Genomic DNA, 57,671 nt, shown 5'->3' on the forward strand with positions numbered 1-57,671 from the left:
GTACTGCTGTTACTGGGCGTATTTGTCTGGTATAAATACTATTTCGTTTTCGGAGAAGGAGTAAAATCCGGATACCTGAATTATGCTATGAAAAAAGGTTATGTTTTCAAAACTTATGAAGGCAAGCTGATTCAGGAAGGTTTTGGAAGAGGAAAAACAGGAACAATTACAAGCTATGAGTTTGAATTTTCTGTAGATGATCCCGAAGTTTTCAAACAACTGGAAACCAACAGCGGTAAAACTTTTGACCTGCATTACAAAGAGTATAATGGCGCACTTCCCTGGAGAGGAAACACAAAGTTCATTGTAGATAAAGTAGTGAATATGAAATAAAACAAATAAGGCTCTCAATAGAGGGCCTTATTTTACACCAAATCACAAAATATTAATATATGAAATAAAATTTCCAAATTTATTTTTGAACCTTGTTTCCCAACGAAGATTCTTTACATTTTGCTTATACTTAAAGTTAAGAGTTATTTTTCTAATAAGCAAGCACTTTCTTTTAACGTTTGATAAAATTAAACATAAGAATCGAACTTCAATTCTAAACCTCATTAAAAAAATATTAAAAATCTACCCTTAGGAAAGATTGAAACCTAGTGAGAATCGTTATTAGGAATGTTTCTGTTCTTCTTTTTATAGAAATAATATCCAATACCGGCAATCAGGAATAAAGGCCATAATGGAAGGATAAACAGGAATATGGAAGTAATAACATCCCAGCCGGATTCAATGGCAGCCAGTGATTTTCCGCCAAAAGTTTTAGGCTCTGTTTCTGTTTTAGCTTTATCGCTGATATTTACATTGATTGTACAGATGGTATTGTCAGCGTAGTTTCGTCCTGAAACCTGAATATCTTTCGTATCAATATCTCCAATATTGCTATTGATAGCCTCCATTAGCCCATCAAAATGTTGCATAGGAACTTTGATGTCAAGGCTGTATATTTTTTGATCTTCTCCATGAGGGCTGGCGGATTCTACATAAGAAAGATTTTCACTTTTGATATAGCCGTTATTTCTGTTCGCTTCTTCCCTGATAATTTCCTTTACCGTTTCCACATTCTCTGCGGTTATAGAAAGATATCCTGATTTTATCATTTTATCTTTAGGCATATTCAGTTCGTAACTGTCATTCTTAGGCTTTTCTTTATAAATGATTTTGGTTTCTTTAATAACCTTTGGTGCTGGAGTTTTTGCTGCAATTTTTTCAGATTTCTTTGCTATAGAATCTTTTTTCTCTATTTTGGATTCCAGTTTTGTATTGACCATTTTATCAGATAAAGAATCTACCATTTTGGAAGTGTTCTCTATCTTTTGCTGGATGTCATTTTTAGTATTCTCAAAGTCTTTTATTTTAATATTAGCAGAATCCATAACCTGGTCTACTGTTTTACTGGCATTTTCAACGGTTTCTGTAGCAACTGTGGCCGCACTGTCGGCTGAATGGATTGCTTCATGTATTTTATCCTGTGTAGCTTCCGCTTTTTTACACATAATGAAAGTGCTTGCTACAGCAGCGAGTAAGATGAACTTTTTCATAAGATTAATTTTTTTGATGAAGTAAAGTTAGAAGGGAAGTTCTTGTAAAGATTGTAAATGAAATGTATTGTGCTGGTAAAATTGTAACTATTGTATTTTCAGTCTTTTGTATTTGTTTTACAAAAGATTTACAAGGCGTTTTTCTTAGTTTTGATGGGGTGAGAAAAGAATTTATACTTCGTAATGCAGCATTTAATAACAGCATTTTATTACTTGTGGATTTGGATTCTACGGAATGACAAACAGAACGCTGAATTTATCCATACATTTTGTCGTCTCGCCAAATATTAGTTTGGAAAACTGAAAATTCCCATCCTTTGGAGGGGTGGCGAAAATTCAAAGAATTTTTGACGGGGTGGTTTTGAAAAATACATGATAAAAAAATCCGCAGAAAACTTCTGCGGATCTATATTTTGAACAATTTCGCCTTTTGCGATTTTGCCTGGTTACTTCTTAATTTTCTCTGAACTCACTGATGAAGTGTAATTTCACATTCGGGAATTTCTCCTGAGTCATGTGAATGGTGAAAGAAGAGTCAGCAAGAAATACCAATTGATTGTATTTGTCTCTCGCCAGGAATCTCTGCTTTAATCTTGCAAATTCTTTGAATTCTTCAGACTTCTCATCAGCTTCTACCCAACATGCTTTGTGCATAGATAGCGGTTCATAAGTACATTTTGCACCATATTCATGCTCTAGACGATATTGGATAACTTCATACTGAAGGGCTCCAACCGTTCCAATGATCTTTCTTCCGTTCATTTCAAGCGTAAATAACTGTGCCACTCCTTCATCCATCAGTTGATCAATACCTTTCGCCAATTGCTTAGCTTTTAAAGGATCGTTGTTATTGATATAACGGAAATGTTCAGGAGAGAAGCTTGGAATCCCTTTGAAGCTTAATTTTTCTCCGCCAGTCAATGTATCTCCGATTCTGAAACTTCCTGTATCATGTAAACCAACGATATCACCAGGGAAACTTTCTTCCACCACTTCTTTCTTGTCTGCAAAGAATGCGTTAGGAGAGGAGAATTTCATTTTTTTACCTTCTCTTACCAATAAGTAATTCTCGTTTCTTTTGAAGGTTCCCGAAACAATCTTTACGAAAGCAAGTCTGTCTCTGTGCTTAGGATCCATATTCGCGTGGATTTTAAAAACAAATCCTGTGAAAGTGCTTTCCTCAGGTTTTACCAGACGGGTATCACTTTCCTTAGGTTGTGGCATTGGAGCAATATCAATAAAAGCGTCCAATAATTCACGTACTCCAAAGTTATTTAAAGCTGATCCGAAGAATACCGGCTGAAGATCACCTTTCATATAATCTTCACGGTTAAATTCAGGATAAACAGACTGGATCAGATCAAGCTCTTCTCGTAAAGTTTTTGCTGCTTTTTCACCAATAACATCATCAATAGAAGTATCATTGATGTCATCAAACTTAATAGAATCTCCAACTTTCTGCTTTTTCTCTTCTAAAAATAACTGAATATTGTCTTCCCAGATGTTGTAAATTCCCTGGAAGTCGCTCCCCATACCAATCGGTAAAGAAAGAGGGCAAACCGTTAATCCTAATTTTTGTTCTACTTCATCCAAAAGATCGAAGGCGTCTTTACCTTCACGGTCCAGTTTATTGATGAAAACCAGCATTGGAATGTTTCTCATTCTACACACCTGTACCAGTTTTTCAGTTTGTTCCTCAACCCCTTTTGCAACGTCAATTACAACGATTACGGAGTCTACAGCAGTTAATGTTCTGTAAGTATCCTCAGCAAAGTCTTTGTGACCTGGAGTGTCTAGAATGTTGATTTTGTGATCTCTATATTCAAAAGCCAATACGGAAGTTGCTACAGAGATCCCTCTCTGTCTTTCAATTTCCATAAAGTCGGAGGTAGCTCCTTTTTTTATTTTGTTGGATTTTACCGCACCCGCTTCCTGAATTGCTCCACCGAAAAGAAGTAACTTTTCTGTAAGAGTTGTTTTTCCGGCATCCGGGTGGGAAATGATCCCGAAGGTCTTTCTTTTTTGTATTTCTTTGATTAAGTCTGACATATCGTATTTTGAAGTTGCAAAAATCGTGATTTTTTACGAGGTTTTCAAATTTTAATTAAGACAATGTTAATTAGATAAAATAATAGAAGGATATTCAGGTTTCAGAATGATGAATATAGCTATGAAGCGGTCAATAGCTGGCTTTTCTTCAATGCAGCTTATCAGACTATTATTTTTATTAGCAACATAAAAACATACACCAATCCTGCAGCAATCAGGATAATAATGGCTGCCATGATGTATTCAAATATCCCAAATTCTGTTTTTTGTGGTTCTGAACTAAGATTATATTGATCAATCGCCTGCTGACTTATTCTCAGATCCGGACGAAAGTGTTGAATCCCTTTTAGAAAATGGCGGTACAGATCATATTGGTTGCTTACAATTACCAGTTCAAAATTGAAATCAACACGTGTCGGTCCAACTTCCCCTGCTTTATTTTTAAGGTAGACCTGCAATGTCGTTTTGCCATATTTTACGGTCTGGGTGTTGAAAACATGTACATCAGTGGATGAGTTCTGAGCTGGCTGAAGTTCATGATATAACAGTGTTTCAATGATTGCATTCCGGCTGTTGTAAAATGTTACTCCTTTTTCATCTACAACCGCTTTTCGTACCTTTTGTTTTTTTCTGTAAGTTAAAGCCATTATCAAAGCGATACAACAAAATATAAGAAGCAGTTGGGCAATAAGAAGCGTGAAAAAAATGCCAAGATCATGTTCCAAATATTGCCAGAAATTATTATAAATAAGATTAAAAACAACCCCGATTACCACCATAATCAGAATGACAGCGATCCAGAGAATTCCCATTAGAAAATAAGTAATGGGTGTGTTGATTTTAGATTCTATAGTCTGGAACTTTTCAATCATATTAATTCTTAGCCTAAGTTAACAAAAAAACAAGCCCGCATATAAGTGCTGTAATAATAAGTGCGGCCAGCATTAAAAGGCAGCCTCCTAAAGAAATTCCTTTACTGTTCACTTTCCAGGTTTCCGTATCAATAGAGTAGTTACGAAAAACAAAAGGATCTATTGTTAAATCAGGACGGAAAGTGACAATGCCATGCAGAAAGTGGGCATACAAAATAGATTTGTTTTTTACCACTTTCAAAGGAAGATTCATGTCAATACGTCTTGTAGTCTCGCTTTTTTTATCTGATAGAATTGTTACCTCCAGTAAAGGAGCGATTCCTGATCCCACCGGATTAACTGTGTAAATATCAAAATTCTGTTTTGAAGACCGGAGATCCGTGTAGAGGATCTGATCCACAATTTCATTTCGTGAATTATAAAATAAAAGTCCGGTTTCATCAACTACAATTCTACGGGCTAATTTTTCTCTTTTGATCACATAATGGCGGATAACAGGAATCAAAATCAATAGTGAGATTCCCCAGCTGATCAGGGCAGGGTACAGCATGGCTTCAAATCCTCTTTTATATATTCCGTAGATAGGACCTAAAACAAAAAGCAAAGTGAAAGGAATAAAGATCACAAAGAAAAGTACATTCAGAAAAATAGTCATCAGTTTGTTGGTTGTAGATTCAATTCTTTGAAACGGAGATTCTGTATTCATTTTGTGCTGTTCATGGATAAAGGAACGAAAATAAGAAATTCCTTTTTTAGTTGCCTGTAGCAGTCAAAAAAATTATCTTTGTTTCTCATAAACTTTTACAGAGAAAGGATGGGAAATAGCAAATATCCGAAGTTTACGTTCACATGGTTTGGCGGTGTTGTTTTGGTGGTTGGATTATTCGTGGGAACAATGGCCGTTTCTTTATTCAGTACTTTTTGGAAAGTTGTTTTCCGGGAAAATATTGAATTGAAAGACTGGTTTCTGATGGTGGCGAATTCTGTGGGATTCCTTACAGCTATTGCTTTCTTCGATTTTTTCGTTGTAAGACGTACCACTCAAAAGAAGCTTAATTTCAACTTATCATCGGTTAATTTTTCTACCTATCTTCTCATCTTTCCAATGATGGCAGGGATGATGTTTATTTCTGAATTTATTGCTGCTCAGATTCCGACTACCGGGCCGTTTTTCGGTGACTTTTATGAATATTTTACTCAGTTGATGAGCCAATTGACAGATAATCCTGTTATCATGATTATCATGACGGTAATCATGGCGCCGATTTTTGAGGAAATTATATTCAGAGGAATTATTCAGAAAGGATTGATCAATAAAGGAGTAGAACCATGGAAAGCAATTTTATATGCCTCCATTATTTTTGGAGTGGTTCACGGAAATCCATGGCAGTTTATCAGTGCAGTGATGCTCGGCTGCGTACTGGGATTAGTCTATCATAAAACAAAGTCTTTACTGATGCCGATATTGCTGCATGCGTTTAATAATTTAACACTGTCGTTATTGGTTCTTTATGGTAAAGATGAGAGTTTTGCAAAGGTTCTTCATGTTTCAGAATGGCTTGTACTAGCTGTTGGAATTATACTTTTCTCTTTGTTCTACTATCTTTTTATGAAAAAGTATAAAGTACATTATGCTGAAATGTAAGTAACCCGGTTAAAAAAGTAAAATTGAAAATGAATATAGAAATGGAATTATTAGTAGCGACACACAACGAACATAAAAAAGAAGAAATCCAACAGATACTGGGAAGTGATTGCGTGGTGAAAAGCCTTACCGATTATAATATTCACGAAGAAATTGTAGAAGATGGAGATTCTTTTCATGCCAATGCCCAGATCAAGGCCAAATATTGCTTTGAAAGAACAGGGGTTCCAAGTCTGGGAGATGACAGCGGTTTGGTAGTCGAATCTTTAGACGGAAGACCGGGAATTTTCTCTGCCCGTTATGCCGGAGATCATGATTTCGCCAAAAATATAGAAAAGGTATTGGAAGAAATGCAGGGAATTGAAAACAGAAAAGCTTATTTTGTGACGGTTCTGTGTTATTATGATGAAAATGGTGCTCAATATTTTGAAGGAAGAGTTCATGGAAATTTACTGACAGAAAATAAAGGTTTCAAAGGCTTCGGATATGATCCGATTTTTGTTCCTGAAGGATACGAAAGAACATTTGCAGAAATGGATCCTGAAGACAAAAACAAGATCAGCCACCGTAAACAGGCATTAGACCTATTTATGGATTTTTTAAAAGTAACTGATTAAGTTTAAATATCAGGAAGAAATCTCCATTTATATTTTCTGTTGTACATTTGTTATCATAAATTATTGATTTGAGTACTTATTTAACAATATTAGGCTTTAACTCTGCGATTCCAACCATCAATACATCACCTACAGCACAGCTGCTGGAAATGGAAGAAAGGCTCTTCCTGATTGATTGTGGAGAAGGTACACAGGTACAGCTGAGAAAGGCAAAAGCAAGATTTTCAAAAATCAATCATATTTTTATCTCCCATCTTCATGGAGATCATTGTTTCGGACTTCCGGGGCTTATAGCCTCTTTCCGCCTTTTAGGAAGAGATATGCCTTTGCATGTTTATGGTCCTAAAGGAATTAAGAAGATGATGGAAACCATTTTTCAGATTACAGAAACCCATCGTGGCTTTGAAGTGATTTATCATGAACTGGATAAAGATTATTCTGAAAAAATATATGAGGATAACAGAATAGAAGTATACACTATTCCATTGGATCACAGGATTTACTGTAATGGGTATCTTTTTAATGAAAAACCGAAAGACAGACATCTTAATATGAAAGAGATTGCCAAGTACAGCGAAATTGAAACCTGTGATTATCACAATATCAAAGCAGGAAAAGATTTTGTACTAAGCGATGGTTATATCCTTAAAAATGAAATTCTGACTGTTGATCCGGCTCCATCAGTATCCTATGCGTTTTGCAGTGATACCCGCTATCTTGAAAGTGTGATTCCTATTATTAAAAATGTAACGGTTTTGTATCATGAATCCACATTCTTACATGATCTGAAGGAAATGGCAGATTATACAGGTCATACCACAGCTTTGGAAGCAGCTACCATTGCTCAGAAAGCTCAGGTTGGAAAGTTGATTTTAGGTCACTTTTCCAACAGATATGGAGATCTGACAGTATTTACTGATGAGGCAAGAGAAATATTTCCCAATACATTTTTACCAAAAGCATTGGAGAGTGTAAAGATTTAGAATGAATATGTTGAAATTAGAAGAACTCAGAGATTTTCTCAACGAAAAAGCAGATCAGTATAACGCTCCTGATTTTATTGAAAATGATCCGATACAGATTCCGCATCGTTTTTCTTTAAAACAGGATATTGAAATTGCTGGATTTCTGGCAGCCACAATCTCCTGGGGAAACAGAAAGTCGATCATTAATTCTGCAGATAAAATGCTCGATATTATGGGGAATTCTCCCTATGATTTTGTGATGAATTACTCAGAAAAAGATCTGGAAAGTATTCAGGATAAAAGCATTCACAGAACGTTCAACGGACAGGACTTTTCCTATTTCATCAGACAGTTCAACAGAATTTATAAAGAAAATGAAAGCCTGGAAATTCTATTTGACGTAAAAAAAACGGAGCATAACTTTCTCCATGCCATAGAACGATTCAGAAACGGATTTCTGGAAACAGAAAAACACAGAAGCCATAAACACGTCAGTTCTCCTTACAAAAACTCCTCTGCAAAAAGGATTATTATGTTTTTGAGATGGATGGTGCGTCAAGACAAAAGGGGAGTAGATTTTGGAATTTGGGAAAAAATAGATCAGAAACATCTTTCCATTCCTCTGGATGTGCATACCGGAAATATCTCCAGAAAACTGGGGTTGGTTTCCAGAACACAAAATGACTGGAAAACAGTAGAGGAGCTGGATATTGCCATTAGAAAATTTGATGAAAAAGACCCTGCAAAATATGACTTTGCATTGTTTGGATTAGGAGTAACAAAGGAACTGTTGTAAAAATATAAAGGATGAAAAAATATAACGAGAAAACAGAAGTTCTTGAAAAAATTGCAGACAGTATTACCTCATGGATAGGATCTATCCAGTCTCTGGTTGTGCATACCCTCTTGTTTCTTACTTCGTTTTTGCTTCCGATGCTGAATATTGTTGATTTTGATAAAATGCTTCTTATCCTGACGACTGTACTTTCTCTGGAAGCCATTTATCTGGCAATCTTCATTCAGATGTCTGTGAATAAAAGCCACGAGAAAATTGAAGATATCCAGGAAGATATCGAAGACATTCAGGAAGATATTGAGGAAATCAGCGAGGATATAGAAGAAATCAGCGAAGACATTGAAGAAATCAACGAGGATATAGAAGATATCCAGGAAGATATTGAGGAAATCAGTGAGGATATTGAAGAAATCAATGAAGACGAAGATGAAGAAGATCATAATGAAAGAGCGAAAAACGTAATACTCAAGAGCAATGTAAGCTCGAATAAGAACGAAATTAAAGCGTTAAAAGATATTATCTCCCAGTTGCAGAATGAAATAGACCAGTTGAAAAAAGATGATAAACTGCCGGAATAATGACAATTAAAATATAAACAGATCAATAACATTGATCTGTTTTTTTATGTCTGAATTTTTGGGTTTAATGATTTATGGAAAATGTAACGATAAGAAAAATTCATTATGAATGTAGGTGTAGAAATAGAAAATACTAATAGGTGAGGGTGAATTAGTATGATTATTTTTGCTACATTTGAACAAATGAAAACAAAATGTTAATCTATAGACTAAAAAACTATTTTTTCCTTTTTTCTTTTTTATTGATTTCTGCTTCTGCATTTTCTCAAACGAGGCCTGTCAGAAAATCAGAAAAGATAAAACCTTCTGCTGCAGCTCTCAGGGCCGGAGCATTCATTGATGTGAATGTACCTCCTTATACGCCTTCAAACTATACGCCAGAGCAGTTGGTAAAGAATATTTTGATCAATGGAGGGACTAACTGTACAACAGCCAATGTTACCAACGTTACAGTATCTCCTAATCATGAAGTAGGCAACAGCAACAGATTCTGGGGATATTTTCATAAAGGAACAACCAATTTTCCTTTTACGGACGGGATTGTCCTGACTACAGGATATGCTTCCGAAGCAGGTAATAATTATGTATCTGCGGTTGGACAATCAGTGGGAACAGGAAGTGATGCGGATCTTGTAGCAGCTACCGGAGCCAATGTCAGCTTAACGGATGCAGTAGCTCTTGAATTTGATTTCGTCCCGAATTCAAACCAGGTGAAATTTAACTATATATTCGTTTCTGATGAATATACTTCCAATTATCCTTGCTTGGGTTATTCCGATGCCTTTGCCCTTTTATTAAAGAAAGTTGGAGATCCTACCTATACGAACCTGGCTGTATTGCCCGGAGGTGCAGGACCTGTAAGTGCAACCAATATTGTTCCTGCAGGAAATGGATTCAGCTGTGGGCCTATCAATGCAACTTTTTTTGGAGCTTTAGCGAACCCGCATCTGATTATTAATTATTTTGGAAGAACAACACCTTTAACCGCTGTTGCAGATGTAATTCCAGGGCAGACATATCATTTTAAAATGGTATTGGCAGATGCAAAAGACCCTTCCCATGACTCTGCAGTTTTCTTGGAAGGAGGATCTTTTGACGTTGGAATTAAAATTGTAGATGAAGCTGGAGTAGTTTTACCAGGCACCATCAACATGTGTGATAATACTCCGAAACAGTTAAAAGCACAGGTAGCAGCAATTCCAGGGATGACTTATCAGTGGTATAAAGATGGAGTAGCTATTCCAGGGGCAACCAGTGCTGTGTATGTAGCTACCCAACCGGGAGTTTATACGGTAAAAGTAATGGTTCCGGGGAATCAGTGTCCAAGTGAAGCTACTATTACCATTATCGGAGGAACGAGCCCTACCGTACAGAATGCTGAACTTAAACTCTGTACAACACCTGCAATTACCAGTTTTAATCTGGAAACAGCAAAACCTTTGATCAGTACAACGCAGGGAGCCGTATTCCGTTTTTATGCAAATCAGGCTGATGCACAAGCTCAAAATAACAGCTACATCACCAATCTGACCAGCTACGCAGGAACAGATGGACAAATATTATATGTACTGGTTTCAAATGGAGCTTTCTGTAGTAAGATTGCAACATTAACTTTAAGAAAAGAAGAGACACCAACGGCTTTACTTACCGCACCAAGATTGAAAATCTGTGCCGGAGAATCTGTATTGCTTACAGCTACAGGTGGAGTAACATACCAGTGGAGTGATTCTGCAAGTACCACCGGAGGAATAAGAACCGTAAGCCCTACTCAGACTACCACCTATACTGTATATGCTATCGGAGCTCAGGGATGTAAATCTCTTCAGCCGGCACGTATTACCATTGAAGTAGTACCGGCCATTGTTTCAAACTTAAAAGGTGGCCACATCTGTCAGGGTGATAAAATTGTTCTGGATGCAGGTTCAGGTCCCGGATATACTTATCAATGGAGTTCTGGTGAAACAAGTCAGAGCATTACAGTAGCTACTCCTGGAGAATATTCGGTAACGATCAGTAACGGAGTTTGTTCAAAAGAGTTCAAAACTCAGGTTATTAAAGCCGTAATCCCTGAAGTAATAAAAGTAGATTATAGTGAGAATGGAGTTATGATTGTTACAGCAAGCAATCCAAGTAACGGTATCCTTGAATATTCAGTAGATAACGGAGTTACATGGCAGTCTTCAAATGTGTTTAATAATGTGCCTAAAAATAAAGTCATTTCGATCAGAGTTAGGGTTAAATTTACCAGCTGTGTAGGTTTTCTTGAATTCTTTACATTCGTGATGAAAAATGTAATTACTCCAAACGGTGATAATATTAATGATGTCATTGATTTCAGCGGTGTGGTTAACTATAAAGATTTCAGCGGACAGGTTTTCGACCGATATGGAAGAGAAGTGTTCAAAGCAGCGAAGATTAATCCATATTGGGACGGATATTTCCAGGGCAAAAAGCTTCCTACTTCTACCTATTGGTATCAGGTAACCTTCGAAGATCCTGCAAGTAAAGAACTTACTGTAAAAACAGGATGGATATTACTTAAAAATATAGAATAATTTTAAACTATAACTGAAAGACTGACTATTTCGTCAGTCTTTTTTTATTATTTTAAAATAAACAGAGTTGATATTCTAATATAAATAAATTTGCGTTAGTAATAATGTAAATTGTGTTAACTTGAATTTCAATCAAAAAAAATAGTATTTTTGTTCAAAATAATATAAAATGTTAAATAGGAGGAGAGGAAATTTATTTTTAGCGTTATTTTTAGCTTTCATGGGGAACTTTATTTGGGCTCAAAATAAAGGAAGGGTAGAAATTGCTGCAAAACCTAAAGCTGCTTCTTTGAGGGCAGGTGTTTTTATAGATGTAAACGCACCTAGTTACCCGGAATCCGGCTATCCTATAACCCAACTTATAAATGATGTACTTATATCCGGAGGTAGCACTTGTACCAGCTCAACGGTAAGCAATGTGACAGTTTCTCCAAACGTGTCTGCTACCAGTCAGAACCGAAGCTGGGGATATTTTAATAAATCAAATACCAACTTTCCTTTCAGTAAAGGGATTATACTTTCAACCGGATATGCCAATAAAGCAGGGAATACTTTTCAAGGAACTTTAAGTGATGATCTTGGAACCGGAGGAGATGTAGATCTTGCGAACGCTTTAGGGATTGCTAACAATAACCTGACCAATGCAACCTCTATAGAGTTTGACTTTGTAGCTGCTTCTACTGAAATTACTTTCAGGTATTTATTTGCTTCTAAAGAATATCAGCAAAACTTTCCATGTACTATTACAGATGGTTTCGCTTTGCTGTTAAAAAAATCCACTGATCCTACTTATACCAATCTTGCAGTGCTTCCGGGAGGAGCCGGACCTGTAAGTGTAACGAATATTCACCCACAATATCAAAACTGTGGGCCTAAAAATGAAGCTTATTACGGAGGAACCAATACCGCTCAGATTGAAACTAATTTTAATGGGCGTACCATTCCTCTTACTGCTAAAGCAACCGTAATTCCAGGACAAACCTATCATTTTAAAATTGTGCTGGCGGATTATCAGGATCCAAATTTTGATTCAGCTGTATTTCTTGAAGCCGGATCATTCGATATCGGGGTGAAAATTCTTGATCCGGCAGGTGTACAGCTTCCTGGATCTGTAAATATGTGTGATAACACGCCACAGACTTTTACAGCTTCTGTTCAGGGACCCAATATTACCTACCAGTGGTATTTAGGTACTAATGCGATTCCAGGTGCTACAAATGCAAGTTATACTGCAACACAGCCAGGGGTATATACCGTTAAGGTTTTCATTCAGGGAAATACCTGTCCGGGAGAAGCCACGATCACTGTGGTAGGTGGGACGTCTCCTACAGTACAGAATGCTACATTGACAGCCTGTTATGCTGCGGGAAATGCAACTTTTAATTTAACATCAGCACAAGCTTCAATAAGTACCACACCGGGAGCTGTGTTTACCTATTATACCACATTGGCGGATGCTAATGCAGGAAATGCAAACACAATTCCTAATCCAACAGCTCATCAGAGTGCAGGTGGAACAGTGTACGTAAGAGTAGCAAACGGTTTCTGTGCAAAAGTAGCACAACTCCAATTGGTAAAAGCGCCACAAATGACGCCTACTATTGCTCCTCCGGCTGTACTTACCTGTGCTAACTCTCAGACTACACTGGATGCGTCAGCCTCTGTTTATCCGGCAGGAGCTACTTTCAACTGGACAACTACAGGAGGAAATATTGTTTCAGGAGGAACTACTTTAAACCCTGTTATTAATGCAGCAGGAACATATACTTTAACGATTACAAAAGTTTATCAGCCTGGAAATATCAGTTGTACAGCTGTAGGAACTGTAACCGTAACAGGAAACAGTGCTCCACCAGTTACCGGGCTTACAGCAAGCAAAATAAAAATCTGTAAAGGAGATTCTGTAACACTTACCGCTTCAGGCGGAGCTACCTATAACTGGGGTAATGGTCTTACAGGAAATGGAAGTACACAAGTTGTTTCGCCTACTGTTACCACTACTTATACCGTAACAGCAGTAGGCGCAAATGGTTGTGTCTCTCAAAACCCTGCAACGATAACAATAGAAGTTTCAGAACCTTTTACAGCACAAAATGCAACACTTCATAAGTGTTATCAGCCAGGATTAACATATAATCTTACAGAAGCTCAGCCTCAGATTACAACTACTACAGGCGTTACTTTTACCTACTATATCAATCAGGCTGATGCTAACGCTGCTAATGGAAACTTTATTGCAACACCTACAACATATACACCTCCAGGAGGAAGCCAGACTATTTATGTGTTAGTAAGCAATGGAGGTTGTAGCTATGTCGTATCTCTGCAATTATTAAGCACAGCCCAAACTACTCTTACCATTGCTGCACCACAAACAATTACCTGTACAACTCCTCAGATTACTATCAATGCTTCGACATCTGTTGTGCCTGCAGGATCTACAATTGCATGGACAACAACCGGAGGAACTATTGTTTCAGGAGGCAATACCCTTACACCTGTTGTAAGCGCTGGGGGAACTTATACTTTAACGGTTACTAACATATCACAACCAGGAAACCTGAGCTGTACGTTTACTGCTACAGTAACAGTTCAGGAAGATAAAGTACAACCGGTTGCTACATTGGTTTCTTCACAACCTCGTATTTGTGTGGGAGAATCTGTAACACTAACTGCTTCCGGAGGGGTAACCTATAACTGGGGCAATGGTCTTACAGGAAATGGAAATACTCAAGTGGTTTCACCTACTACAACTACTGTATATACGGTATTTGCAGTTGGAGCTAATGGGTGTATTTCTGCAACGCCAGCAACTGTTACAGTTCAGGTAGGTCCACCAATAGCAGGTCTTACCGCATCTAAATTAAAAATTTGCGAAGGTGAATCTGTAACATTAACTGCTACAGGAGGAATCACTTATAACTGGGTAGGCCTTACAGGAAACGGAAACACACAGGTAGTTACGCCTACTGTAACAACAGAATATTCAGTATATGCATTAGGAGGAAACGGATGTAGCTCTGTGAATCCGGCTAAAGTTACTATTGAAGTAGTTCCGGCGATCGTTTCTACATTAAAAGATGTATTTGTTTGCGCTGGAGATAAAGGAACTCTGGATGCCGGGGCAGGACCCAACTATACTTATGTATGGAGTACAGGAGCAACGACTCAAACGATAACGACTAATATTCCAGGAACGTATTCTGTGATAATCAGCAATGGGGTTTGTTCCAAAACATTCTCTGCACAGCTTATTAATCCTGATCTGCCACAGTTTACCAATATTGTTTATGATAACCATATTCTTACACTTACGGCAAGTAATCCTACAGGTGGAACTTTAGAATATTCTATAGATGGAGGATTGACATGGCAGTCATCCAATGTATTTACAGGTATTTTGAATAATACGATGTATTCTGTAATGGTAAGAGTGAAAGGTGCAAAATGTGGTACTTCTCTGGATTACTTTACATTTATTATCAGCAATGCCATTACTCCTAATATGGATGGAGTAAATGATACAATCGACTTCACTGGAATAAGCGGATACAAAGACTTCGCAGCTTCAATTTTCGACCGATATGGAGCGGAAGTATTCAAAGCAAGCAAAGGTAATGTTATATGGACAGGATCTTTAAAAGGAATCAATCTTCCTACTGCTACTTATTGGTACAGGGTACAATGGGAAAATCCGGCAAGCAAAAAAATGGAACAACGCTCCGGTTGGATTCTCTTAAAGAACAGAAACTAGATATTTATTAAGATAAAAATCAACAACAAAATCTTTCAGCAATGAAAGATTTTGTTGTTTTTAAGAATAAATATTGTTGCGTTTTGTGAATTATTTGGAATAGGAGAGGAATATGTTAAAATTTTTTGTAATACAATGCTACCACACCATTTATGATTTGTCCGAATAGGGATTGATTAATGAAAATTTACTATAAGAGGTTCTTATTTTGTTTTTTTATGGTAAAAAATATAAATATGTATATGATATATTTAAAAAAAAATTAAATTTGTTGAAACAAAAATATTATGAGAAGATATCTACCGCTTTGTTTATTTTTTTTAGTCATCTCGACTTTTTTATTTTCACAGGATCTGCCTCCGCGAAAACACGCAAAAGAAATTCCTTCAAATCTATCCAGAAGAGCTGGTGTTTTTATTGATGTAAACGCTCCGCAGTATCCTGAAACCGCTTACACTATTGAAAAAATGGTTAAAGATGTATTGATCTCATCCGGGACCAATACCTGTCTTACTCCCAATGTAACCAATGTGAAGATTACTCCTAACCACGCTCCAAGTGATGCCGATAGAGCATGGGGATATTTTCATAAAGCTACAACCAATTTCCCTTTTAAAGACGGGCTTATTCTTTCTACAGGGTATGCAAGAAGAGCTGGTAACACCTTTGAAGGTGGGCTTAGTGATGTCAACGGTGGAGGATCAGATGCTGACCTTGCACAGGTGATTGGAGTAGTGGAAAGTAGATTGAATGATGCTGTGCTTTTAGAGTTTGATTTCGTTCCAACAACCTCTCAGATTAAATTTAATTATCTGATCGCCTCAGAAGAATATACAGGCTCATTCCCTTGTACCTTTGCAGATGCATTTGCCATCTTATTGAGACCTACTTCAGGTGGACCTTATGTAAATATGGCTGTTCTTCCGGGAGGAGCAGGACCGGTAAGTATTACCAATATCCACCCTGCAATTGCAGGTAGTTGTGGTGCCGTAAACGAACAATATTTTGCAGGATATAACACAGGGAACGTTGAAACAAATTTTAACGGGAGAACGATTCCATTGACTGCTACGGCAACAGTAGTAGCAGGACAGCAATACCACTTCAAAATGGTAATTGCCGATTATAGTGACCACAGTTATGACTCTGCAGTATTCCTTGAAGGTGGATCTTTCAATATCGGAGTAGACCTTTTAGATCCTGCAGGAACAAAATTACCTTCAGACATCAATGTATGTGATAATGTACCTCAGGTAATTACAGCTTCTGTAAACGACCCTAACCTTGTGTATCAGTGGTTCTATAACGGTACACCAATACCTAATGCAACGACTAATACAATTACTGCAATACAGCCTGGTACTTATACTATCGAAGTAAGTGTTCCTGGTAATCCTTGTCCGGGTAAAGCTTCCATACAGATTCACGGAGGAACAACACCTTTGGCTCAGGACGCAACATTGCTGCTTTGTACCACACCGGATATTACTACTTTTGATTTAAGTACAATTATGCCTACCATCAGCCCAACGCCAGGAGCTATCTTTAAATTCTACGAAAATCAGGCGGATGCTGTTGCACAGAATAACAACTATATTCAGACTCCTTTAAACTATAATGGTAACGATGGCCAGATTTTGTATGTTCTGGTTTCCAATGGAGGATTCTGTAGCAAAATTGTAGAATTGACGTTGCAGAAAGAAGCAACCCCAACCGCTAAAGTGAAAGCTTCCAGAATAAAAATCTGTCCGGGAGAATCTGTAACCCTTACCGCCGAAGGAGGAGATACTTATCTTTGGAGCAATTTCATGGGAACAGGGAATATGCAGACCGTTACTCTATATCAAACCACAACATTTACAGTATATGCACTGGGAGCAAAAGGATGTAAATCTCTGAATCCAGCAACAATTAGAATTGAAGTAACCCCAGAAATTACTTCTACATTAAAAGATGTTGAAATGTGTGTAGGTGATATTGTAACGCTGGACGCAGGAGCTGGTGATGGTTACAAATACCTTTGGAGCACAGGTGCTACAACGCAGAAAATTAATGTAAACCAATGGGGTATTTACTCAGTGGAAATTGATAACGGTATTTGTAAGAAAGTTTTTGAAGCTAAAGTAATGGGAGCAGCAACTCCTTTCGTTACCGCTTTAAATTATGAAAGTATCAAAAAGTCAGTGACAATTACAGCTGAAAACCCACCAATGAACAATACGCCAAGCACTTTGGAATATTCTATTGACAACGGTATTACATGGCAGGATTCCAATGTATTTACTAACCTTTTAGATAATACAAACTATACTGTTTTAGTAAGAAGAGTAGGAACACATTGTGTGGGATCTCTTGAATTCTTTACATTGCAGATTAACAATATCATTACTCCGAACGAAGATGGAATCAACGATGTACTGGATCTTAAGGCTCTTGGAGACTTTAAAAACTTTACAGGTTCTATATATGACAGATATGGAGTGGAAATGTTCAGATTCTCAAAAGAAAATCCTGTATGGGACGGAACAGTAGGTGGTAAGAGACTTCCTACAGCAACATACTGGTATAAGTTCAACTTTGAGTATCCAAAATCAAAAGCTCAGATGAACTGGTCAGGATGGATCATGCTGAAGAACAGAAACTAAAATTGATAATGTACTATAAAAGAAAGCCTTTCGAATTTATTTGAAAGGCTTTCTACTTTTAACGAATAAGATTATTGTATTTTATTCAACAAAAAAGCTCCTGATAGAGGAGCTTTTACAATAATTGTCTTATTGATTTTCTTTCCAGAGATTCGCAAAGTGTATAAAATCTGCTACACTTAGTTCTTCCGCTCTCTTATCTAAAAATTCATGTCCTTTTAAGGCTTCAGGAATGTTTAATGATTTCAGAGCATTAGACAGCTTTTTTCTTCTTTGGTTGAAGCCTGTTTTTACAATCTGCTTAAACAGAACCTCATTGCCTGCAAGTCCTTCCTTAGGATTTCTTGTAAGTCTGATGACTCCCGATTTTACTTTTGGTGGAGGATTGAAGACGTTCTCATGTACCGTAAACATATAAGATACATCATAATAAGCCTGTATCAGAACAGAAAGAATACCGTAATCTTTAGTTCTCGGAACAGCAGCCGTTCTTTCAGCAACCTCTTTCTGGAACATTCCCACCATTTCCGGGATCAATTGGTAATGATCTACAATCTGAAACAGAATCTGTGACGAAATGTTATAAGGGAAATTTCCAATGATAGCAATCTGATCGTCTTTGATAAAACTGAAATCCTGCTTCAGGAAATCTCCTACAAAAGTCTCTTCCGTTACTTTTGTATAATTGTTTTTCAGGTATTCAATAGATTCTGTGTCTATTTCGGCAAGATAAATGTTCTGATCCTTTTCAAGAAGATATTTGGTAAGAACTCCCATTCCGGGACCTACTTCCATGATGTTGTTATAGTTCTCAAAACTAAGACCTTCTACGATTTTTCTTGCGATATTTTCATCTGTCAGGAAGTGCTGTCCAAGATGTTTTTTTGCTTTTACACTCAAAGTTTTTTATGATTTTATTAACAGTGATTTTCTTTATTTCGTCCCAAATTTCGGAAGATTTTTTCTATTTTAGCCAAAAATTTTAATATTAATGGCTAAATCTGTAGATGAATTTAATAAGAAAAGGCTTCGGTCCAGCAATATTACAGTAGTGATAAGTATTGCCTTAGTGTTATTTTTGTTAGGATTAATGGGGCTTATTCTGATTAATGCCCAGAAGTATTCTGACTATATCAAAGAACAGTTGGTGGTGAACGCCTACTTTGATGAAAACTATGACGCTAAAGATTCTGTAAAAATTGCAAAACTTGAGGAAGAAACTTTTAAAAAGGTACAGTTATTAGCTCCTGTAAAAAAAGCGACTTATATTTCAAGGGATATGGCGGCTAAAGAAGCCAAAAAAACTATGGGAATCGACAGTGATGCACTGTTCGAAGAAAATATTTTCCCTTCCTCTATTGAAGTAGCTTTAAAACCTGAATTCGTGGATCCAGCAAAAATTGATGAAGCCATCAAAGAGATCAAATCTGTTCCAGGAATTATCGATGTTAAAAATGACAGTACTTTAATGGTAGATGTCTACAATAACCTGAGCAGAATTCTGAAATGGATTTTAGGATTTTCAATACTGTTCCTGATATTGGCGGTTGTATTGATCAACAACTCTATCCGTCTGAAGATATTCTCGAAGAGATTTATTATTAAAACAATGCAGCTGGTAGGAGCGAAAAGAAGATTTATCCTTAAACCTTTCATTGTAGAAGCTATTATTCTGGGAGCTATCGGCTCTGTAATAGGTCTTATTGCATTAGGTGGAGTTTGGTACTATTTCACAAGTCAGATTGGTTCAGCTTTCGTGCAGGACAACAATCAGTACTTCTGGTTAGTTATCCTGGTACTGGGTGTTGGAATTTTTATTTCTGTCTTAAGTACTATTTTCGCTACATGGAGATTCTTAAAATCAAACGTTGACGATTTATATTACTCTTAATAATGAGCAAAAAAACAAATAAATTTTCCGCTTCAGACTTTGGACATGAAGCTGAAGTACCACAGGAAAACGCTTTCTATTTCGGACAGCAGAATTTCAAATGGATGCTGATCGGATTAGCATTTATTGTAGTAGGATTTCTACTGATGATGGGGCCCGATGCCAATACTGTAGATGGGAAATTTGATCCTAACTCATGGAATGACGATATCTTTTCTATCAGAAGAATCAGAATAGCACCTCTGTTTGTTGTTATAGGATTTGTCATAGAAGTGTATGCGATCTTAAAAAGAAAATAAATAAAATAATTTTATTTAAGGATTAAAAAATTTAAGAATTGAAAGATTTAAGCCAATGTGCTGATTTTTTAATTCTTAAATCTTTTAATCTTTTAATTTTTTAAAGGAATATGGATTTAATCAAAGCAATTATTATTGCCATTGTAGAGGGGTTAACAGAATATCTTCCGATTTCTTCTACTGCACATATGGGATTTACTGCAAATCTTATGGGATTGGAGGAAACAGAATTTTTAAAAATGTTTCAGGTGTCTATTCAGTTTGGAGCTATTTTATCTGTGGTAGTAGCCTATTGGAAAAAGTTTTTTGACTTAAATAATATTCAGTTCTATTTCAAACTTGCATTTGCAGTAGTTCCGGCATTGGTGTTAGGATATTTATTTGATGATAAAATTGAAGCCGTTCTTGGAAATCAGATTGCTATTTCTTCCGTATTGGTTTTGGGGGGTGTTGTTTTACTGTTTGCAGATAAATGGTTTAAAAACCCTAAAATTGATGATGAAAAAGGAATTACTATAAGAAATGCTGTTACCATTGGTTTCTGGCAGTGTCTTGCGATGATGCCGGGAACAAGCCGTAGTGCTGCTTCTATCATTGGAGGAATGGCACAAGGGCTTACCAGAAAAGCCGCGGCAGAATTCTCTTTTTTCCTTGCAGTTCCTACTATGCTTGCGGTAACTGTATATTCTGTTTTCGTAAAAACCTGGGGAAAAGAAACGGCCAATCCACAGAAAGGATATGAAATGATTATGGCTTCTCAGGATCACATTATGATCTTTGTTGTAGGAAATATTGTAGCATTTATTGTCGCACTTATTGCGATCAAAGCGTTCATTGGAGTGCTTAATAAATATGGATTTAAACCTTGGGGCTGGTACCGTATTTTTGTTGGAGTTGCCTTGTTGATTTATTTTTATTTCTTTAAATAAGAAATCTTTTATACCATTCATGACTGCTGAAGAACTGAAATCAGGATACATTTTTTTATTGGATAAGCCTTTGGACTGGACTTCCTTCCAGGCTGTCAATAAAATGAAATATAAACTTAAAAGGGAGTTTGATCTTCCTAAAAAATTTAAAATCGGACACGCCGGAACTTTAGATCCCAGAGCAACTGGGCTTCTTATCGTCTGCTGTGGAAAATTTACAAAGAAAATTCCGGAGATTCAGGATGCTCCCAAAGAATATTGGACAGAGATTAAGATAGGTGTACAGACAGAATCTTACGATACTGAAAAGCCTGAAATTCTTCAACAGGAGATTTCCCATATTACTGAAGAACAAGTAATAGAAGTATTGGAAAAATTTGTTGGGGAAATTGAACAAAAACCACCTGTTTATTCGGCTATTAAAATTGATGGTGAAAGAGCTTACAACCTTGCCAGAGCTGGTGAAGAAGTGGAAATGAAAGCAAGAAAAACAACGATTCATTACATCAAGGATATAAAAATTGATTTTCCTTTGGTAAGTTTTATGGTTGGATGTTCAAAAGGAACTTACATCAGAAGTCTTGCCCATGATATTGGCCAGGAATTGGGAGTAGGAGCTTATCTGACACAGCTAAGACGTACCAAGATTGGTGAGTATGCCATTGAAGATGCTACAGATCAGTTCCTGAATAACGAGTACAGATTCGAAGGTCTGTAAAAATTAAATTAAAAATTCTCAGGATATTGAGAATAGTGCATCACCAGAAAGTATTGTTTATGGTTTGACTGCCATAGGGATATTATTTTCTTCCTAACTTTGTATTAGGAAATACTGGGAATATAAGCTGATGGTTTTTTCATAAACTTACATTATGAAAGTACTATTTTCAGCAATAAAAATTATACCGGCTACGGAAAAGACTAATGGAAAAAACGCGTATCAATAAATATTTATCAGAAGTGGGATACTGTTCAAGAAGAGCAGCAGATAAACTTTTGGAAGAAGGAAGAATCAAGATAAACGGGAAAATTCCTGAACTAGGAACCAAAGTTTCTGATGAAGATCTTGTAGAAGTAGACGGAAAACCAATCAGAGAGCCTCAGGAAAAACCTGTGTATATCGTTTTTAATAAACCTGTGGGAATTGTTTGTACTACAGATACAAAACGTGAAAAAAATAATATTGTAGATTATATCAACCATCCCAAAAGAATTTTTCCTATCGGAAGACTGGATAAACCAAGCGAAGGACTTATCTTCTTAACGAGTGACGGTGATATCGTCAATAAAATTCTTAGAGCGCGAAATAACCACGAGAAAGAATATCTTGTTCGTGTAGACAAGCCTATCACACCAAGATTTTTGGAAAAAATGCGAAACGGCGTTCCAATACTTGATACCGTGACTAAAAAATGTGAGGTAGAGAAGATTGATGAAATGAATTTCAGAATTGTTCTTACTCAGGGACTCAACAGACAGATCCGAAGAATGTGTGAATATCTTGGATACGAAGTGAAAAAACTGAAACGAATCCGTATCATGAATATCAAACTTGATTTGCCGGTCGGTAAATGGAGAGATATGACAGACGAAGAACTTAATACACTCAATTCTTTGCTGGCAGATTCTAGTAAAACAATTGATTAAAAATATCTAAAATACTTTAACGGTTTCAATTTCATGCTTTCCGCTATTAACTATGGGAAGCATTATTTGCTATTGCTATTTATTATTTTTCACGTATTGGTGTAATATATTTTATTTTTCTTTGAAAATGTTTTATATTTATAATACCAACAATAATAACCTGAAAATCATGAAATTAAAACTTAATTCAGTTCTAGTATTGATTACTTTGGTAATAGTAGTGAGTTGTCAAAATGATAATCATAATCCGGATCATTCGCATGATTCTTCGTTTTACATTGATTACAGAAGTTTAAAAGGATTACCAGACGGAATTGCCGTTATTGAACTCGATCCTGAAGCACCCAATTTTGGAAATATCAGCAGCAAACTTGAATTGGGCATTGGTGTACTGCCACATCATATTTATTACAATCAGAATGCCAATAAAATGTTTACAACTGCTTTGGGAGGCAGCTATCTCTATGAGGTAAAAACCGGGGAAGACCAAAACGGGCAACCCATATTATTGAACGCAACTCCTGTTGATACGGGTGAGAATACGGTAGGGGAAAATTTATTTTTCACGAATGACGGAAGATATTTTATGACCTTTATGGGTGGGGCAGGAGGACCAAAAGATGGTAGTATAGGTGTTTTTAATGCGGCCAATAATCAGCTTATCAAAACGATTAAAGCACCCATTCAAACTAATCCCAATAGGTTTATCATGTATCCACACGGCATTTCCATTAATGAGGAAAAAGGATTGATGATGGTATCATCCACTATTCACCCTGATCTTACTACCGGAATGGGTAATACCTGTACTTTATTAGATCTCAATACTTACGAAATAAAGGAAACCTATCAGGTTGCAGACTCTCCGACTGATTTATCAGCTCCTGTAGAAGTATTGTTACTGCGCGGAAAGTTCCCGCAATATGCACTTGCTACAACAATGCTTGGTGGAGATATCTGGATAGCTCCCTATAATGTTACAACAAAAAAATATGATGCTTTTACTAAGATTTTTGATGGTAGTGCAAAAGGTTTAGGCTGGGCACTCGAAATGTATATTGATGACTCCAACAAATTGTATGTAAGTTTTGCGGAACCTGGAAAAGTACTTGTCTTTGATATTAATAATCTCCCTCAGCTAAAGCTTTTGAAGACTCTTGATGCGGATAAAGGTGCACATCATATGGCTTTCTTTAAAACCAAATCCGGAAAAGAGGTAGTTGCGGTACAAAATAATTTATTGGATCTTCCCAACTTAAATTCCGGTACGATTAGTATAATTGATATTAATACTGAGAAAAAATTAGGCACAGTAGATTTACGTAATAAATACGGAATATTGCCGGAATCCATTGAAGGAACTAATGGGCCAAGCAACTATATGCATCACTGAAATGTAAAATATTATTTTACAGTACATATAACTCTTCCAGAATATTATTTTGGAAGAGTTTTAGCCAATGTAGGGTTCATGTTATTTTACATATAATTTCATTCTTTCTTCATACTCAGGTTTCAGTTTTAAAAGTTTCCATATTTTTTTATCATCAGGATTACTGATCCGGTAGAATATGATTTTGTCTGCTGAATACTTGAAATAAGGATGATTTTTAAGCCATTCTTCAGGGGCTTCTACTAATGAATATCGGGGAACATTTGATATATTCAACGGGGCTATTGAAATCAGTTTTTGAACCAGATTCTGATCTATGTTGTAGGTGGTTAAAATTTGCTGCTTATTCATAAAACCTCCCAGTTTCTTTCTGAAGCCAATTATTGAGCCTGCACTTCTTTCATCCAGTCCAAATTCTATAAGCTGCTTGAAAGTAATGGTATTAAGATCTGTTTTTGAAAAATCTGTTTTTTCCTGTTGTTTTTCCTGAAGTTTGATATAAGGTTTCATCTCCTGAAATTTCTCGGCGGAGATCACAAAACATTTCTGCAGATCTTCTAAGCTTTTGAAGTTTCCCCGTAAATTCCTGTCTCGGTAATTGATGATAGTGATTGCTTGCTTTTCTGAAAATCCCAGTGCTTTCCACTCATCTAGACCAAGCTGATTAGGATCAAATGGATGATATTGAATCTTGGATTTTACAGGATTATTCTTTCCGAAATTCCTGAAGTTTTCCGGAGTTTTTGTCGGAAGCAAAAGATAAGGAGCAAGTTTACTGTAATTTTCCGGAGAGATGATGAAACATTCTTTAAACTTTTCTTTACTGATAAAACTTCCCCCAAGATAATTTCTATACTTTATAATGGCTTCTGCCTGTCTTTCACTAAAGCCCATTTTAAGCCAGTCATTGGCAGAAAACTGATCAGGATTGAATTTTCCAGAAATTATAATTCCTTTCTTTTCATATGTAGTGAATCTTTTGGAATTTCCTTTTTCTGATATTTCAGGAAGCAAAATAAAAGCGGCCAGTTCACTGAATTTCTCTTCAGAAATAGCATAACATTTTTTCAGTTGCTCTTTTGAAGTAAATGTTCCTCCTACAATATCTTTATACTTCAGAATGGTCGCTGTTTGTTTCTCTGAAAATCCAAGTTTCTGCCACTGTTCATTGTTCAGCGCATTGGGATCAAAATCTGATAGGTTTACTGGTATTAAAGCATCTTTGACGAACATAACTTCAGGAAACGGTTCTTTTTCACGGCTGGTATATTTCTGATAGACCAATAAAACAGTCAGCAATGTGACCATAAATGCCAATTTTTGGTAGTAGCTTTTTCTCATCATGTAGTAAACTTATTGATAAAAATAAATTATGGCAATAGTTGATAATGAATTAGTTAAATATGATATAGAGAAAGTGTTTTATTGTTGATAAGCTAATAGGAATATTGCCTTTTGGGTGATATAATTTCTTAATTGATACTGAATTCTCTGATTAGAATTTTATTTTTAACACGACAGGTTCTGTCGCTGCGGATAGATATTTTTGCATTATAATAAGATAAATTGTAATACAACATAAAGTAAATTTGATTATTAATAGTATGATTTATAGCAGGTTGAAGTATGATGATTTTCGTGTCTTAAAAAGTACTAAATTCGCTTCGTTTTAATAAACTAATTACTAACTCAAAAAACAACACGGGAATGAGAAAATTTTATCTCAGTGCATTTACCTTATGCACGGTTCTGGGTGTATCTGCCCAGGAAGTGATGTGGCAAAAAGACATCCAATCCTCTACCCAGGATTTTCTGAGCCAGGTCACCACAACCATTGATCAGCAGTATCTGATCACAGGAAGTTCTATTCAGAGCAATAAGCAACAGGCTTCAGGCAGTAAGCAAAACAACGGTTATGATTTTCATTTGGTAAAACTCAATCAACAGGGACAGGAAGTCTGGGAGAAATATTTCTCAGGACAAAACCATGATTACCTGTCTGCGACTGTTACTACACAGGATGGAGGTTTTTTACTAGCCGGAACATCTTATTCAGGAAAAGGATTAGACAAAAAAGACGATTCTAAAGGCGGTTCAGATATCTGGCTGATCAGAATCAATGAATTTGGTGATGAATTGTGGCAGAAAACTCTGGGAAGTTCTTCCGATGAAGAAGCAAGATCTGTTATTCAAACTACCGATTTAGGATTCTTTGTGGCCGGAAATATACAGAACTCACCCAAAGGATACGGTTCAAAAGATGTTTCAATTACCCGATTAGACAAAGACGGAAAAGAACTCTCCCAATTAATTTTAGGCGGAAAAGGCTTGGATGAAGTGGAAAAGATGATTCCAACAAGAGATGGAGGTGCACTACTTGGGATTTATTCCAGGAGTTCCGAGGTTCGTGATTCGGGATCTGAACAAGGTTCCGGGATGCGAGGTGCGGGTTCTGCATCAAACGTTCAAAACCCGCACCTCGTATCCCGAAACTCGAAACAAACTGAAAACTTCGGTGAGGGTGATTACTGGATCGTAAAGCTCGACAAAAATGGAAAAGTAGAATGGGAAAAGAATTTTGGAGGAAAAGGAGATGATCATGTCAGAACTTTGGCTTTAACTTCAACAGGTTTCATCATTGGCGGAGAATCAAGATCAGAAAGATCAGGAAACAAAACCGTAGGCATTGAAGAAGGAACAGACCTTTGGCTGATTGCTCTCAATGAAAGAGGAGACGAGCAGTGGCAGAAATCTTACAATTTCAAAAACAGAGATATTCTAATGGGAATGAGTGTGATTCAGAGCCAAGATACAAGAACCAAGAATCAAGACTTTACAAAAGGAATATTGTTGGGAGGTTATACTCAGGCTGAAGGAAGAATCCAAACCGATGATGAAACCTTCTGGATGCTCTATCTGGACCAGAATGGAAATGAGCAGTGGAGAAAACACGTGAAGGGAGAATCCAGACAAAAAGAAGAAAGGCTTTCAGATTTAAAACTCAACAGAGACGGTTCGATTATTCTGGCAGGAACCAGCGCAGAAGAACTCGGAAAAGAGAACTGGAAAATTGTGAAACTGGGCGATAAACAGGTAGATCAGCTGATTGAAAAATACGATATCAAAATCTATCCCAACCCTGTTTCTGATTATGCTTATGTAGAAATTGGCTTTGACTTTAAAGATGCTGATATTCTGCTGTACGATATGTCTGGTAGACAACTTCAGAGTATTAAAACCAAGAACAGAGTCACAAAGATCAATACCCAGGCTTTGGTACAGGGAGCTTACCTGGTGACGATAAAAACTGATACCAACAAAACGGCGAATGCCAAATTAATTAAGAAATAAACTGATGAAAAAAATATTTGTAATAGCGTTGTTGTCTATTTTTTCATTTGGATACTCACAGTCCGGAATCGGAATTAATGCGCAGCAGAATAAAGAGGTCTTATCTTTTCCAACCTCCCCTGATGCCTACAGCTTTGATAAAGTAGGAAAGCTTCCTATGGATCTGTTTAACGGGAAAGCTAATATATCAATTCCCATTTATGATATTCAATTAGGAGATCTGGTTTTCCCCATTAAGCTTTCTTATAATACAGGAGGAATTAAACAGAATGAGATTTCAAGCTCAGTAGGATTAGGATGGTCATTATCCATACCCAATACCATTTCAAAGAATATTATGGGAAAAGATGATGATTTTTTCCCGATTTATTTTAAAGATTACAATACAGCCTATCAATATTCATCCATTGATCCATGGAATGATAATGCCAAAAAAGAGGTCTTAGGGTTTCTTTATGATGGGATGTATGATGTGCAGCCCGATCTGTTTTCGTATAACCTTCCTACCGTAAATGGCAGTTTTATAATAAATAATAACAAAGGTTTTCCGGTTCCTCATGAAGATGTTTTGATTCAAAGACTGCCTGATAATGGTAGTTTCACCATAACAGATTCAAAAGGTAACAAATTCTGGCTGTCGGGAAAAAACTCAGTGATGACTAAACGATCCCAAACGGTTGCTCAGTTAGCTGTCAATTCTTTTTTAATGGACAGTTTGCGTACATCGAGAAATCAGGGAATACAAATTGAATATCAAAAAAAGCTAAACTATTCCGAAGAGAGTAAATTTGAAAGTAGAATTCTGACTTCTCAAAATGCTCCGGTGGGCTATACTCCTTTTCCTCCAATTCAAACATCTCCACCACCGAGAATTGATATCAATACGAACTTTGAAAAATTAATTACAAAAATTACATTTCCTGAAGGACAAATTGAATTTAAATATTCGGGAGATGAAAATTTAACCACTGTAGGGGAGGAACTGTATAGAAAAGATATCAAATCATCTGCTGGTATTGCTTTGAAAAGAATTGTAGTAAAGGACAAATCAGGAAAAATAGTAAAAGATTTTTTACTGAATCATTCTTATTTTGAATCAAGCTCTGTTGATAAAACCTATGAAGATTACAGGCTTAAACTCATAGGCCTAAAAGATAATCTTCAAAATAAGAGTTATGCATTTTCTTATAATGAAAATACTCCTCTTCCTGCAAGAAATTCTAATAATGATGATTATTGGGGATATTTTAATAATACCTTTTACAGCAAGTCAAACACCAGTATCCCGGATCAGATTTTTTCGAGTAATATCGGGGCGAGCCAAAGCACAATAATCGGAGGTAGAAATAGAAATACGAATCCTAATTTTGCACAACTTGGAGTTTTAACAGCTATTAAATATCCTACCGGTGCTTCTAAAAATCTTTATTATGAAAGCAATACCATTGAAACAACCCAATATTCTACCATTGACGCATATGAAAGTTATATGAGTATAGGCAATAATCAAGACCCTGGTACTTTTGTGAAGCCTATTCGTGATACATTGGTTACCGTTCCGCAATCTGTTTTTATGAATAAGCCTAATGCAAGATTTAAAATCACTTTTGGAAATGGCTGTATGAATAATAATGATGACATTGCCCAGATCCATGAAAACAGATGCAAGGGCAGCATAAATATGTCAGGACAGGTATATACTTCTAACGGAAAAAGCTTTACGGCAGAATTTGGTGCTACAACAAGCCCCATTCAATTACGTTTGCAGCGTATAGGAGACTGTGGCTGTGATTTTTCATTTAACATCAAATATAACAAACAAATTGCAACCAATTTAATTTCAAATGTTGGTGGGCTCAGAATAAAAAAAGTAGAAGATGTAGATGCCGGTAATACATCCAATATCTATAACTACAGCTATGAAAGGGCTGATCCGAATACAGGAGTTTATAAAGGTTCAGGAAAGCTTAAACGTCCGTTTCAATTTGTTAAATCTTTTTACAGAGTAGCTCATCCAAGCGTAGAAAATGCAGGAGCATCGGACTATATCCAGAGAGATTATATGGTTCAGAATACAGGAAGTGCTTATAATTCTTATAGCATGTCCAATATAGTCACCTATTCTACGGTAAAAGAGTATAACGATCTGGGAGAAACTATTTATGAATTTGCAGATGGAAATGCCGGGGTAGGCTCTGTTTATTCGGATAAGACAGGACCATATGATGATTGGAGATATGGACTCCCGTTAAAAACGACGTATAAGAAAGGAGCTAATATTCTAAAAGAAGAAACATTTAAATATGATATCAATCCATTGAAAAATAAGCTATCAGGATATAATCCCGTTACCAATGAAGAGATTGCGTTTGGGCTTGATCTGGATATTGTACCTTACAATGTAGAGAATTTTAACGTACCTCCATTATCCTCTTATCAGGTCAATATGAGTGCTGTAGAAATTTACGGAGGAAAGATAGAACGTAAAAAATCAACGGTAACAGAATATTTTGAGGGAGGGAAAAAGGTTGAGAATCAGACTGTATACACTTATTCAGATACGGATATTAATAAACCTATCAATTTAAAAAGTACATTATCTACATTTTCATCCGGGGAAAATGTTGTGACAGATTATCAGTATGCTCATGAAAAAGGCATTCAGAAACTTATTAATGCTAATATCATTGATACTCCAATAGAGACACAGGTCACAAAAAAACAAAATGCCAATGATGCTGCGGGTAAAGTACTGTCAAGAACGGAAACCAAATATGATAATCCATTGACCTTACTTCCAAGCTCAGCATTGTCGTATGATCTTCAGAATAATCCTACTACCGAAGTTACTTATGATCAATATGATTCTAAAGGAAATCTTAAGCAATACACCACAAAAGACGGTATTTCAACGGTAATTGTTTGGGGCTATAACCAAACCCAGCCTATTGCCAAAATAGAGGGAGCCAAATTAACAGATATTCAACAGTCTTTAATTGATTCCATTGTTAATGCTTCCAATACAGATGCTTTAGCTGGTTCCAGCAATGATGAAACGACTTTCTTGTCAGCATTGAATACCTTCAGAGCTAATACAGCATTGTCCGCTTATCAGATTACCACTTTTACGTATGATCCATTAGTTGGGGTAAGAAGCATCACCCCACCATCAGGAATCAGAGAAAGCTATGTGTATGATTCCGCAAACAGGCTTCAGAAAGTGATCGATGTGAATGGCAAAGTGTTGAAGGAGATGAAATACAATTATAAAAACTAAACTGATGAAAAAACTCATACTACCGATAGGAGTCCTGCTCTTATCCAACTTAACATACGCCCAGCTTTCCACGATTTCAAGCAATGAAAATTATATTCAGACCAAAACATATTTAGATTATAATGGAACAGCTGCTACCAAATCCTCAGAAACCGTTCAGTATTTTGACGGACTGGGAAGACCTAAGCAGGTTATCAACCTACAGGCTTCCCCTTTGGGAAGAGACGTTGTAACCCATATTGAATACGATCAGTTTGGAAGACAGCTGAAAGACTATCTTCCGGTTCCCCAGCTTTCCACAAGCAACGGGAACTATTATTCAGGGCCTTTGGGTGTTTATCCCACAACCTACGGGAATGAAAAGATCTATTCTGAAAAAGTTTTGGAAAACTCTCCTCTGGACAGGATTCTGGAGCAGAAACAGGTGGGCAATGACTGGAACACAAAATCTGTGAAGTTTGGTTATGACACCAACGGATTGAATGAAGTCTATCAGTTTACCACGACCACAAGCTGGGTAGATGGAGCTACTAAAAGTGTACTGAGCTTATCGCCTGCTACAGTGTATGCCCCGAACCAATTGTATAAAAACTCTGTCAAAGATGAGGATGAGAATGAAACGGTAGAATTTAAAAACGGTCAGGGCCAGACATTACTGGTAAGAAAAATCATGAGCCCCACCCTTCAGATTGATACCTATTATGTGTACAATGAATACAATCAGCTGGCTTTTGTCATTCCTCCTATGGCTGTTCATAAGCCTATTACCGATGACCTTCTCAATACCTTATGCTATCAGTACCGTTATGACGGAAAGGGCAGATTGGTAGAAAAAAAACTTCCCGGAAAAGGCTGGGAATTTATGATCTATGATAAACAGGACAGACTTGTAGGAACTCAGGATGCTGTATTAAGAACAAAAGGACAATGGCTGTACACGCAGTACGATCAGTTGGGAAGAGTTGTGATTACCGGGCTCGCTACAGGAGGCGACCGGAATGCAGAACAGTCATTGGCTGATGGTTCGAATAATATGACACGAACTGGTTTTGTAGTCTTTACGAGGCAGGGAATGGATGTTTATTATGATCCGGGTGTTACCTATCCCCATGCCTCAAAATGGGTTGCCTTATTATCCGTAAACTATTATGACAGCTATCCTGCTTACAGTTTCAATCCTGCATTCCCTTCAACCATTCAGGGAGCTCCGGTACTTACTGCCAGCGCAACGACTGATGGAAGAAGCATCAAAGGATTTCCTACAATGAGTTTTGTAAAAAACATTGAGGATGATAACTGGACAAAGAATTATACCTATTACGATACAAAAGGAAGAGCTATTGGAGGTCATTCTATCAATCATTTGGGAGGCTATACCCATACAGAATCCAAACTGGATTTTGCAGGAGTTACGAAACAGACGGTAACAAAACATAAAAGACTTAACACGGATACTGAAAGAGTGGTTACCGAAACGTTTGATTATGACAGCCAGAACAGGTTATTGGTACACAAACATCAGGTAGACAGTAATCCGGTAGAGATTTTAACTCAGAATAAGTACAATGAAATTTCTCAGCTTGAATCTAAAAAAGTAGGTGGAACATCTCTATTATCACCATTACAGACCATAGATTATAAATACAATATCCGTGGTTGGATGACCCAGATTAATGATCCTGCCAACTTAGGAAGTGATCTGTTTGGGTATAAGATCAATTATAATAAAGTGGAAGGGCTGGAAATTCCCAATGCAGACTACCCGAATCAAAAAGTAAAACCGAGATACAATGGAAATATTGCGGAAGTATCATGGAAAACCCTAACAGAAGATAATGAACCGTTAAAAAGATATGGCTACGCATATGATAGTGTAAACAGACTCACAGGTGGCTTTTATCAGAAGGATACAAATCCCTATGCAAAAGAATACAATGAGCTTCTGGTCTATGACGTGAATGGAAATATCCTGAATCTGGTAAGAACTGAAGGATTGCTTCCAGGAGCAAACACCACTTTAATGATTGATAATCTGAAGTATGATTATGTAGGAAATAAGTTAGTGAAAGTTACAGATCAGCAGCAAAATCCATCTGGTTATCCTTCCCTTACAGTTCCTAATCCTATTGAGTATGATAATGGCAATCTCAGCGGGAATGGAAACATGACCAAACATTTGGATAAAGGGATTTCCTCTATTGAATATAATTATTTAAATTTACCAGATAAGATTACCCAAAACTCAAAATTGACAAGCTATCTTTACAGAGCAGACGGGGTAAAAGTAAAGAAGCTTTTTGGAGATCTGGAGACCCATTATCTGGATGGCTTTCAGTATAAAACTACATTTTTAAGAGAATCCTGGGATGGAGAAGGAACTTTTATTCCTGATCCTAATGAGATTCCAGAATTGAAATTGAGGATCATTCCTACTTCTGAAGGATATTATGATGCACTTCTCAACAAGTATGTTTACAATTTTACAGATCATCTGGGAAATGTAAGGTTAAGTTATAGCGATACAAATGGAGATGGTGTTATCCAGCCAAGGAGATATAATACATCAACATGTTCGCCTAAATTTGGTTGCCTTGGAGAATGGAAACCGGGAGAAATTGTAGAAGTCAATACTTATTATCCTTTTGGATTACTGCATAATTATACTGCGACTACCCAGAATGCTTATCAATACAAGTACAATGGGAAGGAACTTCAGGAAAGTGGCATGTATGATTATGGAGCTAGATTCTATATGCCGGATATTGGACGATGGGGTGTAATTGATCCACTGGCGGAAACTTCACGTCGTTGGTCTACTTACACCTATGCGTATAATAACCCTATAAGATTTATTGATCCTGATGGACGAAATGCTGATGTATGGGAATTGAATTCTGAAAATGGAAATCTCACCAAGGTTGAAGAAAATGACAAACCAGATGAGCTATATATAGTAGATAATAAGGGAAATAGAAAAACAGATTCAGCAGGCAATCAGGTAAAATTCACAATGGAAAGAGATGAACAGATAGAGGAAAGAATTACTTCGTCAGGTTGTGTTACTTATACTCCTAAATTAGATGGAGTACGTACAGAAGCAACTAAAGAAGTTCCTTTCGAAATTATTCCTTTTGAGAATCAGAGTAATGCAAAATCATTTTTCGAGTTTTTAGAAAAAAATTCGAATGCAGGAAATGAATTTGACTTATTACAGTATACTCAAAATGGACAAGATAAAGGAATGGTGGGAAGAACACTACAGTTTGATTTTCTACCTAGATTTGATAAAGATGGAACCTTTGGGGCATTTATCCCTACACTTACCTTAGATTATTACAAGAATATGCTTTTAAAAACCTCAGGTATTGAATTAATGAAATCAATATTTAACCATTCTCACCCCGGCGACGGTATAAATCCAATACCGTCAGATACAGATAGAGCTGCAGCAGATAATCCATATATACCAATACCAATATTTAAAGTTTATAGTGGAGGGACATATAAAACATTTAAACCTTAAAACTAACTCTATGAAAAATTTATTTTTTTTATTTCTTTTAGGTCCCTTTTTATTTTCTCAAAACTTTCAAACTAAGGATTCTCTTAAAATTCTTGCTAAGAGTAACTTTAAATCAATGGAAGTTTTTGAAGTTAAAAATGAAAGATTAATTCCTTTACGAAACTATACCTACGACAAAAATAAAAATGAAATTACTATAAAAAATTCATCTGATAAAAATAAAGAATGGCTTAGAACTATTATTAAATTTGATAATAATTATAATATCACGGAAGTAGAAAAAACAACGGAAGGAATGGTGATTTCTGAAAAAGAGAATTCCCTTGTAAAAAAACAAATTTCAGTGATAACAAAATATTTTTACAATAATAATACTGTTGAAATAAACGAATATAATGATAAAGGTCATCTATCATTAAAACAATTTAAACTTTTTGATGACAAAAATCGTATCATTGAACAAATAAGGTTATTTAATATTCCTGATGATATTGTTGTTTCTGAAATAGAAAAATATAATTGGATTGATAATAATTCATATAATTATGAAAAACTAACATTCCATGCTCCTAAGTCTAGATTAACAGGGGTATATAAATTAAATCAATATGGAGATAGAGAGTCTTTTAGAGGTAATATCTATTTAAATGGTATGCCAGAAGATGCAAGTTTTGATTTTGATAAAAAAATTAAAAAATTTGATTCAAAAGGGAATTTAATTCAGGTATATAAGATTGATAAGAAAATTCAAACTCTTATTGAGGAAAGAAAAATCATCTACTAAACACAAGCGTTTGATATTACTGCGATTTAGGTGTCTATAAGTACAAGTACAACGGCAAGGAGCTTCAGGAGGCGGGAATGTATGATTATGGAGCAAGATTTTATATGCCGGATATTGGAAGATGGGGAGTAGTAGATCCGCTGGCGGAGAAGATGAGAAGATATTCACCATATAATTATGCTTTTGATAATCCGATTAAGTTTATTGATCCGGATGGTAGACAAGGAAAAGATGTTATTATTACAGGAAAAGAAGCAGATGAAGCATTAAAAGAATTGCAAAAATCAGTCTCTTCTGAGCTTACTTTAAGTAAAGATAGCAAAGGTAAAGTTTCTTATACTCAGAAAAATCCCAAAGCAAAGTTATCTGCAGATAGTCAACAACTTGTTGATGCTATTAATGATCATTCTGTAAATGTAAATGTAAAATCAGAAAATACGCATATGACCGAAGCGGGGAGTGTCTATGTAGGAGGGACTTTTTCTGGGAATGAGACAAAATATGTATTTAGCTCTGATGGAAAATCTTTTAATCCTATTACAGAAACAAAGCAAGAGGTAAATCCGTTTATTTTAGGTGCAATGAGTAATTATTTTGGCAAACCAGGTGCAGATATGTTACATGAAGTAACTGAATCTTATCAAGGAGCTTTAATTTCTCAAAAACTAGGTAAAGATGCCGGTTATGCGTCGGAAGCTGATAATGAGGATTTTTTTAGTATATATAATTCAGCACATAATGCTGCTACACCCCAAACATCTAAAGGTTATCAACAAATTAATTATGATAAAAATGGAAATCAAACGACTAATTTATATAAATCAGGAAGGTCAGAAGCTGTATTTAAAACTTCGGGTAAAGCTCCATTAATTGTTCCAATATATCCTTAACTTATGAAAAATATTAGTGTTATTATTCTTTTATTATTAATTATCTCTTGTAATTCTAAATCTAAGCTAAGTGCGGGACTTGAGTATAGAATAGTAAAAATAGATTCAATTGAAAATGTATATTTATTATATGCAGAAAGAACGGATGTTAGTATTCCAAATACTAAAATTATAAAAATCGCTTCTACAAAAACTGGATATGGGTGTAAAAAAAATAGATCAATAATTGTGGGACATAATTATAAATTAAATTTGAAATCATTATATCCTGAAAACTTTGTTTCACACCATTATTTAGGAGGGATAACTTTTAATGGGGTCTATATTCCATTCGAAAAAGATTACAACATAAAGAAAAACTTATTTTCTACAGAAGATATAAAAGGACTTTGTTATAATATTAAATGAATTTTTTTAATAATATCTCCCCCCGCTGGTGCGAGCGTTTCGCTCGTGTCCGTAAATAAAACAAAAAGCCACTGTTTTTGCTGTGGCTTTTACTCTCTATTATAGAGAAACCGTTATTTTTACAATTACAAGGATCAATTGGGAAATACAAGAGTTACTTTTGCTAAAAATAATGCCGGAATGCTAGAATCTATAGATACCAATAATTATTATCCATTTGGATTAAACCATATTGGTGGTTCTTCCTATTCCAAATTTGGAAGTTATTACAACTATAAGTACAATGGGAAGGAGCTGCAGGAGACGGGAATGTATGATTACGGTGCGAGATTCTATATGCCGGATCTGGGAAGATGGGGTGTTGTTGACCCGCTTGCGGAAAAAATGCCGAGCTGGTCGCCGTATGCTTACGCGTTTGATAATCCTATACGTTATACAGATCCTGACGGTAGAGAACCAGTTGATGATCACTTTAATCAATTCGGAAAATTTTTATACACAGATAATAAAAAGACAAATAATATTGTCATTGATTTTCAAAATCCGATTACTGGAAGTTTGAATACTGCTCCATGGCTATCGACAGAATTAAAAGATTATAAATTTAATAAGGACAATGCATTTGTTTTAGCAAATATTGCAAATCACTACACTAAAGATGCAGGTATAGATTTAGATAACCTCAAAGGTAATAGTACTTCTGTTGGGGTTGCTGATTATCATTTTGATGCGGGTAAAATGGTAGGAAAAGTTTCCAGTTATAATGGAGGTGAATATAATCCAGATGCTCTAATGCAGGCAAATAAAGGTTCTAAAACAGTTTCGCTTATGGTTGGTAATGGAGAAGTGAGTGAATTATATAATGATAAATACAATATGATATCTGCACTGAGTCATGAAGGAGGAAAAGTAAGTCACTTAACAGTAAATCCTGACAATGTTAATATATCTACACTTGATTTAGCAAAAGAACATGTCAAGGTTTATGAGCATCAAATGGCTTCTCCTATTTTTAAGAAAACTACACCTCAATTTCAACAATTAATGAAAAAAAATTATGGCAATGATAAATTCTATTATGAGAAATATAAACAAAAATAAGTTCCATATTTATATAATATTGTTAGTAGCTTTATTTATATCCTGTAAAAAATCTATATCCAAGGATAAAAATGCTGTTTCTTCTTTCCAAAATTTGATATGTGATTATACAAAGGATAGTATAAATATTAAAAATGTAGAAACTTTTTTACTATTTGGAAACCCTACAAATGATACTCTTAAAGTTTCTCTTAAAGATGTTCAAGCAAACTATAGACATGTTTATGAAAAGGATACATTTAAGATAAACTTTGAAGCATTAACCCCTATTTCTATTCCGCCGAATGATTCTATCGGGTTACCTTGTATGTCAGTAATTGAAAAGAATTTTAACAAAAGAAGTGACGTTTTTGAAAAAGGATTTTCAGTTTTTAATGTTAAATCTCAAAAAGAAATTTCTCATGCACCAAGTTACAGGCTAAGGCAAATGAATGATTTTCAATTATATCAAAAATGGGGAAAGAAAAATGATAATATAAGTTTATAAATAAGAAGAGGCTATCTCTTTTGAGACAGCCTCTTTTATAATTATGATAAAGATCAGTATATTTACCAGTACAAAGATCATTTGGGAAATGTCAGAGTTTCTTATGGAAGAAACAGCGCAGGCGCTCTTGAAATTACAGATGCAAACGACTATTACCCATTTGGGATGAATCATCTGAAGACTGGAAATGCGTTCTTTGGATCTGGTAGTTATAAGAATTATAAGTACAACGGCAAGGAGCTGCAGGAGACGGGTATGTATGATTATGGAGCAAGGTTCTATATGCCGGATATTGGAAGATGGGGGGCGTAGATCCATTGGCTGATATTCATCCAAATATGACACCTTTTAGATATAGCTTTAACAATCCTATTAATGTGATTGATCCTACAGGGTTATTAGAAGATGATTGGGAATTAAACGCTGTAACAGGTGATTTAAAGAAGGTAACAGAAAATGATAAACCTGATGTTCTATATGTAGTAAATGAAAAAGGTAAAAGAATTACAGATAAGGGAAATACAGTTAAATTTACTATGGAAAGAGATGAACAAATTGAAGAAAGGGAAATTGTATCTGAAAATGTAAAATATAATCCTAAGCCTGGTGTAGATGGCGAAAAAGAAGTGAAATATGAATCTTACAAATTTGATAATCAAAGTAAAGGTAAAAGTTTTTTTGAATTTCTAGCTAAGTATTCTAATGCAGGAAATGAGTTTGATTTGTTTCAGTATACACAAAATGGTATAGATAAAGCTCTTGTTGGGAGAACATTACAATTTTCTTATTTAACTCGCTTTACTCAGGATTCTAATAATCCTAAACAATATGATTTTGGTGGTTTTTTGCCAAGTATAGGATTAAAAACAGGACTTTACAATAGAACATCTAACTTACCTGGAGTTGACAGTAGCAAGAATATATTTACTCATTCTCACCCAGGAGATGGGAAAAATCCTGAAGCTTCGCCAGCAGATATTAACACCGCTAAATATAATTCGTTACCTGGTATATTTAATGTATATAGTGGTGGGGTATATAAAGAAATACCTAGAAAATGAAAATACTAAAATACCTCATATTATTCATTGGAAGTCTTTACTATTCTCAAACTGTAAATGATAATGCAAAAAAAAATTATTATCAAAAATTGATAAAAGACAAATTTGTAACAATGGAAGTTTACAAAGGCAATAAATTATCTCAAAAATATAGTTATGATAAGAAGAATAATAAAGTTATTTTGTATGACGATAGCTACAAACAAGAGATACCTAACTTTCTTTACAAAGAATATAAATTAGACTCCCTATATAGAATAGAAGAAGAGAATGTTATTGCTAAAAATGATTCTATATCTAAGCAAAATATTACATATACAAATAAAAAATATGAATATCATGAAAACTATACTGTTGTAAATTATCTGAACAAAGACAGTAATCCTTATATGAAAGAATATACTTTCTATGACAATACATCACGAATAAAAGAAAGCATTCTTTTTTCATCACTAGTGTTACAGAAAAGAACTACCTATTTATATGATGACAAAAAGAATAAAATAATTAGTGAAACACAAACATTCACACACCCAAGACAAACATCAACTAACTATAATGGAGTAGATAAATATGGATATGCAATAAGTTATTCAGCTATTTTGAAAGTTCAAGTATCAATGGATAAAAATCAAGAAATTAAATCTGGAAAATTTTTCTATGAAAATCAATATGACTCAAAAGGAAACTTAATCAAGATTTTTAGTAAATCAAAAGACGGAAAGAAAGAACTAATTGAGGAGAGAAAAATAATGTATGAATAACCCCGCTGGCGCGAGCGTCCCGCTCATATATCCACAAGCAGTTGTTTTGCTGTAGAAAAGCCCTTGTACTGCTGTGAAGCACTTATAAACACCCTCCAGACCCTTAGATAAGTCCCTCTCACCACTTTAACAAGCCTCTCCACCCACTTCATCAAGGGTCTCTAGCCAGTTCAGAAGTTGCTCCAGCCTCTTAGTCAACTGTCTCTAGCCCGTTCCATAAGCCTCTATACCCTTTATCAAAGGGGTTAGAGACCGTTATGTAACTCCCTTCAGCCCCTTGTGCAACTGGGTATACCCCCTTACCCAAGGGGGTGGAGGGGGGTAGGTAAGGGGGATAGTACGTTGTGAAAATAGCTGGTGATCGCATCTTCTGATAGACTTTAAATAAAACCTCCGCTTCAATTCATTGCAGCGGAGGTTTCTATATTTTCAGAGAAATTATTCGTCTTCTCTTTCTCCCAAAGACTCTTTCAGCTTAATCAATTCGGCTTTTACAAATTCCAGGCGGTCAATTAGAGTAATGGTTTCAGAAATTTTACTGTTGGTGGTCAGGGCAACACGGGCTCCGTCAAGGGTATATCCTTTTTCTTTTACCAGATGGTAGATCATCTGAAGGTTTTTGATGTCTTCAGGAGTGAAATATCGGTTTCCTTTTCTGTTTTTTTTAGGCTTGATAATCGGGAATTCCTGTTCCCAGTAACGTATTAATGAAGTGTTTACATCAAATGCTTTCGCAACTTCTCCTATAGAATAATACAGCTTATCAGGTAAATTTATTTTCATTTTACAACTCCTAAACTTCAAAGATAAAAATTTTTTAAAGTTTAATCCAAAATATATTGTAAAAAGTGCGGTAATACTTTGTTTCAAAGGAATTGATGGGGTTAAATTCATCCTTCAAGAGCAAACGTTTGTTGTAACAGATATAAAGGTTCATGATATACTGGTTCTTTTTTTGTCTAAATTTGTGAATTCTTACGATACATAAATATAAATGAATCCAATTTCTGTTCTTCATATCGATCTTTTTCAGGCAGGTAAAAATACTTCTGATTTTTATTTTAATACGATGAAGAATCATTTGGTGGTGGGACATCGTCATATAGAGAAGCCTCACAGACATGATTTTTATGCTGCTGTTTTTTTCACTAAAGGAACAGGCGTACATGAAATAGACTTTCAAAGGTATGAAGTTTCGGAAGGAAGTCTGTTTTTTCTGTCACCAGGACAGATTCACAGTTGGGAGCTATCGGAAGATATTGATGGGTATATTTTCTTTTGTTCTCAGGAGTTTTATGAAATGCACTATGTGAATCAAAAACTGAGAAACTTCCCTTTCTTTGGATCTGTATCTTTTCCGAGAAAACTTCAGTTGGATGCTGGTGAGCTTAAGAAAAATATTAGTTTATTTCAGGAATTGGGAGAAGAACATCAGACTAAAAGTATCATGAAAGAAGGGCTGATTTTATCATTAATGTCTCAGATTTTCATCAATGCTGCCAGATTGTTTTCAAAGGACTTTGATACAATGGATTCAACTGCCGGCCTTTCTTATTTTAAACATTATCAGGATTTTGAAAATCTGATCGAACAAAACTTTACAAAACATAAATCCATTACCCATTATGCCTCTTTATTAGGGATTTCATCCAAACATCTGAACAGGATTGCCCAGACTGTTGTTCAAAAAACAGCCACTGATGTGATTACAGAAAGGGTAGTGCTGGAAGCCAAAAGAATGCTTATGTACCTTGATGAAAGCCTGGTAGAAATTGCGTTCCGTTTAGGATATGAAGAATATTCCTACTTTGTAAGAGTATTCCGGAAATGCTCCGGAATGACTCCTACGCAGTTCATGAGGAAATATAAGGCTTAATGAGTGTAAAATTTAAAGTTTAATGGAGAGATTGTTGTAAACCACCCCGTCAAAAATTCTTTGAATTTTTGCCACCCCTCCAGAGAAGGGGAATTAGGGAAATATCAACTACTTTTTCTGATCCTCACAACCTGCCACCTACTATCTGCCACCTAAAGAGCTAGCTTAAACGGTCCTTCAAAAGTGGTTTCAAAAGAATCTACCAACTGGCCTTTTTCATCAAACACTCCGATGACCATATTCTGTTTTGAGAACTTAATTTCTTCTTCAGGGAAGGAAATATTGATGTTTCCTTTAAGGATTTGATCTCCTTTCAATATGATTTTTTCAGAACCAAAGTAAGTGATCTCTGCATTTTTTGGAGTAATGACTTTTATGGTAAGCGTTTTTTTCTCGTTGGATTTATTCAGAAGAGTGTAAATAAAGGTGTTGGTGATTTTACCATTTTTAACAAAGAATGTAGAACCTGCCGGTTTGATGAATTTTGCTTCCATAGAACCACGGTCGTACATTAAAAATCCTAGGAATCCGATTAATAATGCAAGGATAACGGTTGTTGCTTTCATTCTCGGGGTAAAACGAAATTTATCCTGATTTTCAATTTCGGCTTCCGTTGCATAACGTACCAATCCTTTAGGCAAACCAACCTTTTCCATGACTTCATCACAGGCATCAATACAGGCTGTACAGTTTACACACTCCAGCTGCTGGCCGTTTCTGATATCAATTCCTGTAGGACATACCACAACGCATTGGTTACAGTCGATACAATCTCCTTTTCCTGCAGCTTTTCTGTCTTCATTATTTCTCCATTTTGCACGGCCTTCCCCTCTTTTAAAATCATAATATACATTGATGGTTTGCTTGTCAATCAATACTCCTTGCAGTCTTCCATAAGGGCAAACCAGTGTACAAACCTGCTCACGAAGCCAGGCAAAAACAAAGTAAAACGTCATGGTAAAGAAGATCATCACAAGAAACTTCAGTGAGTTTCCTTCTGGCCCTTCACTCATAATACGGAAAACTTCTTCGTACCCCACAATATACATGAACATAAAGTGAGAAATAATCAGTGAAATAAGAAGAAAAACAGACCATTTAGCCAGCCTTTTTCGTATTTTCTCTGCATCCCATTCCTGTCTGTCAAGTTTCATCTGTTTATTTCGGTCACCTTCAATCCAGTATTCGATTTTGCGGAAAACCATTTCCATGAAAAGAGTCTGCGGACATAGCCAGCCACAGAATATTCTTCCGAAAACTACTGTAAATAACATTACAAAAATCACGGAAGTTACCGCTCCTAAAGCAAGAATGAAAAAGTCCTGCAGGTAGAAAGGTTGTCCAAGGATAAAAAACTTTCTGTCGATCACGTTAATGAGAAGAAAAGGATTGTTATTGATCTTTACAAAAGGCAACCCAAAGAAAATCGCAAGAAGAAGATAGCTGGTGTAATTTCTGTAGTTGGTATACTTTCCTTTAGGTTTTCTTGGGAAAATCCATTTTCTTTTCCCGGTTTCATCCATGGTTCCTACGGAATTTCTGAAATCTTCATTTTCAATTTCCAAAGACTTGATATTGTTGGACTCTGCGCTCATTGTTGTATGCTATAAAGTATTTTTGGTACAATTTTCATCCGGATTTATCATTTTTTTTAAGATATTTTTCTTTGAAAAAAGTGATTGATCCTGTTACTGCAAAGCTCCGGATTATATCTTTTTATTACTAATATGATCTACGTCCAAAATAGGATAATTGGGACATTTTGCTTCTATAGTTTTTATTATATCAAAATGAGAAAATGTTTTGATGCTTTTGAGTCATATCGTAAATTGCAGCTTTAAAAATGAAGCATGAAGAATATCTTTAAAATAAGTATGATTGGTTTGGTTTTCGCATTGGTAAACTGTCAATCAGTAAATTATAGTAAAATGTTTTATGAAGGAGTACAACTGGAAATGGTTTCCGACAAGTTCAGTTTCACAGAAGGACCATCAGCAGATAAAGAAGGGAATGTTTACTTTACCGATCAGCCTAACGATAAGATTTATTACTGGGATTGGAAAAGCAATAAAGTGATAGAGTTTTTAGATAAAACGGGAAGGGCAAACGGAACGCACTTTGACAAAGACGGCTATTTAATTACCTGTTCAGACGATCAGGGTGAGATCTGGAAGATTTCCAAAGATAAAACAGTAGAAGTTCTGCTAAAAGGTTTTGAAGGAAAAAGACTGAACGGGCCCAATGATGTCTGGAATGATGAAGTGGGAGGAATGTACTTTACAGACCCTTTGTATGAAAGAGATTACTGGATTGGATTTAAACAGGAAATCCAACATAAAAGTCTTTATTACAGGGACAGAACAGGAAAAGTTACGAAACTGGATACCTTCACACAGCCCAATGGAATTGTAGGAAGCGAAAAATTAAAGAAACTCTATATTTCTGATATTGATGCCGGAAAAACCTATGTATATGATATACTGGGAGAAGGAAAATTATCTGAGAAAAAACTCTTCTGTGAAATGGGTTCAGATGGAATGGAGCTGGATAAACACGGTAATCTTTATCTGACAGGAGATGGCGTTCATGTTTTCAGCCGTTTGGGAAAGAAAATTTATCATATTTCTATTCCTGAGAAATGGACATCTAATGTGGCTTTTGGAGGAAAAAACAATGATATTCTGTTCATTACTGCCTCGAAATCTGTATATACTTTCCCTACCAGAGTAAGAGGAATAAAATAAGATTGTGATATCTTTATAATAAAAGAGCTCTGAAATTTCAGAGCTCTTTTTATGTTTGTTGAAACCACCCCGTCAAAAATTCTCTGAATTTTCGCACCCCTCCGGAGGAGGGGAATTCTCACAGGGGTAATTACTTTATCTTTGAAAATTTTCACAAGCTTATGTGAACTTTATATGCACAAAGTATCAACTTAAAAAAACTTTTGTGACTTTTGTGGTTTAATAAGCAACCTCCATTTTCACTTTCTTACCTTTCAGTTTTTCGTTCTGAAGTTTTCTTAAAAGAGCGTTTACTTTATTTCTGGCAACGGCAACATAGGATGTGGTGTCCTTTACTTCAATAATTCCTACATCTTCTTTTTGAAGTTCTCCTTTCTTTAGCAAATATCCTACAATGTCCACTTTGTTCACTTTATCTTTTTTTCCTGCACTGATGTAAACAGTCTGGAAAGGTGTTTTTTGCGGAACTTTAGTAAATCCGGCAACACTTTCTTCGGGAGTATTATTTTTAATGAATGGGAAATTTTCCTCTTCAGTCATAATCAGGTAGACAAAACCTTTGGCATTCATTCTTGCGGTACGTCCGTTTCTGTGGATGAAGGCATCTTCTTTTGGCGGAAGCTGATAATGAACGATAGATTCTACCTCAGGAATATCAAGTCCGCGGGCAGCCAGATCGGTGGTAATAAGAATCCTTGCAGAATCATTTCTGAATTTTAGCAAAGCACGTTCTCTTTCGTCCTGTTCCATACCACCGTGGAAGGTTTCTCTGTCGATTCCCATTTGGTTAAGAAGTTCAGAGATACGGTCTACGGCCTCACGGTGATTACAGAAAATCAACGTTCTTTTGTTCCCGATTTTACAAACCAGATTGAAAAGGGTATCCAGTTTTTCTTCAGGAATAGTCATTACTTTTCTCAGCTGGAGATCCGGTTTTACATCATTTTCTTTAAGGAAACTGATTACTTTTTCATCTTTTAAGCCTGTAAAAGCCGGAATTTCATCCATGGCTGTGGCAGATGTTAAAATTCTTTGAGAAAGCCCTTTTAAAGAATTGGAAATAAATTCCATATCATCATGGAAACCCAATTCCAGAGCTTTGTCGAATTCATCAAGAACCAGTGTTTTAATCGTTTTTGGATCAAAATTGTTATTTCTTAAATGGTAAACAACCCTTCCAGGAGTTCCGATCAATACAGCCGGAGCTTCAATCAAATTATTAACCTCAATTTTTTTATCATGGCCACCATAGCAGACAGAAACTTTAAAATCTGTCCCCATAGATTTAAAAACCTGCTCAATCTGTAAAGCAAGTTCCCTTGCCGGAACTAATATCAATGCCTGAACTCCCTGAACATTTTTTTTCAGATTTCTGAGAACGGGAAATAAAAAAGCTAGTGTTTTCCCGGATCCTGTGGGAGAGAGTAAAACAATGTCTGTATTGTTTTCAGATGCTTTATAAGTAGATTTTTGCATTTGATTCATATCCTGAATCTGCAGTTTTTGATAGATCGGCTGTAATTCCATGCTGCAAAGGTAATGAATTTAAGCGGGTGATGGGTGGGAGAGTTTGAGAGGGATAGGACTGTAATGTTCTTCTTTAATTCTGCGTTCCTGTCATACTGAATGAAGCGCAGCGAAATGAAGAATCTCATTTTGTCCCCACTAGTTATAGATGCTTCGACTCTGTTCAGCATGACATCTCTAATACTAACTGTTTTAAATTTAGAACGAAGCAATATCTGCTGTCATGTTGAGCAGAAACTGAAAGTTTACGAAATGCAGTTCTTGAAGCATTATTTTAATCAAAGTGTTGATTTTGAAATATATAAGTTAAATATTAGCTTGCCGAAATCTATTGCTTATTTTAAATAAAATTCATATCTTTGCACCCACTTTTGTGGCGAAAAGGTTTGAAGAGTAAATTACTTACAATTAATTACTTCCGTATTTTTTAATCCGCATTTATTCAAACCGTTAAAAAAGAAGGAATACAAATTTTATTAGAAAATGTCAAAAGAGACAAATTCAGCAGAGGTTTTATTAAACCAAAACGTAGCACCAGAACAATTTGATTGGGATTCATTCGAATCAGGTCTTGATGCAGATGCGAGAAAAGAAAAAAGCGATTTAGAAGAAATCTACAACGGATCTTTAAACAACCTTGACGATAACGACGTTTTAGTTGGTAAAGTTGTAAGATTAACTGATAAAGAAGCTATCGTAGACATCAACTTCAAATCTGAAGGTGTTATCTCTCTAAACGAATTCCGTTACAACCAAGGCCTTAAAGTAGGTGATGAGGTAGAAGTAATGGTTGACAAGAGAGAAGACAAAACTGGTCAATTACAATTATCTCACAGAAAAGCTAGAACGCTTAAAGCTTGGGATAAAGTAAACGAACTTCACGAAACTGGAGAAATCGTTAACGGTTTTGTTAAATCTAGAACTAAAGGTGGTATGATCGTTGACGTTCACGGAATCGAAGCATTCTTACCTGGTTCTCAAATTGACGTTAAGCCAATTAAAGATTACGATCAGTTCGTAGGAAAAACTATGGAGTTCAAAGTTGTGAAAATCAACCCTGAGTTCAAAAACGTAGTTGTATCTCACAAAGCATTGATCGAAGCAGATATCGAAGGTCAGAAAAAAGAAATCATCGCTCAGCTTGAAAAAGGTCAGGTTCTTGAAGGAACTGTTAAGAACATCACTTCTTACGGTGTATTCATTGACTTAGGAGGTGTTGATGGATTGATCCACATTACAGACCTTTCTTGGTCTAGAGTGAACCACCCATCTGAAATCCTAGAAGACGGACAAACTGTAAAAGTTGTAATCCTTGATTTCGATGACGAGAAAACAAGAATCCAATTAGGTATGAAGCAATTAGAAGCTCATCCTTGGGATGCTCTTTCTGCTGACTTGAAAGTAGGTGACAAAGTAAAAGGAAAAGTAGTAGTTCTTGCTGACTATGGTGCATTCGTAGAAATCGCTCCAGGTGTTGAAGGATTAATCCACGTTTCTGAAATGTCTTGGTCTACTCACTTAAGATCTGCTGGAGATTTCGTAAAAGTAGGTGATGAAGTAGAAGCTGAAGTATTAACTTTAGATAGAGAAGAAAGAAAAATTTCTCTTGGTATCAAGCAATTGTCTAAAGATCCATGGGAAAACATTGAAGCTAAGTATCCGGTAGGATCTCAGCATGTAGGAACTGTAAGAAACTTCACTAACTTTGGTGTATTCGTAGAGTTAGAAGAAGGTATCGACGGATTAATCTACATCTCTGATCTTTCTTGGACTAAGAAAATCAAGCACCCATCTGAGTTCTGCGCAGTAGGTGATAAATTAGACGTTGTAGTTCTTGAATTAGATATTCAGGCTAGAAGATTATCTCTAGGTCACAAGCAATTGACTGAAAACCCATGGGATAAATTCGAAACTAAATATGCTGAAGGAACTATCCACGCTGGTAAAGCTGTAGAAGTTCACGATAAAGGAGCTTCTGTTCAATTCGAAGATGCTGAAGTAGAAGCATTCTGCCCTTCAAGATTATTAGAGAAAGAAGATGGATCTAAAATCAAAAAAGGTGAAGATGCTCAGTTCAAAGTAATCGAATTCAACAAAGAATTCAAGAGAGTAGTAGTATCTCACACAGGTATCTTCAGAGACGAAGAGAAGAAAAACGTAAAAGAATCTTCTTCTAGAAACGTAACTTCTTCTTCTAACAACGAAGAAAGATCTACTCTTGGAGACATCGATGCATTAGCAGAGTTGAAAAGAAAAATGGAAGAAGGTAAATAATCTTTGAACCATCTATAAATATGAAGCCGCTCATTTGAGCGGCTTTTTTATGAGTATATATTATAATCTGTATTTAAGATATTGAAAAAGAGGGTTTATTAGACATAATTTTATAAAATAGTAAAAAAATGAACCGAGTTTATATTAGAAATTCATACTAATTATATCTATTTATGTGGCGAAATATTTGAATGAAAAGAATCAAAAAATAGAGTAAACGTATTTTGGAAGACTTGAATATATTATGTTGTTCTATAAATTGAGAATTACATAAAATAATTTTTAGGATGTGTTTTATATAGGTATTTGTTTACGTGTTTATTTTTAATAAAAAAAATAGTAAAGTTTTGTGAATTATTTGTAGATTAGCGGCTTTAATAATGGATATGAAAAATAAAGCTCTACCCCTTTTATTTGCGGTATTTTCTGCATTTCCGACATTATTGTTCGGACAGGATAATGAAAAACTGATTAAAGATTATATTTCTCAAAATAAAATAAGGGAATATAAAAAGTCCGATCTGAATAATATCATTGTTGATAATATAGATCCTTCAAAATCATTGAATGGTAATGTTGTTAAATTTTTACAGACTTATAAAGGTTTGCCGGTATACAGTTCTGTAGGAACAGCATTGATTAGAGATAATAAAATTATTTACTATACAGATAATTTTGTTACAGATTATACTACTTCTACTTCGGGGACAGCTGCCATTAATAAAGGGACAGCTCTTCAAAAGATTGCTGAAGATCTGAAAAACCCGGATATTGCTAACTTCACTATTCTTGAGTACCTTGAAAAGACACCAAAGAAAGCTACATCAGCTAATCAGAGATTAGTGTATACAAATGATGAGAGTGGAAACTTACGTTTGGCCTACGAATATACTTTAATGGAGCCAAAATCTCCTAATTACTGGAATATTTTAGTAGACGCCAACAATGGAAATATCCTGTTGAAAAACAACCTGACACTATCATGTAATTTCCATCATGATGCTTATGGTTCAGAAGTAGGTGAGAGCCATGCTGATCATTTTGAAAATACATTAGTTGGGCCTCAAAATAGTGTAGCACAAAATAATAATATTCCATTGCTTTTACCGGATAACGCATCCTATAATGTATTTCCATTACCTATTGAAGCACCTACTTTTGGTTCAAGATCAATCATAAACAATCCGTGGATTCTGAGTGCTTCTCCTGAAGGATGGCATTCTGACGGAACAAACCATTATACTGTTACAAGAGGAAATAATGTTTTTGCCTATGAAGATGCAGATGGTACCGCTTTAACAGCACCTGATTATCTTACAGGGGCTCCGGCAGAGGGTGGAGCAACAAGAAATTTTGATTTTCCTTTTAATATCAATGAAACTCCATTAAACAACAGAAATGCTGCTATAACAAATTTGTTTTATCTGAATAACAGAATTCATGATGTTTTCTACAAATTCGGATTTACAGAAACCGGAAGAAACTTTCAGCAGAACAATTTTGGAAATGGAGCTGTAACAGGAGAAGATGATTCTGTATATGCAGAGGCTCAGGACGGAAGTGGATTAAATAATGCTAACTTCTCTTCACCACCAGACGGATATAATGGTAAAATGCAGATGTACTTATGGTCTTCTGTTGGAAGAATATTTTATTATAACGCACCTACTGCTGCTGTTTCCCGTACACCAGGAGCCGGAACTGCACAGTTTGGTAATCCGTTACCTATCAATGGAGTAACAGGAGATGTAGCACTTTCATCAGTGTTAGATGGATGTACAGCTCTGCCTGCAAGTTCATTGGTTGATAAAATAGGATTGGTTGAAAGAGGAACATGTGCTTTTGCTATTAAAGTTAAAAACCTTCAGGATGCAGGAGCTAAAGCGGCTATTGTTTATAATAATGCAGTAAATGGTTCTACTTTGGGAAATATGGCGGGTGATGATCCGACAATTACAATCCCTTCAGTATTGATTACGAATGCAGAAGGAGAATACATTAAAACCCAGCTTGCAGCAAGTACAACAGTAAATGTTACCTTAAAAAGAAATATGACCCCTGACGGAAGTTTTGATAACGGAATCGTAACTCACGAATATGGTCATGGGATCTCAAATAGAATGACTGGTACCGGATACAATTGTCTGAATTCAGGAATTAGTAAAGAACAAATGGGAGAAGGATGGTCTGATTTCTTTGCTTTAATGTTAACTAATAAAGCTGGAGATAATGCTACTGTAGCAAGAGGTACAGGGACTTATGCAGTAGGACAGCCAATAACAGGAGGAGGTATCAGACCTGCAAAATATTCTACAAGTCTTGCAGTTAACGGATTTACATATGGAAATACCAACGGAATGGAATACAATAATGGATCAGCAATTGTTCCTGATGTACACTCTATTGGTTTTGTTTGGGCAACAATGTTATGGGATCTTCACTGGAAATATGTTGAAAAATATGGTTATTCTTCAGATGTATTATCCACAACTCCAAACGGAAGTACAAAAGTATTACAGTTGGTAACGGACGCTCTGAAACTTCAAGGTTGTAATCCTAGTTTTATTGAAGGAAGAAATGCAATATTGGCTGCAGAGTTGGCAACAACTGCAGGTGTTGACAAATGTATGATCTGGGGCGTTTTCGCAAGAAGAGGTTTAGGAATAAATGCATCAGCAGGAGTTAAAAATAACATTAATGACCAGGTTCAGGATTTTAATGTTCCGGAAGCATGTTTATTGGCTACCAATGATGTAAATGCAGATAAGAATAATAATATTTCGATCTATCCAAATCCTGCTAAGGACGAGTTTTATATTAAGTTCCCAAGCAACACTCTTGGCAAAGTAAGTGTAGAACTTTATGACATGTCTGGTAAACTGGTTTCTTCAGAAGATAAAATCTCACCAGATGCTAAGAAAGCAATTTCTACAAGCAATCTTGTCAACGGAACTTATATGGTTAAAATCAAAGGGCTAGGTTTCGAAGCAGCTTCGAAAGTAATGGTTAAAAAATAATTTATTTTTATAAACAATCTCAAAATCGCCACAAGCTTGCTTGTGGCGATTTTATTTATCTATTACCATGAGACACTTCAGAATGATTAAATTAATATGTTGTACCTTTGCAGGCTGTTAAAAAAATTATGAAGAAGAAAAATATACTAAAAGGTGTTTTATTTGTAGGGATTGGAGCTAGTATATACGGTATGTTGGCCACTTTTGTGAAAATGGCTTACCATGATGGTTTTACCACCTCAGAAGTTACTACTTCCCAATTCGTATTAGGTTTGACAGGACTTTTGATCCTCAATTTTATTCAGACCTTAACCTCAAAACAGAAATTATCGATGCCAAGTTCTAAGGAAGTAAGAATGCTCTTGCTTGCAGGGACTTCTTTGGGAGGTACAAGTTTATTCTATTATATTGCCGTACAATATATCAATGTTTCCATTGCTATTGTATTATTGATGCAGTCGGTATGGTTCAGTGTGGTAGTAGAGAGTATTATTACAAAAAAACTACCCAATACAAGGAAAGTGGTCTCTGTGATTATCGTATTGTTGGGAACCGTTCTGGCAACCAATCTTATTAATATGGAAATAGAACTGGACTGGCATGGGGTTTTCTGGGGACTGATGGCAGCAGCTTCCTATACTTTGACGATGTTCACTTCTAACACACTGGCTACTCACCTTCCGGTTTTCAGAAAGAGTATTATTATGCTGGCAGGTGGTTCTGTTGTAGTTTTTGCATTCTTATTCTTTGCCCAGATAGGGCCCATGTATTTTGATGGTTTAAAATCATTATACCTGAATTTTACAGATAATACAGAACATATCCATTCATTTAATTATTCGATATTTCTCACGTATGGATTTGTACTGGCTCTTTTTGGAACTATTATCCCGCCAATCTTATTCAATGTTGGGTTTCCAAATGCAGGATTGGGCCTTGGAAGTATCGTTTCATCACTGGAACTTCCGGTTTCCGTTACCATGGCTTTTGTTTTGCTGGGAGAGAAGGTATTTTTGATCCAATGGGTAGGAATCGTTCTGATTCTTTTTGCTATTGTTTTGATGAATTTACCTTCAAAAAAAGAAAAAGAAGTTTCAATGGCATAATTGTCTAAAAAATATTTAACTAAAAATAACAATTGAAACCGTTCCTTTTGGAGCGGTTTTTTTAATTTTAATCTCTAAAATAAAAGTTTCATGAAACATTTCAGAAATATAATGACCGCTTTTACTTTGACGGTCTCTGGTTTTATATTTTCACAGGTAAAACCTCTGGATGCAATGCTGTCTGATTATCAATATCCTTATGAAGTACATTTTCTCAATTTCAAGTCTCAGGGTGAAAATTTGAAAATGGCTTATATGGATGTACAGCCACAAAAATCCAATGGAAAAACTATTATGCTTCTCCACGGCAAAAACTTTAACGGTGCTTATTGGGAAAGAACAGCCAAAGATCTTTCTGCTAAAGGATTCAGAGTAGTGATTCCTGATCAGATAGGATTTGGAAAGTCTTCAAAACCTCATTCATACCAGTTTTCTTTTTCGCAACTGGCAGAAAATACAAAAGCAGTTCTGGATGAATTGAAAATAGACAAAGCCATAGTATTAGGACATTCAATGGGAGGAATGGTGGCAACCCGGTTTACATTACTATATCCTGAGAAAGTACAAAAACTGATCCTTGAAAATCCGATCGGACTGGAAGATTATAAAACTTTTGCAGCGTATCAGACCATTGATCAGGCATATCAGTCTGAACTTAAAAATACAGCCGAAACGTATAAAAATTATCAGCTTAAATTCTATTACGACAACAAATGGAAAGAAGAATACCAACCCTGGCTTGACTTAATTGCAGGATGGACTCTTCATAAAGATTATCCTCAGGTAGCCTGGGATGCAGCACTTACTTCGGATATGATTTACAACCAACCGGTATGTTATGAATTTAAAAATATCAAAGTTCCTACCTTGCTTATTATTGGAACAAGAGACAGAACAGCTATAGGAAAGGACAGAGCACCTAAAGAACTTCAGCCAAAGATGGGACAATATCAGGAATTGGGAAAGAAAACCCAACGTGAAATTGCGGGTTCAAAGCTTGTAGAGATTGAAAATGTAGGGCATCTTCCCCATATCGAAGTCTATCCTAAATTTATTGAAGCACTGTATAATTTTATCCAATAATTTCATTGTAAACTATAAAATATTTGAAACATTAAGTTTTTTGCAAGTGATTAAAAATAATAAGCTTTATAAACATTTTGCTTAATTTTTCATCTTTGATGAAACTTAAGGATTCTTATCATCTTCATTCAACTTAATGTTTCAAAATCAATTCTTTTTGTTCCCAAACAGCCATAAAGTACAAACTCCAATTCCAGAAAACAATACACATGCAATTCCCAGGTTTTGTATCAATCCAATGGCTATCAGTCCAAGACCTATTTGTATATAATAAATCAATCCTAACAAAGCTCCTGCACTTCCTGTTTCGCTCTTATAATTCATAAGTGCTGTGCTCAGTATATTAGGGATGACAATGCTGAAAGCCATCACAATGAAGAAATAAGGAATTAAAAAGTATATTTCTGTACCTATCAGAATCCATACAAAAATAGAGGCGATAAATGCTATATATGTACTTACTTTAACTAAATATTTAGGCTGTATATTCCTCAATAACAAATATCTGTTAAGCTTTGCTCCCGCAAATGTACCCGTAGCCAGTATCATACTGCTGTACCCAAAGACATAAGACGAATAATGATTTTCTTTAAAGATAAACGGAGCCAGCGAATAGTATGAAAATAACAAGACATTAAAACTCATGATCTGTAAGCAACATCTGATGATCTCCTGATCACGAAGCATCCGCTTGAGCAAATTTCCCAAAATACTGATGCTGATTTCTTTTGGAGAATGATGGGTCTCAGATATTTTTTCTCTGGAGAGAATAAAGAATAATAGGGACAATATGCATAATGCGATAAATACACCTTGATGTCCCACAGAAGAAGCTAATATTGAACCGGTAATCATTCCGACTACAGGACTGATGGATAAGCCGATTCCGATCCAGGAAAATACTTTACTCAGATTATCTTTGTCATAGCTGTCTCTTAAAATGGTTTGTGTTACAATAGAACCTACTGAAATTCCAAATGCAGAAATAATCCTGGATGTAAGAAGAATCATAAAATCAGAAGCAAAAACAGCAGCCAAAGTTCCGATTCCATAGGTGATGAGACCGTATTCCAATGATTTTTTCCTTCCAATCCTGTCGCATTGAATGCCCCAGAATGCTACACCCAGCGCAAATGCTATAAAATATAAACTGATCGTTAAGGTAACTGATTCTTCATTCACTCCAAACTTCTCCTGTACCATTGGTAAAACTGGACTGTAGATGGTTTCTACAAACTGAGGAAGCATCACAAGTAAAGTCAACAACCAGATTGGATTTGTCTTTTTCATTTTTTTCTGCAAAGTTTCCAAAAAATCCATGTACATTTATAATGATATAAAAACAAAAAATATCAAAAATAGGACATGGCTATACTGAAGCAAAATGAAAGCTTTAATGCAGATACTCTTCACGAAAAAGTAATTGGGATAGCTTCTGATATGGTATTGCATGATTCCGGTTTTCACTTTCATAAAACAAAGTCTCAATTGTTGTATGCGCCATCAGGCTGTATGACAGTGACTACCTCGGACAGGCAGTTGGTTCTACCGCCGTTTAGAATGCTTTGGATTCCTGCCCATGAAGTTCACCGTGTGAATTTCAGGAATATTGTCGCCTATAGATCTATCTATTTTGATGAAGATTATTCCCAAAACTATATAGAATCGGATCTGAAAGTTCTTCATGTGAATCCCTTGTTAAAGGAAATTATTGAGAGAATCTGTTTCTGGGAGTGGACGGACCTTAGTAATGATCAGGCTCATCTTTTAAATGTTTTTTGGGATGAAATGATCAAAGCTCCGGAAGAAAAACTGGAACTTAAAATGCCGAAGGACAGACGTTTTAAGAGAATTGTTGAAGAGTGGACACTACGCCAGTCTATACCTCCAATGTTGAAAGATCTTGCAGAAATAACCGGAGCAGTGGAAAAAACGATCAGCCGTATTTTTAAAAAAGAAACCGGACTGTCTTATCAGGATTGGAGACAGCAATGGAGGTTACAACGATCTATTGAACTTTTAGTAGAAGGTAATTCAATAGGAGAGGTGTCGCATATCCTTGACTTTTCATCAGACAGTGCTTTTATTGAGTTTTTCAAAAAACAGACAGGCTCAACACCTTTGCAATATCTTATGAAGAATGAGTAAACCTTGGAGTGCCACGTTCATTTCTTGTCCTATGAAAAGCCTGATTCATAGTAAATTTCATAAAATTGTACTACCTAATACAATATTTTATGAAAACAATGAATACCAATAGCGTTGAGAATTACATACATATAATTGAGATCAACACTACTGTAGATAAAGTATATCATGCCTTGACTCATGAGATTCCTCTTTGGTGGACTGAATTGTTTGAAGGTTCCTCTTCGGAGGTTGGAAATCTTTTTACCATAAGATTTGGAGATCAGATTCACAAAACAATGCGTGTGAAAGAAGTAGCTGCCAATGCAAAAGTTGTATGGCTAGTTGAAGACTCATTAATTGCTCTTCCCGATTTGAAGAACCAAACAGAATGGATCGGTACAACAATTGTATGGGAAATAGAGGAAAATAAAGGGATCAGCCAGATAAAACTTATTCATGTCGGTCTGAACCCGGCTATTGAATGTTATGAGATCTGTTCAAATGGTTGGATGCAATTTATAGGCAGCCTGAAAAAATTTCTTGAAACCGGAGAAGGAACTCCTTATAAAAAATAAAAAAATATTTAAACAAAAAAAGAGACTGTTTACACGTAAACAGCCTCTTTTTGTATTTATTGTTGTCTGAATTATTTCTTCTTGTAAGCAGCGTCTTTGATTCTTGCTTTTTTACCTCTAAGGTCTCTGAAGTAGTAAATTCTAGCTCTTCTAACTCTACCTCTTCTATCAACTTCGATTTTTTGAAGTGCAGGCATGTTAATAGGGAATACTCTTTCTACACCTACATCACCACTCATTTTTCTGATAGTGAAAGTTTTTGTAGAACCAGTACCTCTTAATTGGATAACTGTTCCTTTGAAGAACTGAGTTCTAGTCTTTTGTCCTTCTTTAATTTCGTAATACACAGTAATTGTATCACCTGCTTTGAATTCAGGGAATTCTTTTTTCGCAATGTACTTGTCTTGTACGTACTTTAATAAATCCATTATTAATAAAATAAAATGTTAAAGCTAAGCAACTTACACGTTCTTCGTCAGAGGTTGAATAACAGGTTGCAAATGTACAAAATAGTTTTTGAATACACCAAATATTTAATGTGCTAAAAACTATAATTTTTTCATTCTGGTTTTGCCAAAAAATTAACGGTTTCTTTAAAGTACCATCAGACAGAGTTTATATGGGAACTCTACTTTTGCCCGAAGTAAAAAATCTGAGCAAGGATTTTTAAATAGTTGATTTACAATTCGAAATTCTATATGTTATTTTAAAACGAAAACGATTATGAAACATTATTTCTTCTTTTTTTGTTTCGCGGTCCAGATGGCTTTCGGGCAGGCTTTGTATCCTTATTTACAAAATCCTACCCCGAATTCTATGATCGTCAATTGGAAAACAGCTTCCAATAATGAAACAACAGTGATCTACGGAGATTCTCCAGCGAATCTGAACGTAACCGTAACGGGAACCACCAATATCTTCTCAGATACAGGGTACAACAACAATTACTATTATCACACAGCAAAGATTGCCAATCTTCAGCCGAACACGAAATACTATTACAAGATCAAAACAGGAACCAGTGAGTCTGCTGTTTACAATTTCAGAACACTTCCTTTACCGGGACAAGCTGTAACTGCCAATGGAAAGATCCGTTTCCTTATTATGGGGGACAACCAGATCAAAGCAGAACCAAGATATGATACGCTTACTTTGAATGCGTATAAAAAACTAAAGGAAAAATTCGGAGCTACTTCAGATCCGTCAGATAATATTGCGCTTACTTTTATGGTAGGTGACCAGGTAGACGTAGGTACATTGGATCACTATGAAAATGTCCACTTTAAAAAGAATATCAAACTATCACCTTATCTGCCTATTCAGACAACGGTAGGAAACCATGAAACCTATGGAACGATGGGAATGAATTCTTACTATGCCCATTTTTATATTGATGAAATCAGTTATAAAGGGATAAGCTCAGGAAATGAGAATTATTATGCCCAGCAGGCAGGAAATGTATTATTTGTAAGTTTAAGTTCTGAACATACCGGATCAGCCCAGCAGACATGGCT

Annotated in this window: 46 protein-coding genes (2 of these 46 running past the window's edge); 35 read left to right on the forward strand and 11 right to left on the reverse strand. The window is 35.7% G+C overall.

What is annotated here, in order from left to right:
• Positions 1-333: the 3' portion of a hypothetical protein gene (locus BUE84_RS07015; protein WP_034695305.1), read on the forward strand. Its footprint begins 33 nt before the window's first position; only the last 333 of its 366 coding nucleotides appear in the window; the start codon falls outside the window, past its left edge; its stop codon occupies positions 331-333.
• A 266-nt stretch (positions 334-599) separates the two neighbouring features.
• On the opposite strand, the gene BUE84_RS07020 is transcribed toward BUE84_RS07015, so the two are convergent.
• The 4 genes from BUE84_RS07020 to BUE84_RS07035 form a co-directional block, all read right to left on the reverse strand.
• On the reverse strand, positions 600-1,544 hold the full coding sequence (locus BUE84_RS07020; protein WP_079241015.1) for a DUF4349 domain-containing protein: 945 nt from the start codon (positions 1,542-1,544) through the stop codon (positions 600-602).
• A 453-nt stretch (positions 1,545-1,997) separates the two neighbouring features.
• Positions 1,998-3,593 carry a peptide chain release factor 3 gene (locus BUE84_RS07025; protein WP_047432424.1) on the reverse strand — a complete coding sequence of 532 codons (1,596 nt, stop codon included), beginning with the start codon at positions 3,591-3,593 and terminating at the stop codon, positions 1,998-2,000.
• Between the two features lie 161 nt (positions 3,594-3,754).
• Entirely contained in the window at positions 3,755-4,465 is a 711-nt protein-coding gene (locus tag BUE84_RS07030; RefSeq protein WP_079241016.1) for a hypothetical protein, read from the reverse strand.
• 13 nt (positions 4,466-4,478) lie between these two features.
• Positions 4,479-5,171 carry a hypothetical protein gene (locus tag BUE84_RS07035; RefSeq protein WP_079241017.1) on the reverse strand — a complete coding sequence of 231 codons (693 nt, stop codon included), beginning with the start codon at positions 5,169-5,171 and terminating at the stop codon, positions 4,479-4,481.
• A 108-nt stretch (positions 5,172-5,279) separates the two neighbouring features.
• On the opposite strand from BUE84_RS07035, the gene BUE84_RS07040 reads away from it, so the two are divergent.
• The 8 genes from BUE84_RS07040 to BUE84_RS07075 all read left to right on the forward strand — a co-directional run bounded on the left by BUE84_RS07040 (position 5,280) and on the right by BUE84_RS07075 (position 18,020).
• Complete coding sequence (locus tag BUE84_RS07040; RefSeq protein ID WP_079241018.1) at positions 5,280-6,110, forward strand: CPBP family intramembrane glutamic endopeptidase; 831 nt, start codon at positions 5,280-5,282, stop codon at positions 6,108-6,110.
• Positions 6,111-6,139: 29 nt separating this feature from the next.
• The gene (rdgB, locus tag BUE84_RS07045; RefSeq protein WP_409993818.1) at positions 6,140-6,727 is read left to right on the forward strand and encodes an RdgB/HAM1 family non-canonical purine NTP pyrophosphatase; all 588 of its coding nucleotides are present in this window, start codon (positions 6,140-6,142) and stop codon (positions 6,725-6,727) included.
• A 68-nt stretch (positions 6,728-6,795) separates the two neighbouring features.
• On the forward strand, positions 6,796-7,710 hold the full coding sequence (locus BUE84_RS07050; RefSeq protein WP_079241019.1) for a ribonuclease Z: 915 nt from the start codon (positions 6,796-6,798) through the stop codon (positions 7,708-7,710).
• Positions 7,711-7,717: 7 nt separating this feature from the next.
• On the forward strand, positions 7,718-8,488 hold the full coding sequence (locus BUE84_RS07055; protein WP_079243877.1) for a TIGR02757 family protein: 771 nt from the start codon (positions 7,718-7,720) through the stop codon (positions 8,486-8,488).
• 11 nt (positions 8,489-8,499) lie between these two features.
• Positions 8,500-9,066: a DUF1003 domain-containing protein gene (locus BUE84_RS07060; protein ID WP_034695317.1), complete on the forward strand. Its 567-nt coding sequence runs from the start codon at positions 8,500-8,502 to the stop codon at positions 9,064-9,066.
• 194 nt (positions 9,067-9,260) lie between these two features.
• Complete coding sequence (locus tag BUE84_RS07065) at positions 9,261-11,621, forward strand: choice-of-anchor L domain-containing protein (protein WP_079241020.1); 2,361 nt, start codon at positions 9,261-9,263, stop codon at positions 11,619-11,621.
• Between the two features lie 169 nt (positions 11,622-11,790).
• A complete protein-coding gene (locus BUE84_RS07070; RefSeq protein WP_079241021.1) occupies positions 11,791-15,375 on the forward strand; it encodes a choice-of-anchor L domain-containing protein in 3,585 nt (1,194 codons plus the stop codon).
• A gap of 287 nt (positions 15,376-15,662) precedes the next feature.
• Positions 15,663-18,020 carry a choice-of-anchor L domain-containing protein gene (locus tag BUE84_RS07075; RefSeq protein ID WP_079241022.1) on the forward strand — a complete coding sequence of 786 codons (2,358 nt, stop codon included), beginning with the start codon at positions 15,663-15,665 and terminating at the stop codon, positions 18,018-18,020.
• Between the two features lie 129 nt (positions 18,021-18,149).
• On the opposite strand, the gene rsmA is transcribed toward BUE84_RS07075, so the two are convergent.
• Positions 18,150-18,920, reverse strand: coding sequence for a 16S rRNA (adenine(1518)-N(6)/adenine(1519)-N(6))-dimethyltransferase RsmA (gene rsmA / locus BUE84_RS07080; protein WP_079241023.1), 771 nt, complete (start codon positions 18,918-18,920; stop codon positions 18,150-18,152).
• A gap of 91 nt (positions 18,921-19,011) precedes the next feature.
• On the opposite strand from rsmA, the gene BUE84_RS07085 reads away from it, so the two are divergent.
• The 6 genes from BUE84_RS07085 (at position 19,012) to BUE84_RS07110 (ending at position 24,179) form a co-directional block, all read left to right on the forward strand.
• Complete coding sequence (locus BUE84_RS07085) at positions 19,012-19,911, forward strand: cell division protein FtsX (RefSeq protein WP_079241024.1); 900 nt, start codon at positions 19,012-19,014, stop codon at positions 19,909-19,911.
• A 2-nt stretch (positions 19,912-19,913) separates the two neighbouring features.
• Positions 19,914-20,210, forward strand: a complete 297-nt coding sequence (locus BUE84_RS07090) for a DUF3098 domain-containing protein (RefSeq protein WP_079241025.1) — start codon at positions 19,914-19,916, stop codon at positions 20,208-20,210.
• A gap of 110 nt (positions 20,211-20,320) precedes the next feature.
• On the forward strand, positions 20,321-21,139 hold the full coding sequence (locus BUE84_RS07095) for an undecaprenyl-diphosphate phosphatase (RefSeq protein WP_034695326.1): 819 nt from the start codon (positions 20,321-20,323) through the stop codon (positions 21,137-21,139).
• A 19-nt stretch (positions 21,140-21,158) separates the two neighbouring features.
• Complete coding sequence (gene truB, locus BUE84_RS07100) at positions 21,159-21,857, forward strand: tRNA pseudouridine(55) synthase TruB (protein WP_079241026.1); 699 nt, start codon at positions 21,159-21,161, stop codon at positions 21,855-21,857.
• A 206-nt stretch (positions 21,858-22,063) separates the two neighbouring features.
• Positions 22,064-22,786 carry a 23S rRNA pseudouridine(2604) synthase RluF gene (rluF, locus tag BUE84_RS07105; RefSeq protein ID WP_079241027.1) on the forward strand — a complete coding sequence of 241 codons (723 nt, stop codon included), beginning with the start codon at positions 22,064-22,066 and terminating at the stop codon, positions 22,784-22,786.
• Between the two features lie 169 nt (positions 22,787-22,955).
• A complete protein-coding gene (locus BUE84_RS07110) occupies positions 22,956-24,179 on the forward strand; it encodes a YncE family protein (protein WP_145953220.1) in 1,224 nt (407 codons plus the stop codon).
• A gap of 81 nt (positions 24,180-24,260) precedes the next feature.
• Here BUE84_RS07110 and BUE84_RS07115 read toward each other — a convergent pair whose 3' ends face one another.
• Positions 24,261-25,487 carry a helix-hairpin-helix domain-containing protein gene (locus BUE84_RS07115; RefSeq protein WP_238594383.1) on the reverse strand — a complete coding sequence of 409 codons (1,227 nt, stop codon included), beginning with the start codon at positions 25,485-25,487 and terminating at the stop codon, positions 24,261-24,263.
• 399 nt (positions 25,488-25,886) lie between these two features.
• Between BUE84_RS07115 and BUE84_RS07120 the strand changes: the two genes are divergently transcribed.
• From BUE84_RS07120 to BUE84_RS07170, 11 genes are all read left to right on the forward strand, one after another.
• Positions 25,887-27,530, forward strand: a complete 1,644-nt coding sequence (locus BUE84_RS07120; protein ID WP_079241030.1) for a T9SS type A sorting domain-containing protein — start codon at positions 25,887-25,889, stop codon at positions 27,528-27,530.
• A 4-nt stretch (positions 27,531-27,534) separates the two neighbouring features.
• A complete protein-coding gene (locus BUE84_RS07125) occupies positions 27,535-30,807 on the forward strand; it encodes a hypothetical protein (protein WP_145953221.1) in 3,273 nt (1,090 codons plus the stop codon).
• Between the two features lie 4 nt (positions 30,808-30,811).
• On the forward strand, positions 30,812-34,330 hold the full coding sequence (locus BUE84_RS07130) for a DUF6443 domain-containing protein (protein ID WP_079241032.1): 3,519 nt from the start codon (positions 30,812-30,814) through the stop codon (positions 34,328-34,330).
• A 10-nt stretch (positions 34,331-34,340) separates the two neighbouring features.
• Positions 34,341-35,114, forward strand: a complete 774-nt coding sequence (locus BUE84_RS07135; protein WP_079241033.1) for a hypothetical protein — start codon at positions 34,341-34,343, stop codon at positions 35,112-35,114.
• A 77-nt stretch (positions 35,115-35,191) separates the two neighbouring features.
• Entirely contained in the window at positions 35,192-36,004 is an 813-nt protein-coding gene (locus tag BUE84_RS24785; protein ID WP_079241034.1) for an RHS repeat-associated core domain-containing protein, read from the forward strand.
• A 3-nt stretch (positions 36,005-36,007) separates the two neighbouring features.
• Positions 36,008-36,412 carry a hypothetical protein gene (locus BUE84_RS07145; protein WP_079241035.1) on the forward strand — a complete coding sequence of 135 codons (405 nt, stop codon included), beginning with the start codon at positions 36,008-36,010 and terminating at the stop codon, positions 36,410-36,412.
• A 138-nt stretch (positions 36,413-36,550) separates the two neighbouring features.
• Positions 36,551-37,513: an RHS repeat-associated core domain-containing protein gene (locus tag BUE84_RS24790; protein WP_079241036.1), complete on the forward strand. Its 963-nt coding sequence runs from the start codon at positions 36,551-36,553 to the stop codon at positions 37,511-37,513.
• On the forward strand, positions 37,491-38,000 hold the full coding sequence (locus BUE84_RS07155) for a hypothetical protein (RefSeq protein ID WP_145953222.1): 510 nt from the start codon (positions 37,491-37,493) through the stop codon (positions 37,998-38,000). Before BUE84_RS24790 ends, BUE84_RS07155 begins: the two co-directional genes overlap by 23 nt.
• A gap of 81 nt (positions 38,001-38,081) precedes the next feature.
• Positions 38,082-38,312: an RHS repeat-associated core domain-containing protein gene (locus BUE84_RS07160; RefSeq protein WP_079241038.1), complete on the forward strand. Its 231-nt coding sequence runs from the start codon at positions 38,082-38,084 to the stop codon at positions 38,310-38,312.
• Positions 38,300-39,061, forward strand: a complete 762-nt coding sequence (locus BUE84_RS07165; protein WP_079241039.1) for a hypothetical protein — start codon at positions 38,300-38,302, stop codon at positions 39,059-39,061. Before BUE84_RS07160 ends, BUE84_RS07165 begins: the two co-directional genes overlap by 13 nt.
• Positions 39,058-39,825, forward strand: a complete 768-nt coding sequence (locus BUE84_RS07170) for a hypothetical protein (protein ID WP_079241040.1) — start codon at positions 39,058-39,060, stop codon at positions 39,823-39,825. The genes BUE84_RS07165 and BUE84_RS07170 overlap by 4 nt, the downstream gene beginning before the upstream one ends.
• A gap of 438 nt (positions 39,826-40,263) precedes the next feature.
• On the opposite strand, the gene BUE84_RS07175 is transcribed toward BUE84_RS07170, so the two are convergent.
• Positions 40,264-40,608 (reverse strand): MerR family transcriptional regulator, encoded by a 345-nt coding sequence (locus BUE84_RS07175; RefSeq protein ID WP_079241041.1) that lies wholly within the window; start codon positions 40,606-40,608, stop codon positions 40,264-40,266.
• A gap of 211 nt (positions 40,609-40,819) precedes the next feature.
• Here BUE84_RS07175 and BUE84_RS07180 point away from each other — a divergent pair, with 211 nt between their 5' ends.
• Complete coding sequence (locus tag BUE84_RS07180; protein ID WP_079241042.1) at positions 40,820-41,701, forward strand: AraC family transcriptional regulator; 882 nt, start codon at positions 40,820-40,822, stop codon at positions 41,699-41,701.
• A gap of 152 nt (positions 41,702-41,853) precedes the next feature.
• Here BUE84_RS07180 and ccoG read toward each other — a convergent pair whose 3' ends face one another.
• Positions 41,854-43,296 (reverse strand): cytochrome c oxidase accessory protein CcoG, encoded by a 1,443-nt coding sequence (gene ccoG, locus BUE84_RS07185; RefSeq protein ID WP_079241043.1) that lies wholly within the window; start codon positions 43,294-43,296, stop codon positions 41,854-41,856.
• A 255-nt stretch (positions 43,297-43,551) separates the two neighbouring features.
• Between ccoG and BUE84_RS07190 the strand changes: the two genes are divergently transcribed.
• Positions 43,552-44,445: an SMP-30/gluconolactonase/LRE family protein gene (locus BUE84_RS07190; RefSeq protein ID WP_079241044.1), complete on the forward strand. Its 894-nt coding sequence runs from the start codon at positions 43,552-43,554 to the stop codon at positions 44,443-44,445.
• 219 nt (positions 44,446-44,664) lie between these two features.
• Here BUE84_RS07190 and BUE84_RS07195 read toward each other — a convergent pair whose 3' ends face one another.
• Positions 44,665-45,972: a DEAD/DEAH box helicase gene (locus tag BUE84_RS07195; RefSeq protein ID WP_034695341.1), complete on the reverse strand. Its 1,308-nt coding sequence runs from the start codon at positions 45,970-45,972 to the stop codon at positions 44,665-44,667.
• A 483-nt stretch (positions 45,973-46,455) separates the two neighbouring features.
• Here BUE84_RS07195 and rpsA point away from each other — a divergent pair, with 483 nt between their 5' ends.
• The 4 genes from rpsA to BUE84_RS07215 all read left to right on the forward strand — a co-directional run bounded on the left by rpsA (position 46,456) and on the right by BUE84_RS07215 (position 53,452).
• Entirely contained in the window at positions 46,456-48,246 is a 1,791-nt protein-coding gene (gene rpsA / locus BUE84_RS07200; protein ID WP_047095475.1) for a 30S ribosomal protein S1, read from the forward strand.
• Positions 48,247-48,632: 386 nt separating this feature from the next.
• Positions 48,633-51,263, forward strand: a complete 2,631-nt coding sequence (locus BUE84_RS07205) for a T9SS-dependent M36 family metallopeptidase (RefSeq protein ID WP_238594384.1) — start codon at positions 48,633-48,635, stop codon at positions 51,261-51,263.
• 128 nt (positions 51,264-51,391) lie between these two features.
• Positions 51,392-52,369: an EamA family transporter gene (locus tag BUE84_RS07210; protein ID WP_079241046.1), complete on the forward strand. Its 978-nt coding sequence runs from the start codon at positions 51,392-51,394 to the stop codon at positions 52,367-52,369.
• Positions 52,370-52,480: 111 nt separating this feature from the next.
• Positions 52,481-53,452: an alpha/beta fold hydrolase gene (locus BUE84_RS07215; RefSeq protein WP_099049878.1), complete on the forward strand. Its 972-nt coding sequence runs from the start codon at positions 52,481-52,483 to the stop codon at positions 53,450-53,452.
• 147 nt (positions 53,453-53,599) lie between these two features.
• Here the strand turns inward: BUE84_RS07215 and BUE84_RS07220 are convergent, their stop codons facing one another.
• A complete protein-coding gene (locus BUE84_RS07220; protein WP_079243878.1) occupies positions 53,600-54,742 on the reverse strand; it encodes an MFS transporter in 1,143 nt (380 codons plus the stop codon).
• A 75-nt stretch (positions 54,743-54,817) separates the two neighbouring features.
• Between BUE84_RS07220 and BUE84_RS07225 the strand changes: the two genes are divergently transcribed.
• Both BUE84_RS07225 and BUE84_RS07230 read left to right on the forward strand, forming a co-directional pair.
• On the forward strand, positions 54,818-55,600 hold the full coding sequence (locus tag BUE84_RS07225) for an AraC family transcriptional regulator (RefSeq protein ID WP_079241048.1): 783 nt from the start codon (positions 54,818-54,820) through the stop codon (positions 55,598-55,600).
• Positions 55,601-55,689: 89 nt separating this feature from the next.
• Positions 55,690-56,157 (forward strand): SRPBCC family protein, encoded by a 468-nt coding sequence (locus BUE84_RS07230; protein WP_079241049.1) that lies wholly within the window; start codon positions 55,690-55,692, stop codon positions 56,155-56,157.
• 71 nt (positions 56,158-56,228) lie between these two features.
• Here the strand turns inward: BUE84_RS07230 and rplS are convergent, their stop codons facing one another.
• Positions 56,229-56,585: a 50S ribosomal protein L19 gene (rplS, locus tag BUE84_RS07235; protein ID WP_002980648.1), complete on the reverse strand. Its 357-nt coding sequence runs from the start codon at positions 56,583-56,585 to the stop codon at positions 56,229-56,231.
• A 295-nt stretch (positions 56,586-56,880) separates the two neighbouring features.
• Between rplS and BUE84_RS07240 the strand changes: the two genes are divergently transcribed.
• On the forward strand, positions 56,881-57,671 hold the 5' portion of the coding sequence (locus tag BUE84_RS07240) for a fibronectin type III domain-containing protein (RefSeq protein WP_079241050.1). It continues 1,948 nt past the right edge of the window; the window shows 791 of its 2,739 coding nt (coding positions 1-791); the start codon lies at positions 56,881-56,883; the stop codon falls past the right edge of the window.

Source organism: Chryseobacterium indologenes, assembly GCF_002025665.1.
GTDB lineage: Bacteria > Bacteroidota > Bacteroidia > Flavobacteriales > Weeksellaceae > Chryseobacterium > Chryseobacterium metallicongregator.

Coding starts and splice junctions, on each gene's coding strand:
- BUE84_RS07020 (WP_079241015.1), bottom strand. CDS start 1,544: ATGAAAAAGTTCATCTTACTCGCTGCTGTAGCAAGCACTTTCATTATG.
- BUE84_RS07025 (WP_047432424.1), bottom strand. CDS start 3,593: ATGTCAGACTTAATCAAAGAAATACAAAAAAGAAAGACCTTCGGGATC.
- BUE84_RS07030 (WP_079241016.1), bottom strand. CDS start 4,465: ATGATTGAAAAGTTCCAGACTATAGAATCTAAAATCAACACACCCATT.
- BUE84_RS07035 (WP_079241017.1), bottom strand. CDS start 5,171: ATGAATACAGAATCTCCGTTTCAAAGAATTGAATCTACAACCAACAAA.
- BUE84_RS07040 (WP_079241018.1), top strand. CDS start 5,280: ATGGGAAATAGCAAATATCCGAAGTTTACGTTCACATGGTTTGGCGGT.
- rdgB (WP_409993818.1), top strand. CDS start 6,140: ATGAATATAGAAATGGAATTATTAGTAGCGACACACAACGAACATAAA.
- BUE84_RS07055 (WP_079243877.1), top strand. CDS start 7,718: ATGTTGAAATTAGAAGAACTCAGAGATTTTCTCAACGAAAAAGCAGAT.
- BUE84_RS07060 (WP_034695317.1), top strand. CDS start 8,500: ATGAAAAAATATAACGAGAAAACAGAAGTTCTTGAAAAAATTGCAGAC.
- BUE84_RS07065 (WP_079241020.1), top strand. CDS start 9,261: ATGTTAATCTATAGACTAAAAAACTATTTTTTCCTTTTTTCTTTTTTA.
- BUE84_RS07070 (WP_079241021.1), top strand. CDS start 11,791: ATGTTAAATAGGAGGAGAGGAAATTTATTTTTAGCGTTATTTTTAGCT.
- BUE84_RS07075 (WP_079241022.1), top strand. CDS start 15,663: ATGAGAAGATATCTACCGCTTTGTTTATTTTTTTTAGTCATCTCGACT.
- BUE84_RS07085 (WP_079241024.1), top strand. CDS start 19,012: ATGGCTAAATCTGTAGATGAATTTAATAAGAAAAGGCTTCGGTCCAGC.
- BUE84_RS07090 (WP_079241025.1), top strand. CDS start 19,914: ATGAGCAAAAAAACAAATAAATTTTCCGCTTCAGACTTTGGACATGAA.
- BUE84_RS07095 (WP_034695326.1), top strand. CDS start 20,321: ATGGATTTAATCAAAGCAATTATTATTGCCATTGTAGAGGGGTTAACA.
- truB (WP_079241026.1), top strand. CDS start 21,159: ATGACTGCTGAAGAACTGAAATCAGGATACATTTTTTTATTGGATAAG.
- rluF (WP_079241027.1), top strand. CDS start 22,064: ATGGAAAAAACGCGTATCAATAAATATTTATCAGAAGTGGGATACTGT.
- BUE84_RS07110 (WP_145953220.1), top strand. CDS start 22,956: ATGAAATTAAAACTTAATTCAGTTCTAGTATTGATTACTTTGGTAATA.
- BUE84_RS07115 (WP_238594383.1), bottom strand. CDS start 25,487: ATGGTCACATTGCTGACTGTTTTATTGGTCTATCAGAAATATACCAGC.
- BUE84_RS07120 (WP_079241030.1), top strand. CDS start 25,887: ATGAGAAAATTTTATCTCAGTGCATTTACCTTATGCACGGTTCTGGGT.
- BUE84_RS07125 (WP_145953221.1), top strand. CDS start 27,535: ATGAAAAAAATATTTGTAATAGCGTTGTTGTCTATTTTTTCATTTGGA.
- BUE84_RS07130 (WP_079241032.1), top strand. CDS start 30,812: ATGAAAAAACTCATACTACCGATAGGAGTCCTGCTCTTATCCAACTTA.
- BUE84_RS07135 (WP_079241033.1), top strand. CDS start 34,341: ATGAAAAATTTATTTTTTTTATTTCTTTTAGGTCCCTTTTTATTTTCT.
- BUE84_RS24785 (WP_079241034.1), top strand. CDS start 35,192: ATGTATGATTATGGAGCAAGATTTTATATGCCGGATATTGGAAGATGG.
- BUE84_RS07145 (WP_079241035.1), top strand. CDS start 36,008: ATGAAAAATATTAGTGTTATTATTCTTTTATTATTAATTATCTCTTGT.
- BUE84_RS07155 (WP_145953222.1), top strand. CDS start 37,491: ATGAGAAATATAAACAAAAATAAGTTCCATATTTATATAATATTGTTA.
- BUE84_RS07165 (WP_079241039.1), top strand. CDS start 38,300: ATGGGGGGCGTAGATCCATTGGCTGATATTCATCCAAATATGACACCT.
- BUE84_RS07170 (WP_079241040.1), top strand. CDS start 39,058: ATGAAAATACTAAAATACCTCATATTATTCATTGGAAGTCTTTACTAT.
- BUE84_RS07175 (WP_079241041.1), bottom strand. CDS start 40,608: ATGAAAATAAATTTACCTGATAAGCTGTATTATTCTATAGGAGAAGTT.
- BUE84_RS07180 (WP_079241042.1), top strand. CDS start 40,820: ATGAATCCAATTTCTGTTCTTCATATCGATCTTTTTCAGGCAGGTAAA.
- ccoG (WP_079241043.1), bottom strand. CDS start 43,296: ATGAGCGCAGAGTCCAACAATATCAAGTCTTTGGAAATTGAAAATGAA.
- BUE84_RS07190 (WP_079241044.1), top strand. CDS start 43,552: ATGAAGAATATCTTTAAAATAAGTATGATTGGTTTGGTTTTCGCATTG.
- BUE84_RS07195 (WP_034695341.1), bottom strand. CDS start 45,972: ATGGAATTACAGCCGATCTATCAAAAACTGCAGATTCAGGATATGAAT.
- rpsA (WP_047095475.1), top strand. CDS start 46,456: ATGTCAAAAGAGACAAATTCAGCAGAGGTTTTATTAAACCAAAACGTA.
- BUE84_RS07205 (WP_238594384.1), top strand. CDS start 48,633: ATGAAAAATAAAGCTCTACCCCTTTTATTTGCGGTATTTTCTGCATTT.
- BUE84_RS07210 (WP_079241046.1), top strand. CDS start 51,392: ATGAAGAAGAAAAATATACTAAAAGGTGTTTTATTTGTAGGGATTGGA.
- BUE84_RS07215 (WP_099049878.1), top strand. CDS start 52,481: ATGACCGCTTTTACTTTGACGGTCTCTGGTTTTATATTTTCACAGGTA.
- BUE84_RS07220 (WP_079243878.1), bottom strand. CDS start 54,742: ATGAAAAAGACAAATCCAATCTGGTTGTTGACTTTACTTGTGATGCTT.
- BUE84_RS07225 (WP_079241048.1), top strand. CDS start 54,818: ATGGCTATACTGAAGCAAAATGAAAGCTTTAATGCAGATACTCTTCAC.
- BUE84_RS07230 (WP_079241049.1), top strand. CDS start 55,690: ATGAAAACAATGAATACCAATAGCGTTGAGAATTACATACATATAATT.
- rplS (WP_002980648.1), bottom strand. CDS start 56,585: ATGGATTTATTAAAGTACGTACAAGACAAGTACATTGCGAAAAAAGAA.